Consider the following 43,913-nt stretch of genomic DNA (forward strand, 5'->3'; position numbering starts at 1 on the left):
CCGGCAACCACCATTAACCGTTTGTGTGGTTCATCACTCGATGCCATTGCCATTGCTGCCCGTGCCATTAAAGCAGGTGAAGCGAACTTGGTGATTGCAGGTGGTGTGGAAAGCATGAGCCGTGCACCTTATGTGATGGGTAAGTCAGACAGTGCCTTTGGCCGTAGCCAGAAGATTGAAGACACCACTATGGGTTGGCGCTTCATTAACCCGAAACTTAAAGAATTGTATGGTGTAGACACCATGCCCCAGACTGCCGAAAACGTGGCTGAACAGTTTAACGTCAATCGTGCAGATCAGGACCAGTTTGCCTTGGTGAGCCAACAACGCACCGCAAGCGCGCAAGCCAAAGGCTTTTTTTCTAAAGAAATCGTGGCAGTTGAAATCCCTCAGCGTAAGGGTGAGGCTGTTGTGATTGATACTGATGAACATCCACGTGCATCCACCACACTTGAAGGTTTAAGCAAACTTAAACCTGTTGTGAAAGCAGAGGGTACAGTTACTGCGGGTAATGCTTCAGGCATCAACGATGGTGCAGCCGCATTGCTGATTGCTTCTGATGATGCAGTTCAGGCTTACAACTTAAAACCACGTGCCAAGATCATTGCTTCAACAGCGGTGGGTGTAGAACCACGCATTATGGGTTTTGCTCCAGCACCAGCCATTAAAAAATTACTGAAACAAGCCAACCTGACTTTAGAGCAGATGGATGTAATTGAGCTCAATGAAGCCTTTGCTGCACAGGCATTGGCAGTGACTCGTGATTTAGGCTTGCCAGATGATAGCAACAAGGTAAATCCAAACGGTGGAGCAATTGCATTAGGCCATCCACTTGGTGCTTCAGGTGCACGCCTCGTGACCACAGCCCTAAACCAGCTTGAACAGACTGGCGGTCGTTATGCCTTGTGTTCAATGTGTATTGGTGTGGGACAAGGCATTGCTTTGATTATTGAGAGAGTCTAATCATGAGTCAGTTATATGCCAGCTTGTTTTACCAAAAAGACGTTACTGACATCTTTAGTGACTCATCCTTAATCGCATACATGATTCAGGTTGAAGTTGCGTTAGCCCAAGCGCAGGCACAAGTTGGCGTGATTCCTCAAAATGCAGCAAATACCATTGCCCAAGTAGCTGAGCATGCACTAGACAAGTTTGATTTTTCCGCTTTGGCGATAGCAACTGGTTTAGCTGGGAATATCGCAATTCCATTTGTAAAACAGCTTACAGCAATTGTTAAAGATGTGGATGAGGATGCTTCCCGCTATGTGCATTGGGGTGCAACCAGTCAGGATATTTTAGACACAGCTTGTATTTTGCAATGCCGTGATGCGTTGAGTGTTGTGGAAGCACACCTTCAACAGTGCTACACCACAGCATTACAAAAAGCTAAACAATATCGCCATCAAGTCATGATTGGGCGTACATGGTTACAGCAAGCTTTACCTATTACTTTAGGGCATAAGCTTGCTCGTTGGGCTTCTGCATTTAAACGTGATTTAGACCGTATACAAGCTATGAAATCACGTGTGCTCACTGCTCAGTTAGGCGGTGCTGTGGGTTCATTAGCTTCTTTGCAAGACCAAGGTTCGCTTGTGGTCAGCGCATTTGCGAAGCAACTGAATCTGACTGTACCAACAAGTACATGGCATGGTGAGCGTGACCGTATTGTAGAAATTGCAAGTGTGCTTGGCATGATTGTCGGGAATACGGGCAAGATGGCACGCGACTGGTCACTCATGATGCAAACTGAAATTGCAGAGTTGTTTGAGCCAGCCGCAAAGGGCCGCGGTGGTTCTTCTACTATGCCTCATAAGCGTAATCCAGTCGCAGCAGCTTCAGTACTTGCAGCAGCGAATCGTGTACCAGCGCTGATGTCTAGCATTTATCAAAGCATGGTACAGGAACATGAACGGAGTTTAGGTGCATGGCATGCAGAATGGTTAGCAGTTCCAGAAATCTTTCAGCTTTGTGCTGGAGCATTAAGCCGTACTAGTGAAGTTCTACAAGGTTTTGAAGTTAATGCTGAACATATGCAACAGAACCTTGAGTGTACCAACGGATTAATTATGGCAGAAGCTGTGATGATGGCACTTGCTCCCAAGATTGGCCGTTTAAATGCTCATCATTTAGTTGAAGCTGCATGTAAAACAGCGGTAGCACAAAACCAGCATTTGTTTGATGTTGTTAGCCAACTAGATGAAGTAAAAGGACAGTTTAACCAGCAAGAAATACGAGATATTTTCAAACCAGAAAATTATTTAGGCAATATTCAGCAACAGATTGATGCGGTTTTGCAAGAAGCACAAGGAGAGACAAAGTGAAACAGACTATTCATAATCGTCAAGGAAAACAGTTAGCAGTTTATACAGATGGTCTAAAAGATGCTCCTGTGCTTGTGTTTTCTAATTCATTAGGAACAGACCACGGTATGTGGCAACCTCAGCTGAATGAATTAAAAAGTCATTTTAATGTCATTACATACGACACACGTGGTCATGGTGAAAGTGATGTAATTAGTGACACCACATTGCAAAACTTAGCTGAAGATGTTGTTGATATTTTAGATGCCTTGAATATTGAAAAAGCTCATTTTTGTGGCATTTCAATGGGCGGAATTACAGGGCTTTGGTTGGGTATTCATCATCAAAATCGTTTTAATAGCATTACAGTTGCAAACTCGGCAGCCAAAATTGGACAGACTGAAGCTTGGTTAAGTCGTGCTGAATCGGTAGAACAAAATGGTTTAGCTGAGCTGGTTAAAACCACGCATACACGATGGTTCAGTGAAAAATTCGACTATCAACATAATATTGTTGCACAGACAACGATTCAAAGTCTGGCAAACACACCAGCACAAGGTTATGCCAATGCATGTCGTGCTTTAGCGTATGCCGATTTAAGAGATGAAATTGCACAAATTCAAATTCCAGTACTGCTGATTGCAGGAACAGAAGATCCGGTAACTACAGTAGCAGATGCCGAATTTATGCAGAAGGCAATTAAGAACAGCCAGTTAGCAAAACTCGAAGCATCTCATCTTTCTAATATTGAGCAACCACAGAGATTTACTCAGGAATTAACTAGGTTTATTCAGCAAATCTAATCGCTTAGTAATTTAAAAGGAATTGGCCTTAAGGAGGCAAATATGGCGTCTCAGGATTACGCTACACCAAACAAAAGCATCGATGCTCAAGCACTGATTAATGATGCTCCACTTAGTAAATATCAATGGATGATCGCAATCATCTGTTTCTTAATTATTTTTACTGATGGTATCGATACAGCTGCGATGGGCTTTATTGCACCAGCATTGGCACAAGACTGGGGAATTGATCGTTCTCAGTTAGGACCGGTGATGAGTGCAGCACTTGGTGGAATGATTATTGGCGCTTTAGTTTCTGGTCCGACAGCGGACCGTTTCGGTCGAAAAGTTGTTTTAGCTGTGGCAATGCTTGTGTTCGGTGGTTTTACTTTGGCATCTGCTTATGCAACCAACTTGGATAGCCTTGTCGTTTTACGTTTTTTAACCGGTATTGGCCTTGGTGCAGCAATGCCGAATGCGACCACTTTATTTTCTGAGTACTGTCCAACCCGCATTCGATCATTACTCGTGACATGTATGTTCTGTGGCTACAACTTGGGTATGGCTACAGGTGGTTTTATTAGCAGTTGGCTTATCCCGACCTACGGTTGGCATAGCTTATTTTTGCTCGGCGGCTGGTCACCTTTAATTTTAATGATTTTAGTGATTGTAGTGCTACCTGAGTCTTACCGCTTCTTAATTGTGAAAGGTAAGAATCCTGAAAAAGTTCGCAAAATTTTAAATCATATCGCGCCAACACAAATTCAAAATGCGACTGTATTTCATGTTCCTGAAGAGAAAACTGAAACAGCTCAAAAGAAAAATGTCTTTGGAATTATGTTTTCTAAGCCATATGCCAAAGGAACAATTTTACTTTGGGTAACTTACTTCATGGGACTCGTGGTTGTTTACTTGCTGACAAGCTGGTTACCAACACTTATGCGTGAAACAGGTGCTTCGATGGAGCGTGCTGCATTTATTGGAGGTTTGTTCCAGTTCGGTGGTGTGGTGAGCGCATTGTTCATTGGCTGGGCAATGGACAAATTCAACCCAAACCGAGTCATCGCCATTTTCTACTTTGCCGCAGGTCTATTTGCAATCGCGGTCGGTCAAAGCTTAGGCAACTCAACCTTACTTGCAGTATTAGTGCTTTGTGCGGGTATCGCCATTAATGGTGCGCAATCTTCGATGCCTGCGTTAAGTGCACGCTTCTATCCAACTCAGTGCCGTGCAACGGGTGTGTCTTGGATGACTGGTATTGGGCGTTTTGGTGCGGTATTTGGTGCATGGATTGGTGCGGTGCTACTCGGTAATGATTGGTCATTCACCGCTATTCTCAGTTTATTACTAATTCCAGCGACTGCTGCGGCTGTTGCTGTATTTGTTAAATCACTTGTTGCGCATACCGATGCAACTTAATAGAGGTCTATCACAATGAATGATGAACAACGCTATAAACAAGGCATTGAAGTGCGGACTGAAGTTTTAGGTGAAAAGCATGTTGGTCGGTCTTTGCAAAACCTAAATGACTTTAACCAAGATTTTCAAAATTTTATTAGCCGTTACGCATGGGGTGAGGTGTGGTCGCGTCCGGGCTTGCCACGTCATACACGTAGTTTAGTGACTATCGCAATTTTATTGGCACTGGGCCGTGAAGATGAACTACGCATGCATTTACGTGCTTGTTTCAACAATGGTGTAACCAAAGAAGATTTAAAAGAGCTGATCTTACACAGTTCACTCTATGCAGGTTTACCTGCTGCAAACGCTGCAATGCACATGGCTGAAGAAGTCTTTAAAGAGTTGGGAATAGAAGTAAACCCAATTGCAGCGAAAGAACAGGATTAAGGAGATAAAGATGTCACAACATAGCTGGGGTGCCTACGCCCAACGTAATACAGATGATCATCCACCAGCGTATACGCCAGGTTATAAAACAAGTGTATTGCGTTCGCCAAAAAATGCATTGATCTCTATTAACGAGACTTTAACTGAAGTTACTGCACCGCATTTTTCTTCAAATCTATTTGGTCCAAAAGATAACGATTTGATTTTGAACTATGCCAAAGATGGTTTGCCAATTGGTGAGCGTGTCATTGTTCATGGCTATGTTCGTGATCAGTTTGGTCGTCCTGTAAAAAATGCACTTCTAGAAGTATGGCAAGCCAATGCTTCTGGTCGTTATCGTCATCCAAATGACAAGTTTATTGGTGCAATGGACCCTAACTTTGGTGGTTGTGGTCGTACCTTAACAGATGAAAACGGTTTTTATATTTTCCGTACCATTAAACCGGGTCCTTACCCATGGCGTAACCGTATTAATGAATGGCGTCCTGCCCATATTCATTTCTCATTAATTGCTGATGGTTGGGCGCAGCGTTTGATTTCGCAATTTTATTTTGAAGGCGACACGCTCATCGACACTTGCCCGATCTTAAAAACAATTCCTTCTGAAGATCAACGTCGTGCATTGATTGCACTAGAAGATAAAAACAACTTTATCGAAGCCGATAGCCGTTGTTACCGTTTCGACATCACTTTGCGTGGTCGTCGAGCGACTTACTTCGAAAATGAATTGACTTAATCGGGAGCACGAGCATGAATAACTGGAATTTTCAGGAATTAAAAGAAACTCCATCTCAAACAGGTGGTCCTTACGTTCACATTGGGTTATTGCCACAACAAGCTGGTATTGAAGTTTTTGAAAACAACTTTAATAACCAGTTGGTTCAAGACCAGACAAAAGGTGAGCGTATTCGTCTTGAAGGTCAAGTGTTTGACGGATTAGGTTTACCGCTACGTGATGTGCTTATCGAGATTTGGCAGGCCGATGCAAATGGTATCTACCCAAGTCATGCCGATACACGTGAGCAAAAAACTGATCCTGCATTTCACGGCTGGGGTCGTACAGGTGCAGACTTTGAAACAGGTATTTGGAGCTTCAATACGATTAAACCGGGCGCGACAGCAGGCCGTAAAGGCTCAACTCAGGCACCACATATTGCATTAGTCATTTTCGCTCGCGGTATTAACTTAGGTCTTCATACACGTGTTTATTTTGACGATGAAGCTGAGGCAAATGCTAACGACCCAATTCTAAATAGTATTGAATGGGCACCACGTCGCCAAACACTTATTGCGAAACGTTTTGAAGAAAATGGTGAAGTTGTTTATCGCTTCGATATTCGCATTCAAGGCGATGACGAAACTGTATTTTTTGATATTTAAGAAACACCTAAGGCTACACCTGATTATTCAAGGATGTGTGTAGCCTTTTTAAGGATGAACTCTATGAACATGAAAACATTATTAAGCCTAAGTTTGCTTGTAGTCCCATTTTTTACAGCACAGGCAAATGCTGAACCTGTCGTTTTGGCTGCTCAAACACAAACTGCATCTACAGCTGTTAAAACGATTGTTCCGATTACCGCAAAAACCAAAGAACAAGCTCTGGCACAGGCTCAAGTGATTGCAAACACAGCAGATGCTGATTTGGCAGAGTTCCGTATCGATTTATTAAGCTTTGCCAGCGATACAAAACAAGTCATTGCCTTAGGTCATGAGTTGAAAAAGATTTTAGGCAACAAGCCATTGATTGCCACCATTCGTACGAAAAACGAAGGAGGTCAGCTTGAAATTAGTGATGCGGATTATGGTAAGACCTATCAAGCTTACTTAAAAAATCCGTTCATGGACTGGTTAGATGTTGAAATGTTCCGTGATCAAAAAGTAGTTTCAGAAATTGTTCAAAAAGCACATCAAAAGAAAGTGCTCGTTGTCATGTCTAATCACGACTTCCAAAAAACACCAAGCCAAGATGAAATTGAAAAACGCTTGTTAAAACAAGATCAAATGGGTGCAGATGTTCTCAAAATTGCTGTAATGCCTAAATCTAAACAAGATGTTTTCACTTTAATGAACGCAACTTTAAAAGTAAGTCAGCAGACCACTAAACCTTTATTGACGATGTCGATGGGCCAATTAGGTACGATTTCTCGTGTTGCAACTGCCAATATGGGCGGAAGTTATAGCTTTGGCATGATTGGTCAGGCTTCTGCACCGGGTCAAATTGATGTGACTAAGCTCAAACAGATTTTACAAACCGTTCAACCAACAAACCCATAAATCATAAGGATATGATGAAATGAATACATTACGTTTAACTACTCTTGCATTAGGTTTGATGGTTTCAGGAGTAGCTGCAGCACAAACTTATGTGGTTGACCGTTATCAAGATGATAGCAACAAAGGCTCTTTACGCTGGGCAATTGAACAAGCCAATGCAAACCCAAGCGAAGCTAGCGATATCTTGATTCAAGCAGTAGGCAAAGCACCTTATGCAATTAAATTAAACAGCCCGCTTCCTGAAATTAAAGCACCTATCAAAATTATTGGTACCCAATGGGATAAAACTGGTGAATACATTGCAATTGATGGTTCAAATTATATTAAGGGTGAAGGTGCAAAAGCTTGCCCGGGAGCAAATCCTGAGCAGTATGGTACCAATGTACGTACTATGACTTTACCGGGTTTTGTACTACGTGATGTCAATAACGTGACTTTAAAAGGCCTAGATATCCACCGGTTCTGCATTGGCGTATTGGTTAACCGTTCAAGCAATAACCTCATTCAACACAATCGTATTAGTAATAACTATGGTGGAGCTGGGGTCATGATCACGGGCGATGATGGTAAAGGCAACCCAACTGCAACCACGACTAATAACAACAAAGTCTTAGATAACATTTTCCAAGACAATGGTGATGGCTTAGAACTGACACGTGGTGCTGCTTTTAACCTGATTGCAAATAACCATTTTGTTTCTACCAAAGTAAATCCAGAACCATCACAAGGTATTGAAATCTTGTGGGGCAATGACAATGCTGTAGTTGGAAATAAGTTTGAAAATTATTCGGATGGCTTACAGATTAACTGGGGTAAGCGTAACTATATTGCCTACAACGAAATGACCAATAACTCGATTGGTTTTAACATGACGGGTGATGGCAATATTCTTGATAGCAATAAAGTGCATGGCAATCGTATTGGTGTTGCCATTCGCTCAGAAAAAGATGCAAATGCAAGAATTACACTGACGAAAAACCTAATTTGGGACAACGGTAAAGATATTAAACGCTGTGAAGCAGGTGGTTCATGTGTACCAAATCAGCGTTTAGGTGCAATTGTATTTGGAGTTCCTGCGCTTGAGCATGAAGGATTTGTTGGTTCTCGTGGTGGTGGTGTGGTGATTGAGCCATCTAAACTACAAAAAACATGTACTCAGCCAAATGAACAAGGCTGTAATGCGCAGCCGAATCAGGGTATTAAAGCGCCTAAGTTAACAGCAAATAAAGGTTCAGTTAATATAGAGGTAAATGGTTTACCAAACCAACGTTACCAAGTTGAGTTTTTTGGCAACCAGAGTACGACATCAAAAGAAGCTGAGCAGTATTTAGGGACTATAACAGTTGCCACAGACGCACAAGGCAACGCAAAAGCCAATTGGAAGCCAACAGGCAAAGTTGCCTCAATTACAGCAAATGTAACTGATCACTTTGGTGCAACTTCTGAGCTTGGGTTTGTGCAAGTTAAATAACAAAAAAATAAAGCGCCTCAAAACAGGGGGCGCATTTTAGAAAAGATAAAAGGGACTTGAAATGCCAAACGTAATCAAACTGAGTGTATTAACAATTGCTGTATTAGGTAGCCAATTTGCACTTGCGAATGAGCCGTGGTCACAAGACCGCCAATGGTTATTGGGTGACTGGAATGGTGAGCGTCAACAATTAGAGCAACAGGGTTATAAATTTACAGCTTCTATCATGAGCCAGGCTGCCACAAATTTAGATGGTGGCTATAACGACAGCAATACTTTTGAGAATGCTGCGCAGCTTTCTTTGGGTGCAACTTTCGATTTAGACAAAATTGCTGGATGGAAAGATACAACCGCGAGCTTAGTTGTGACTAAACGTGACGGTAATGCGCTTACTTTAGAGCGTATTAAAGACCCACGCTCTAGCCAACTTGGTAACGCACAAGAGATTTATGGTCGTGGCAAAATCTGGCGTTTATCTCAAGCATGGATAAAAAAAGGCTTTGCTGATAATACCGTACAAGTCAAAGCTGGTCGTATGGGAATGTCAGAGGACTTTAATAGTTCTCAATGTGAGTTTCAGAACTTATTGCTTTGTGGTGGGCAGTTAGGAAAATCAATTGGTTCAATTTGGTATAACTCACCAGTTGGTGTTTGGGCTGCAAACGTTAAATATCAGTTTGCACCTGAGTGGACTTTAGGTGTTGGCGTGTATGAGGTCAATCCAGACAATATTAAAACCGAATCAAACAGTGATGGTTTTAATCTGGATATGAATAACGTCAAGGGCGCTACTATACCGGTTGAACTTGCATGGAAACCAAAACTTGCTGCTTTCAATGGTTTACCGGGTGAATATAAAGTAGGTGCACTTTACTCAACCGCAGAAGCAAATGATATTAAAACTGCAGGTAAAGTTCATGACGGAAAACAAAGCTTCTGGATCAATGCACAGCAACAACTTAGCCATGCCGGCCAAGATCCGAAACGCGGTTTATATGTAAGTTTTAATGGTGTTGTAAATGATAAAGCAACGACCTTTGTACAAAGTACACAACAACTTGCACTTTGGTATAAGGGCCCATTTGACAGCCGACCAAATGATTCAATTGGTTTTGGTATTGCCAATTATGTCGTTAATGACCGTGCTAAAGATAAGCAGATCGTGACAAATGAAAGCCGTGGATATTATAGCTATGATCCGATCGCATCTAACTATATTCCAATTCAGGACGACGAACTAAACGTTGAATTGAACTATACCTATCAATGGTCTCCGGCCGTCATGCTGCGACCAAATATTCAATATATCCATCAACCTGCTGGTGTAAAAGAAGTTGATGATGCTTGGGTGGCGGGCCTGAGTGTAAAAGTTAATTTTTAACAATATTGATGGCTGGTTAGACATAGTTTAACTGGCCCAAATGCTTGAACTATTTGTGTTCAGTATATGTGGAGTAGGATCTATGTCTGAGTCAGATTCTAAGTTTCATATCTTATTCAAAATATGGTGTTTTATTTTAGGTCTAGTTTTATTGGCTACCGGTGTTTTTTACATTGTAGGTGGTGGAAAACTAGTATCACTCGGCGGTTCTTGGTATTTCCTTATCTCAGGACTGTTTATAACCATTTCGGCAATTAGTATCTTTCGTAAAAAAGCACTTGGTGTCTGGATTTTTGCAGTTGTTTTTATCGGTACGGTAATTTGGTCACTGATTGACGCTGGATGGGAATTTTGGCCGTTATTCTCGCGCTTAATGTTTCCTGCTGGTCTTTTTGCTGCGTTGTTATTTACCTTACCTTCAATTCGACGTTACCAATTTCAAAATGGTTCAGCATCTTCAGCATATGCTGTTGGTGGACTAGTTGTTGTTGGTATGTTGATTGCGCTTTACCAAATGTTTCAACCGCACCCGACAGTAGCAAGCTCAGGTCAAAAGCTACCTTTAGTGCCAGTTGACCCTGCTAAAAAACAGGTGAATTGGGAAAATTATGGTAATGATTCTGGCGGTAGTCGCTTTGTTGCTCTCGATCAAATTAATCGAGATAACGTTCATAAGTTAAAAGAAGCATGGCGCTTTAGAACAGGTGATTTTACAACGGGTAGCGGTAATGGTGCTGAAGACCAAATGACCCCCCTACAAGTTGGAAATAAAGTCTTTTTATGTACGCCGCATAACAATATTTTTGCAATAGATGCTGATTCGGGTAAACAGCTTTGGAAAGCTGAGGTGAACTCTAAGGCCGATGCTTGGGAGCGTTGCCGTGGTGTTGCATACTTTGATTCAACAAAAACGCTTGTACAACCAACTTTAGCTGGTGCAACTCCGGTCACTACTGTTGCGACCAACACAGCATGTCCACGCCGTGTATATACCAATACTCCCGATGCTCGTTTAATTGCAGTCAATGCAGATACTGGTGAACGTTGTGCTGACTTTGGTGTAAATGGAACAGTTAACCTGCTCGAAGGCTTAGGCGATGGAACAAAAGCTCCACGTTTTGAAGTGACTTCTGCACCAACGATAGCAGGTACTACTATTGTAGTCGGCAGCCGTATCGCAGATAACGTGGCAGCAGATATGCCTGGTGGCGTAATCCGTGGTTATGATGTGATTACAGGTAAACTCCGCTGGGCATTTGACCCTCGTAACCCTGATCCTAACCATGTTCTAAAACCAGGTGAAACGTATAAACGTAGTTCGGCAAACTCTTGGGCCGCTATGTCGTATGACCCACAAATGAATACAGTGTTCTTACCGATGGGTAGCTCATCTGTCGACATTTGGGGTGGTAACCGTAATCCGTTAGATCACAAATACAATACTTCTGTGTTGGCACTTGATGCGACAACGGGTAAAGAAAAGTGGGTATATCAAACTGTTCATAATGACTTATGGGACTTTGATTTACCAATGCAACCAAGTCTAGTCGACTTTCCATTAAAAGATGGTACGACTAAGCCAGCTGTTGTGATTGGAACCAAATCAGGCCAATTCTTTGTTCTAGACCGTGTAACTGGTAAACCACTTACTAAAGTGATTGAACAGCCAGTGAAAGCTGCGAATATTCCGGGTGAGCAATATAGTTTAACTCAACCACGTTCTGTTGAAATGCCTCAAATTGGTAATCAGACTTTAACTGAGTCAGATATGTGGGGTGCTACACCGTTTGATCAGCTCATGTGCCGTATTAACTTTAAGTCAATGCGTTACGAAGGTTTATTTACTGCACCGGGTACTGATGTTTCATTAAGTTTTCCTGGTTCTTTAGGTGGCATGAACTGGGGAAGTATTGCTTTTGACCCGACTCATCGTTACATGTTCGTAAACGACATGCGTCTTGGTTTATGGGTTCAACTCATTAAACAAACCCCTGAAGATATTAAGATTCAGGCGAGTGGCGGTGAAAAAGTAAATACAGGTATGGGTGCTGTACCAATGAAAGGTACACCATATAAAGTGAATAAAAACCGCTTTATGTCTGCTTTAAGTATTCCTTGTCAAAAACCACCATTTGGTACCATGACTGCAATTGATATGAAAACTCGTCAGGTTGCATGGCAAGTACCACTTGGCACAGTTGAAGACACTGGACCTTTAGGTATTAAGATGGGCTTAAAAGCACCGATTGGTATGCCGACTATTGGTGGACCGATGGCAACTCAAGGTGGTTTAGTCTTCTTTGCTGCAACTCAAGATTACTACTTGCGTGCTTTTGATTCATCTACAGGTAAAGAGCTGTGGAAGTCACGTATGCCAGTAGGTAGCCAAGGTACACCAATCAGCTATGTCTCACCTAAAACAGGTAAACAGTATGTAGTGGTTACCGCGGGCGGTGCACGTCAGTCTCCGGACCATGGTGATTATGTGATCGCATATAGTTTAGAGAAGTAATTAAACAGGGCAAAAGGATAAATTTTCTTTTGCCCTTATTTTTTTAATATCTTTTTTCTATTAGAGTGTTTGCGGAAATTCTATAATTTTAGTGAGATAGCTTTACCAAATAGTAAAAAAGTGCTTGAAGTTATTGCTAAACTTAAAATATACCTATAAATGTTTTATTCTGAACGCTAGAGATAGCCGAACTATTAAGCATTTTTTTATAATGTTTTACCTATAAATAAGATTAATAAATTTATTAAGTTTTGTTTAACTTAAGATTGTGAATTTTAATTAAAAATAAACATTATTAGCTTTTTAGGCTTGAAAAACATGTTTTTTTTGTTGGAAAAACAAGCGTAAATATATACTTATATTATATTTAAATAATGTATTGCATTACTATAGAATGGTTGGCGCAGGTTATTACTACCCAGTAATAATTTGTATTTCAGGAATTTAAGCTTTAATTGGCTTAAGGCTCATCGAAAGATGGGCCTTTTTTTATGTGCTTTGTATTACAATTTCTTTATAAAATTAAAAATAGCCTAAGTCTTATTAAATAAAGATATGAAAAATGAGTCTTTAATGACAATTTGGATCTGATTTGTTAGATTAAAGCCACTTGATAATAATAGGTGATGTAATGAGATTTTTAGTTCTTGCAACTTTATCCGGTTTGGCTTTAATGGGTTGTGCTTCTGTTCAGCAAGCACCTAATACACAAGAAACCATTCGTTATGCTTCTAGTCCATGTTTCGGCGCATGTCCAATTTATTCAGTAGAAGTGGCGCCTACAGGCTTAATTCGTTTTGAAGGTAAACAATATACAAAAACACTTGGTGTTAAAGAAATCCAAGGTAGCGTAAAAGATTATCAAAAACTTGCTAATGAATTAAAAACTTATCGTCCTCAAACAGGAACTCAATCTAAAACTGCGGGTTGCCAGCAAACTGCAACTGACATGTCTAGCTATTACATCACCTGGATTCAACCAAATGGTACAGAAACAAAATTAAGCCATTACACAGGTTGTATCTCTCCAGCAAATAATAGATTAAATAAAGTTATGGAAAAATTACCTGAACAATTAGGCATTAAAGATCTAATTTAATGATAAAAGCCCCAAAATCTTGGGGCTTTTTCTTGTTAAGAAGAATTATAAACTTAAAAGTTTTATATTAAGTATTTTTAAAAGAATCAGCGTATAATACAGATTACAAAAACATATATTGTTAAGAGTGGCTATATGTCAAATATTGTCTATGCTTTTTTGGGTGGTTTATTACTCGGCATCGCAACAGTTGGATATTTATATATAAATGGTCGTATAGCAGGAATTAGTGGTTTGATGGCACAACTTATTAGACCAACTAAAGATACTTTTAAAAGTTCTGCATTCTGGTTTATTGCAGGGCTCGTAATTACGCCTTTCATATACAGTTATTTTTATCAGCCCGACATTGAAATTAAAGCCAATTCATTTGCACTTATTCTGGCAGGGTTACTTGTTGGTTTTGGAACACGGCTAGGCTCTGGATGTACAAGTGGCCATGGCATTTGTGGTATGAGTCGGCTCTCAAAACGCTCAATAATAGCGACAGCAGTTTTTATGTTTGCTGGCATGTTAACCGTTTATATCATTCGCCATGTGCTGGGGTAATCTTATGAAAAATGTCTTTGCTTTTATATTTGGCGGTTTGTTTTCATTGGGGTTAATGATTTCTGGTATGTCTAACCCTGCAAAGGTTTTAGGGTTTCTAGATATTTTTGGGCAATGGGATATTAGCTTAATGTTTGTGATGCTAGGTGCTATTGCTGTGGCATTTATTCCGTTTCAAAGGGCTATTAAAAAACCAAAAACGATTTTTAATGAACAAATTCAATTACCAACGAATACACAGATTGACCAAAGGTTAATTGTAGGCGCTTTTATTTTCGGTATAGGCTGGGGAATAGCAGGTATATGTCCAGCGCCTGCCTTAACTCTTGTTGGATTAGGACATTTTGAAGCACTTTATTTTATTGTCGCGATGTTAGTAGGAATGTTTATTTTCCGAATTTTAAATAAAGGAAATTAAAGATATGCAACAACCTCTAGTAAAAGATTTTTTTGATGAAAATACCAATACTTTTAGCTATGTTGTTGCGGATTTAGCGACTCGTCAATGCGCCATTATTGATAGTGTGCTTGACTATGATGCCGCGTCGGCCACTACAAAAACCACTAATGCTGATTTAATTATTGATTATGTCTTGGCGCAAAACTTCAAAGTACAATGGATTTTAGAAACCCATGTACATGCCGACCATATGACTGCGGCTCAATATTTAAAATCTAAATTGGGTGGTACAGTTGCGATTAGTCAAAAAATCTCAGTTGTACAAGAAACATTTTCGGCTATTTATAATTTTGATTTTAAGAAATTTAATGAAAATCAGCCCTTTGACTATTTGTTTGAAGATTATGAACATTTCAAAATAGGGGAGATAGAAGCCTATAACATTCCTACACCAGGGCATACACCCGCTTGCTTAAGCTATGTGATCAGTGATGCTGTTTTTGTAGGTGATACTTTATTTATGCCTGATTATGGTTCGGCCAGATGCGACTTTCCTAAAGGAAGTGCTGCTGCACTTTATGATTCGGTACAAAAACTTTATACACTTCCCGACAATATGCGTATGTTTTTATGTCATGACTATAAGCCCGAAGGTCGTGATGAATATGTCTGTCAAACTGATATAAAAACTCAAAAACAAAGCAATATCCATTTAAATCGACGAGTTTCCAAAGATTCATTCATAAAAATGCGTCAGAAAAGAGATGCGACTTTGGCAATGCCAAAATTAATTCTGCCTTCAATTCAAATTAATATGAACGGTGGAAATTTTCCGGAACCTGAAGCAAATGGTATCCGCTATTTAAAAATCCCATTTAATTACTTTTAGAAATAGCCTAAGCATTCATTTCGATCATTTTAGGTTCTCAAATAGCCTAAGCAAAGTAAAATTAATTTTATGGAAATAGCCTAAGTAAGATTTAAAGAACTTGTCTTAAATCCCGCGCAGTCTCTTGCAATAGCGGCAGAATATGTTGAATTAAATATTCTTCAGTTGTTCTCATGGTTGGAGAAACAATATTTAAAGCTGCAACCACTTTAAAGTCTTGTCCATAAATCGGTACGGCGAGCGCATGAACTCCTAATTCGTGTTCTTCACGCGAATAACACCAATCTTGTTCTCTAATTTCTTTTAGTAACTCTAAAAATTTATCATTTTCGACATGCGTATATTTAGTTAAACGCTGAAGTGGATACTTTTGAAGCCAGTCCAATTGTTCTTCTTGGCTTAAATGTGCCAGTAAAATTTTACCCGCCGAAGTTGCATGGGCAGGCAAGCGGTTACCCAAGTGCAAACCATATGGATTTACACGGTCAGTTTGTTGGTGGGCAGCACTACGGGCAATTGTAATCGCTTCATAACCATCAAGTACCATCACCGAATAAATGAGAGAGGTTTGGTTGGTTAGAAGATTTAATAAAGGCTGAGATACTTTTGGAAGCTGAGCTGCACCTAAATAAGCTCCTGAAAATTTGAGAACTTTTGGAGTTAAATAGTAATAGTGGCCATCTGACTCAAGATATCCTAAATACTCTAAAGTTAATAAGTGACGTCTTGCTGCTGCTCGGGTGAGCCCGGTTTTTTCAGCCGCCATAGAAATGTTTAAACGATGTTGATTACTACTAAAGCTATCTAAAATCGCCATGCCTTTACCAATGCCAGCAATGTAATCTTCATGACGAATCGTTTTTTTGTTGTCCTGATTCTGGATTATCCGTTCATCTTTACTCATTACTGGTCCTTGTACGATAGAAGCTTAGTAGATCAATTTGCTTTACTGAAAAAGTTTAATAATTTCATGTCGCAAAAATTGATGCCTTAAATTATCCCTCAAATCTTCGTGCCAAAACATACCCATTTTAATATTGGTCATCTCAAAAGGTAGAGAATGGAGCTGAATATCAGGGCTATAAGATAAATGCTGTAAAATCATACGAGGCATGGTGAGTATTGCGTCGGCTTGAGCTCCCAAAACTTGTAACGCCGTTGAATAATTTTGACAGCGCATAAATACATTTCTAGAGATTTTTTGATGTTGGTTTAAATAAATATCTTCAAGTAAAGCGCCCGTACGGCGTGATGAAACACCAATGTGTCTACCACTAATGTAGCTAGATAAATCGACTTCTTTAAGTTGACTACAAATGATGAACTCATCTGTGACCAGCAGATCAAAGGTAATTTTCGGAGACAAGTATTGTTCTAGGTCAATCACGAAATCGAGCTGTTGTGTCGCCAAGTCCGCCATAATATGTTTTCGATCGAGTTTCATACTAACAAACTGCAAATCTAAATTAAGATTTTGAAAATGTTGAGCCAATCTTGGAAGAATAATTGGCTCAATTTCATCATGCACGGCGATTTTTAAGCTTTTTAAACTTGTTGGGTCGAACACATGTCTCTGTTGGCTAATATTTTGAATGGTTAAAAGTGCTTGCTTAACAGTTGGATAAATCTGTTCTGCAAAAGGCGTTGCAGACATTTTATTGCCTACACGTATAAATACATCATCTTCAAGTTGCTGGCGTAAACGCTGCAAAGCATGACTTGCTGCTGACTGCGTAATATTGAGACTACTTGCCGCATTTGAAATACTTTTTTGCTCATAAATCGCGATAAAAAGCGGATATAAATTGATATCAATTCGGTGAAAAAAACTTAAGTCTAGGCCATGGAGGTTATGAATATTATTCATGATACGTTATTTAATAAAATCATTTCATTCATATTAAGTTTCAAGCTATGTTGATGTAAAGACCAGATAATGATGTAAAGGAAAAAGAATGTTTGAACTCTCCAAGAAAGCTCAAGATTTTGCTAAGCGAACTAAAAAATTTATTCAAGAAGAAATAGAACCTGTCGAAGCAAAATTTTGGGAAGAAGTTCACGAGTTAAATCCAGATGGAAACTGGAAAAAATGGCAGTGGCCTGAGCTTTTAGAAACTCTAAAATCTAAAGCCAAACAGGCAGGCCTTTGGAATATGTTTTTACCCGATGAAAAACTCGGTGCAGGGTTAACTGTTCAAGAATATGCGCATATTGCTGAATTAACTGGTCGTAGTTTATTGGCACCAACCGTTTTTAACTGTAATGCACCAGATACGGGAAATATGGAGGTGTTATGGCGTTATGGCAGTGAACAGCAAAAACAACAATGGTTAGAGCCTTTATTGGACGGAAAAATTCGCTCAGTTTTTTGCATGACTGAACCAGATGTCGCGTCAAGCGATGCAACCAATATGCAAGCGACCGCACTCATCGATGGTAATGAAATTGTTTTAAATGGCAAAAAGTGGTGGTCGTCTGGTTTAGGTGACCCAAATGCTAAAGTCATTATTTTTATGGCCCATACTCCAGATGAAACTAAAGACCGCCATCATCAACACTCTATGGTTTTAGTACCGATTGATACGGCGGGTGTCGAAATTCAACGGATGTTACCTGTGTTTGGTGACTACGATGCGCCACATGGACACGGTGAGGTTCACTTTAATAATGTTCGAGTGCCTATTGAAAACTTTATTGGTGGAGCGGGTCAAGGTTTTGAAATTGCACAAGGTCGTTTAGGGCCGGGGCGTATTCATCATTGTATGCGCTGTATCGGAGCTGCTGAAAAAGCACTAGAGCTTATGATTGATAGAGGTATGTCTAGAACGGCGTTTGGCAAAGAAATTCTAAAACTCGGTGGAAACCTAGAGCGTGTAGCCGATGCGCGAGTAGCCATAGATCAAGCTAGACTTTTAACCTTGTATGCTGCTTATAAAATGGATACTTTAGGAAACATGGCCGCTTTAACAGAAATATCTGCAATTAAAGTAGTCGCTCCAAGCGTATTAGAAAAAGTAGTCGACATGGCAATTCAGCTACATGGCGGTGCGGGCGTTTCAAGAGATACGCCATTAACAGGTTTCTTTGCCCAAGCACGCAGTTTACGTTTAGCTGATGGCCCAGATGAAGTACATAAAGGCATGATTGCCAAATTAGAGTTGGCCAAACGTGGTTATGGTCGTCATAAGAAAGTATAAGTTTAAAGGAAAACAATATGTCGGTAATTGATATTGGCGGTGAAGTACGTGAAGGTGAAGAACTTGATATTGGGGCAGTTGAAAACTGGTTAAAGAACCAGGGTGTTGAGTTAGTTGGCCCAGCAGTCGTTACTCAATATACGGGCGGGGCTTCGAATTGGACTTATCGTTTAAAGTATGAAAATACGGATTTAATTTTACGACGTCCACCAAAAGGAACAAAAGCCAAGTCAGCCCACGATATGGCCCGTGAGTATATGGTGCAGAAAAACCTTGCACCTTATTATCCAGTACTTCCTAAAATGGTGGCACTTTGTCAGGATGAATCGGTCATTGGCTGTGATTTTTATGTCATGGAACGCATTGAAGGAATTATTCCTCGTGCAAAATTGCCGCCTGAGCTTGGCTTTAATGAAGAAGATGTTCATGAGCTTTGTGTAAACGTTATTGATAAACTCATTGAGCTGCATCAAGTTCCTTATGAGAACACACCTTTAGCTGAACTAGGTAAAGGTACTGGCTATTGTCGTAGACAAGTTGAGGGCTGGGATAAGCGTTATGAAAAAGTCCGCACAATTAACGTACCATCATTTAAATATGTTCGAAAATGGCTAAACGATAATATTCCTCAAGATTCTACAACTTGCATTATTCACAATGATTGGCGTTTTGATAATGTAATTTTAAATCCGGAACATCCAACAGAAGTGATTGGGGTGCTGGATTGGGAAATGGCGACCTTGGGTGATCCATTAATGGATTTAGGTAGTGCTTTAGCTTATTGGGTTGAGCCTACGGATAATATGATCTTCAGATCAACACGCCGTCAGCCTACCCATTTAAAGGGAATGTTCTCTCGCAAAGAAGTCGTTGACTATTATTTGCAAAAAACTGGTCTGGAACCTCAAAACTGGACTTTTTATGAAGTCTTCGGTGTATTCCGTTTAGCAGTGATCGCTCAGCAAATCTATTACCGTTATTACCATAAACAGACCCGAAACCCTGCATTTAAAGATTTCTGGATCGTGATCCATGCACTACATATCAGAGCCTTAAAACTTATCGCGCAGCAAAAATTGCAAGAATCAGAATTTGCTCAGCAATCTCTACAAAAAATACAGGGTATTTTAAGAAGATGACCACAATTTATCTGGTAAGACATGGACAGGCATCATTTGGTAAAAGTAACTATGATGAGTTGTCTGAAAATGGTGAAGCTCAAGCGACTTTATTAGGTCAATATTTTAAGAAAATATTGAAAGAACAACCTTATATAGTTGCAGGAACTATGCAGCGCCATGAACAAACTGCACAGCTCGCACTAAAAGAATGTTTTCCAGATGCGGTAATTCATCATAATAATTTATGGAATGAGTTTAACCATCAACAGGTTTTTGCCCGTTATGAGCCACGTTTTGAACAGCCTGAACTGTTAAAAGCCGATGTCACAAAAGAGCATAACCCTCGCGCGTATCTTGCAAAAATATTTGAAGGTGCGATTGAACGATGGACCGACGGAGATTTTCATCATGAATATGATGAGTCTTGGCCACATTTTAAAAGCAGAGTTGAAACGGCGCTACAGCAACTTTGTGATGAGTTGGCAAAAACCAAACCTCGTTATGCAGTCGTTTTTACCTCGGGTGGTGTGATTTCGGTAGCAATTGGCAAGCTACTTGAATTGAGCCCAAATCGAACTTTTGCTTTGAATTGGGCAATTACCAATACAAGCCTCACCACTTTACGTTTAGTTGGAAACGAAGCTCAGGTTTTAAGTTTAAATGAACATCATTTTATAAAAGCTGAGCGTCCAGATTTACTGACATGGATTTAAAAATAAGGATAAAGCATGGCAAAGACAATTTTAATTACAGGTGCAAGTTCTGGTTTAGGTGCAGGTATGGCGAATGAATTTGCAGCCAAAGGTTATAACTTGGCAATTTGTGCACGCCGTTTAGACCGATTAGAGACTTTAAAAACCGAACTAGAAAATGAGTACGGTATTAAGGTAATTGCGAAAAGTCTGGACGTTACCAATTACGATCAAGTTTTTGAAGTTTTTCGTGCCTTTAAACAAGAATTTGGCTATTTAGACCGAATTATTGTAAATGCCGGAGTCGGAAATGGTCGCCGTATTGGTAAAGGTAATTTTGAAATTAACAGAGCCACGGCCGAAACAAACTTTATCTCTGCTTTAGCGCAGTGTGAGGCAGCGATTGAAATTTTTAGAGCGCAAAATGCAGGTCATTTGGTGGTAATATCATCCATGAGTGCGATGCGCGGATTACCAAAACATTTATCGACCTATGCGGCAAGTAAAGCTGCAGTTGCTCACTTGGCCGAGGGTATTCGCGCTGAGTTACTAGATACTCCAATTAAAGTCTCAACCATTTTTCCGGGTTACATTCGTACTGAATTGAACGAAGGTGCAAAACATTTACCTTTTGAAGTCGATGCCAAAACAGGGTGTAAAGCTTTAGTCAAAGCGATTGAAAAACAGCCTGTAAAAGCGTATGTACCACAATGGCCATGGCTACCAATGAGTATTGCCATGAAAGTTTTGCCGTTAAAGTTGGTTAATAAATTAGGATAAAAAATACCCCCCAAATTTAGGGGGGTAATTTTTATTTAGAATTTTTTGGTGTAATTGACAAATAAACGATCTTCACCAAAGTCATTACCATGTTTAACGTTGTAGTCAATACGAATATATTGCAGGGCAAAGCCTTTTAAGAAAGGCTGCTGAAAGGCATAGTTCAGAATGATGTTTGATTCGGTTTCATGGTTTTTCTCACCATTAGCTGCTTTAAAGTCATGACCGTAAACATATTTCACCATTGCGTTTAAGCCCGGTACATAATCTTTAAAGTCATAGCCATACATGACATGGTAAGATTTTTCATCTTCTTTGAAAAAGCCCGTAGCATTCCAGTTAATGAAATACGTCTCTGGTAAGAAACCATCCGGTAGCGGATAAGCTGACTCTCCAATAATTTGTTGGTAACCCAAACCAAAGGTATGATTTTTTACTTTAACAGTTTCAAGTAAGCCTATGTTCTGGGCATCAATATTAAAAGTATTACCGTCATCTTTCGCATTGAAGTATTTAAACTTAGAAGTGAGGGCAAAGTTAGGCTGTTTCCATGTATGTTCAAGCCCTACATAGTGTTTGTTGTAGAGGTCTTCCAAATTACCAAAATAATATTCACCTTTTAAAGACGGCGTGAATTGATAGCGCAAGTCAATATAATTTAAGCCATCAGATTCTTTAGTAATTCCATTGGATGTGAAAGAAAACTTTTTAAAGTCTTCTTCATTTCGTGGAGAGACTTTTTCAACTCGACCAATTTCTGCATAGAGTTGATCTGAAAGCTGTGACTTAAGATTAGTGCCCCAATAGGAAGTGAGTAACTGACGGCTAGCATCGACTGCTGTTACAGGTAAATCTAGCCAGAGTTCGCCGACACTCAAAAGTGTTTTGTCATAACCTAGTTTTAAGGTGGCACCGTATTTTAAATAGTCGGATGCTTGAGATTGCGTTTCTTTATTAAAAGGCAAAACAGTATCTGCGACATGTTTGTCTGAACTTAAACGCACGGCGTATTGAACAGAAGCATCAGCTCCAATCGTAATAGGTTTATCTGCTATGACTAGTGGAGTGTCATGCATTTTCGATTTATAAAATAAAGATGCTGCCTGAGACCAACTACCGGTATCTTTAAGGGCGTCATTATCAAAATCGCGGTTGATATAGGCATTTTTTAAAATGAATTTCCATTCATCTTCAGGTTGCTGATTTGGATTTGCAGCCCATGAGCTGCTACACATAAGTATTAAAGTGGCAACAGCTAAAGTATGTGGTTGAAAGCGGTGAAATAATTCCATAATCCATTTCCAAGATATATGCCAGTCCTCGGCATTACGTATTGTGAAATATTGGTGTGTTGTTCCCTAAATTGTTTAAAGGGAACTCCTGTTTTTAGTGGCTGTTGCTTCAATTAATGTAATTTTTCAAGCTTCATGCTTTCACTAAAGGATTTACAGCCTTTAAAAAGTAGAGCTAAAGCCAGTACACAGGACAAACCACCCACAATAGATAAAGAAGAACCCACCATTAATGGATTGCCAAAAACCTTATCTGTAATAATTGCCACTAATGTTGTACCAACACCTAGTCCAATTAAGTTACTCACCAAAAGGAATAGGGCAGAAAGGCGTGCTCTAAATTGGTTGGGTGCTAACATTTGTAATGCTGTTGCCGAAATCACAAGCGGGAAGGAGGCAAAGAACATTGCAGGAATGAGCAAAGTTACTGAAAGCCAGAGTTGATCTGTTTGGGTAAAAAACGCAATTGGAATAATCAGGCCAATAATACCAATCACACCTGTGAACATCGGTGCATCTTGACGTCCTTTTTTAATAAACCAGTCGTTTAGCCATCCTGCACAAAACACGCCTAAAGTATTTGCAACCAGCAATATAGTGCCGAGCATATAGCCTGTTTCAGTCGGTGCGAGTTGAAACTTACGAATGTAAAATGCTGGTGTCCAACTAGTCAGACTGTAGAGTGCCATTGCATAAAAGGTAAAACCTAAATAATGACAAGCAAAAGTTTTTGCATGTTTTTTAATAAACTGAAGGCACTGTGTGAATTTAACTTGGTCAACTTGTCCGCTTTGGTTGAGTTGCTGGCCTTTACGTGCAGGGTCTTTAACTGTCAAAATAAATAACAAACCAATAATGATGCCGGGTAAGCCCACCACTAAAAAGGCAATTTGCCATGCTTTAAGTGCACCTAATAAAGGAACTTCAATGAGTGTCACGCCTTTAAGCAGGTTAATCACATAACCGCCAACTAAAAAGGCGATACCTCCACCTAAGAAAGCACCAATTGAATAGATCCCGACCGCGCGGCCTAGTTTGTCTTTACTAAACATGTCACTAAACATTGAATAGGCCGCTGGAGATAAAGCTGCTTCACCAACGCCCACAGCCATACGGCTTAGGAATAGTTGAATAAAGTTTTTACTTAAACCGCAAGTTGCTGTTGCTAAGCTCCAGACAATAATCCCGATTGAAATCAGTTTTGGTCGGGAAAAACGGTCGGCAATATAGGCTAATGGTAAGCCCATCACAGCATAGAATAGTGAAAAGGCAAGGCCATGTAATAAGCTAAATTGAGTATCTGAAAGTTGAAGGTCTGCTTTGATGGGTTCAATCATCAACGCCAGAATTTGACGGTCAATAAATGAAAATATATAGGCCAACATACAAAGTATGACCACATACCATGCATATGCATTGGTTTTCTTTTGTATCCTTTCAACAGCGATATTACTTTGGTTCATACACTTAATCCTTATGTATAAAACGCTTTAAAGAAATTGATTTCTAGCTTCTATTCATCCTCAAAATTTTTGATACGTCCCCATTTGAAATGAATAATGGAACGGCTAGAAATGATTGAATTTGGTTTGGTAAGGACCTTGAAGAAGAGGTCTTAGCACAAACGGAAATAGTAAGATTGGGTAGATTGTTGAATAATTATTTTCTTTTTATATGTAAAATTCCATTACTTGTTGAGTATGTTTAGATACCTAAAAAGTATGTTAAGTGAGCTACTGGAAGAATTTAATTAAATAACAATATGATTTTACTTATTTTTATTTTTGGTTAGACTTTTTATAGTAAGCAGCTAAAGAATGACTAGCTTTAACTGCTCTAGAGCCAAGTTAATTTAGTGCCGATGGAAATAATTAACTGGATGGCATGAGATCAAATAATTTTTTTAACTGAGAATTTAAATTGTGTAGCTCGTACTCTGAAAAAGCATTGAGGATCCCAGCTAAGGTAACCACACTAATTTGATTAATCTGTTCAACCAGCTCAACTCCTTTGGCCGTTAATTTCACCATTGAGATGCGTTCATCAGTGGTAGAGGAGTAGACTTCCACAATTCCATCTTCTACCAATCGATATACAGCCTTTGTCGCTGTCGTGAGTTTTAAAGTAGAAAGATTGGCAATGTCAGTGATACTGGCTTCCCCAAGCGCATTGGTACTTAAAATAATTTTACGGCGAGTATTATCAATGCCAAGTTTCTTTATAGATTTTTCAATAAGTTGTGAATATTTACCATTAACTTGGGAAACCCAGAAAAAGGGGAAGTTTTGAATACTCGACGGTTCTTTATTGGGAAGAAATTGTTCTAAATGATCAAGCATAGCTAAGCAATAACTTAGTAAAAAAAGGTAATCCTATTATAAACAAAATTTTGCATATTTCCCTGAACACACATTAGAAAAATTACTTGACAATTCCATTAAATTTTCTGATATTTTAATTAATGAATAAAAATACATGGAAAAGTGAATGAATATTATTAGCCAAAGTGTGCAAAAAGGAAGCGGCAAACTTAAGGTGATGGTGAAAGACACTATAGATATTCAAGGTCTAAAAACCATTGCTGGCAGTAAAGCTCTATTAGAAGTTGAACCCGCGCACGATGATGCTGAGGTGGTTAAAAACATCTTAAAAGCTGATTGCGAAATTATTGGTAAGACAAATTTGCACGAATTGGCTTTTGGAATTACAGGCATTAACCACGCTTTTGGTACACCTATCAATCCTAAATATCCTGAACTTATTCCGGGTGGATCTTCGAGTGGTTCAGCCGCGGCAGTTGCAGCAAAACAAGCTGACTTTACTTTAGGGACAGACACAGGCGGCTCAATTCGTATGCCCGCTGCGTGTTGTGGAGTTTATGGTTTAAAACCGACTTTCGGTCGGGTAAGTCGCAAAGGCGTATACCCGCCGTCAAGTTCTTTAGATTGCGTTGGTCCTTTTGCAAATTCAGTCGAGATGATTGAAAAAGCCATGCAAATTATTGATCCAACTTTTAAGCGGGCTGAATGCACTCGTACACCAAAACTTGCAGTGCTCGATGTCAAAGCAGATGAGGCTGTTTGGAACTGTATTTATCAAACACTTCAAAAAGCAAATTTAGAGACCGTTTTAGAAAAAGTTGAATATTTTGAAGTAGCTTATGATGCAGGCATGCAAATTATTAACTATGAAAACTGGCAAGCTTTTGGTGAATTAACCCAAACAGGCTTAATTGGTTCTGATGTAAATAATCGTTTATTAAAAGCGGCACACACCACTTTAGAACAAGTAAAACAAGCAGAAGTTGTAAAAGCGCAGCTGACAGAGGAACTCGATGCTTTATTAGATAAATATGATGCATTGGTTCTGCCGACACTTCCACAAATTCCACCAAAAGTTTTTGAAGCTGAAAACACGGTCGCTTTTTTGAACCTAACCGGTTTAGTTCGACCATTTAATTTATCAGGACATCCAGCTATTTCAGTGCCACTTGAAACCAGTGAAGGTTTGCCTGTGGGCTTACAGATCGTATCAAAGCATCAAAAAGATGAGCAATTATGCGCAATAGCCAAATTTTGTGTTAATGCAATGCAATAAATTACAAGGAGTTAGATGATGAATAAGTTGTCTAAAATGGAGTTTGCTTCTCAAGACCAAGCAGTTGACTTAGATGCTTTGTGCCAAGAAATTCGTGAGCGTGCCTGTGCAGGTGAATTTGATAATCAGGCCTATGTGAGCCAAGACATTATCGAAAAGCTTAAAAAAATTGGTGTTTACCGTGCCTTAGTGCCTAAACGTTTTGGTGGTGAAGAATGGTCACCACGGCAGTTTTGTGAGTTGATCGAAACTTTATCTAAAGCTGATGGTTCAGTGGGTTGGGTGGCAAGTTTCGGTATGAGCCCTGCGTATTTAGGAAGTTTGCCGGAAGAAACGCTGAAAGAGTTGTACCAAAATGGGCCAGATGTCGTGTTTGCCGGAGGTATTTTCCCACCTCAGCCTGCCGAAATTACCGATGAAGGTGTGGTGGTGCGCGGACGTTGGAAATTCTCAAGTGGTTGTATGGGCGCTGACATTGTCGGCGTGGGGATTTCACCGCTTAAAAACAATGAAATGCAAGGTTTACCACGTATGGCTGTGATGCCTGCCAACAAAGCCAAAATCGAAATGACATGGGACACTGTTGGCCTAAAAGGTACCGGAAGCCATGATTTGGTGGTTGAAGATGTATTGGTCGAAAAGAAATGGACCTTTGTACGTGGTGAACCTTCAAAACTCAGCGAGCCATTTTTTAAATATCCATCACTGTCTTTAGCGACTCAAGTATTAACCGTGGTGGGTATTGGTGTTGCAGCTGCCGCATTAGAAGAATTTGAAAAATTAGCACCGGGTAAAGCATCTATTACGGGTGGGGCAGAAATTGCAAACCGCCCAGTGACTCAATATGAGTTTGCTCAAGCTGATGCAGAGTTTCAGGCGGCAAAGTCTTGGTTTTATCAAACCATGGATATTGTCTGGAATGAAATTATTGCTGGTCGTGAAGCAACTGCTGAACAAATTAGTGATATGCGTTTGGCATGTACCCATGCAGCTCGCGTTTGCGCCAAAGTGACCCGAAAAATGCAAATGCTCGCGGGTATGACAGCGATTTATACCAACAATCCATTTAGCCGTTTTGTAAATGACACCAATGTGGTGACCCAACATGCCTTTATGGGTGATGTAACTTTACAAAATGCAGGTTTAGTCAGTTTCGGGTTAAAGCCAACCCCAGGTTATCTATAAGTTTAAATTTTTAAAAAGGAATATTGAGATGGAAGCTAAAAAACCATTACGCGTGTTGTTTTGCATGGGTATTAACCAGAACTTTTTTGATGCAGAACCTGCTGAAGCAAAAGCGGTTTGGGCAGCATTTGGTGAAATGTGGAATGGCATTCATGACCTACCTGGTGTGCATGTTTTTGGGAATCTTGATGATGACCAAAGCATGGTGGGTGCAAGTACGGGCTGGCCTTGGACCACTTATTTGCTTGCAGATGTTCCGGATATTGAGACAGTACATGCAGCTTGTAACTTGTTTAGAACGACCGTGGTGGGTGAAGGGCCATACAAACTTTGGAAATATTGCAAAGTTGAAGCTCGTGTTGGGCGTGAATTGATTATTCAACGTTAAGGCGACCGCAATGACTGACAAAGTGAATATTGCAGAAATCATAGAACGGCTAGAACAGTTGGAAGCACACAATGCTATCCGTAACTGCATAAACCGTTATATGGAAATCTGCGACGAGCTCAATGCAAATACAGATCTTTATGAGTTGATGAATCTTTTTGATCAAGACTGTATTTGGGAAGGTATTGGTGACAAATATGCCAAATCCTTTGGTCGCTATGATTCTTGGCAGTCTATTTATGACATGTTCAAACGCTATACACAAAAAGAATCTCACTTTGTCATGAATGCACATTTTGTAAATTCAGAACAAATTTATGTAAATCAAAATAATGCAAATGCTTCATGGCTGATGTTGCAAACTTCAACTTTTCAAGATGGCCGTAGTCATCTAAATGCGGCAAAGCTCAAGGTGAAGTTTAAAAAGCAAGCAGATGGAACATGGAAAATTAAATATTTCCAAACACAGAATATTTTCAGTCGTCCGGTATCGCATTGGCACAGTGAAGCCGAGTTGCCGGTACCTTCCCAGGAATGACCCAGGACATATTTAAAAGGACTATTGATATGAACAGTATTATCCCAACGCATAACATTGGCATTGATTACGATGCTTTAGTTAAAAGTGACCGTGCCCATACTTCTCTTTATAAAGATGAACGCATTTTTGAGGAAGAGATGGAAAAAATCTTTTATAGCACTTGGGTGTGGGTTGCGCATGCCAGCGAAATTCCGGAAGGCGGAAGCTATAAAACCATTAACATTGGTAAACAGCCTGTGGTTGTGGTACGTGACCGTAAAAAGAAAGTCCATGTACTTTTAAACCGTTGCCGTCACCGTGCAGCAACCGTATGCGAACATAAAAAAGGAAAAACTAATAGTTTTGTATGTCCGTACCATGGTTGGAGTTATGCACTTGATGGCAGTTTACGTGGTGTGCCATCTCCAGAAAGTTACGGCGATTGTTTAGATAAGTCAGAATTACCGTTGGTGAGTCTACGTGTAGAAGAATATAACGGCATGATCTTCGCTTCATTTAAAGAAGACATTCAACCGCTTGAAGAGTTCCTTGGACCAGCAAAAAAATGGATTGACCTGTTTATGAAACAAGGCGCGGGTTATCCAATTAAAGTGTTGGGTGAACACCGCTTCCGTTTTCCGGGTAACTGGAAAATCCAGCTTGAAAATACCACCGATGCATATCATTTCCCGTTGGTGCACAAGTCATTCTTAAGTTCTGTAGATAAAAAAACCGAAGAACTCTTTAACTTTGAAAACCAGCCGGGCTTTGTTGAAGACTTAGGCAACGGTCACAGTGTCATGGTGATGATTCCTGAACTGGTCGATTTAGAAGAAGACTTAATGGAGCGACCAATTCAAGAGCGTTTCGAAGACTTGGCTCAAGCTTTGCGTGACGAAGGCCATGAAGAGTTAGAAGTACGCCGTATTGTTCGAGCAGTGGGTGGTTCTGGATTTAACTTAAATTTATTCCCAAATATTGCATGCTCAATGGCGTTCTTCCGTGTCTTACAGCCAATTTCAGTCGCTGAAACAGAGATTCATCACTCGGTGATTACGATGGATGGCGGTCCACAAATTGCCAATCAATATCGCTTACGTTTGCATGAACATTTCCAAGGCCCATTTGGTTTTGGCACGCCAGATGACTCTGAGGCTTGGGAACGCGTACAACACGGTGCCAATGCCGGTAATGATTTATGGATCATGCTCAACCGCGGTTTACCGGGCGAAGTTAAAACCGAAGATGGCTTAAAAAGTGATGTCAGTGCTGAAACAGGTATGCGTGCAGCATATCAGCAATGGAAAAAGATGATGACAGCTTAAGGAGAGAGCAATGAATATGAATCTGCAATTATTAAATGAAGTCACTGCTTTCATCTGGGCTGAAGCAGATATGTTAGATCACAGTGAGTACCGTGAATGGCTCAATTTATGGAATGAAAAAGGTGTTTATATCATTCCGATTGACCCGAACCTCACAGACTACGAAAACAACTTAAATTATGCCTATGACGATAATCATATGCGTAAGTTACGTGTAGAACGACTCGAAAATGGTGAGGCAATTTCTACGGCACCGAAAGCGAATACGGTACGCAGCATTTCGCGAGTACGAGTGATTCAAGATCAAGATGATGAAATCGTTTTACGCTGCGCTCAAAACCTGCGTGAATTTCGTAAAGAAAACCTCAAGCATTACACGGCCGATATTACGTACCATCTAACCCGTGATGCCGATACTGGTTTTAAGATTAACCGTAAAATCATTAACTTGGTTAACTCAACCGATACCTTAGCTGGTATTAGCTACATTCTTTAGGAGCGGTAACATGAAACAGGTTGTTTTAGTGACAGGTGCTGCTTCTGGACTCGGTAATGTGATTGCTGAATATTTTGCGAGCCAAGGTCATCAAGTGATTTTGTCGGCAAGTACGCTTGAAAAAGCCGAAAATGCCAAAGCACAAAGTCAGTATGCCCAAAATATGCTTCCTTTAAAGCTGGATATTTCGGTAGAGGCAGATTTTCATGCAGCGGTGCAATGGATTGAAGAGAAATTTTCTAAACTTGATGTGTTAATTAACAATGCTACCGTCACTAAAGCAACACCCGTATTAGAAATTACCGCAGCCGATTTTGATTGGGTGACCCAAGTTAACCAACGCGGCACCTTTCAAGCTTGTCAAATTATTGGTCAATACATGGCCAAAAAAGGTTATGGACGCATCATTAATATGGCGTCTTTGGCGGGACAAAACGGCGGTACTGCAACGGGTGCACACTACGCGGCAACCAAAGGGGCTATTGTGACGTTAACCAAAATTTTTGCCAAAGAGTTTGCGGCAAAAGGTGTTACGGTCAATGCGATTGCACCGGGACCAATGGAGTCACCAATCGTTCATAGTGTGGTGCCAGACGAAAAAATGGAACAGTTCATCCAGAATATTCCGGTTAAGGCCTTAGGAAGTATGCATTTTATTGCTGAAACTTGTGGATTGCTTGCGAGTCCAAATGCAAGTTTTGTGACTGGTGCAACATGGGATATTAACGGTGGTTTATTCATGCGTTAAGCCAATCGCTTAACCATGAAAAGGGAGTTAAATCATGACTACACTTTATGACGTTGTCGTTAAAAATCGCCATGTGGAAGGTGGAAATATTGCAGTTATGGAGTTTGAATCTGCAACTTCTGCTGCATTACCAAAGGTTGAACCTGGTGCACATATTGATGTGCACTTACCGAATGGTATGGTGCGCCAATATTCGCTTTGCCAAAATCCAAATGACGAAGGTAAGTTTCGCCTTGGGATTTTACGTGATCCTGAATCACGTGGCGGCTCGATTTCTGCATTTGATGAAATTAAAGATGGTATGCAAATTCAGATCAGTGAGCCGAAAAACTTATTCCCACTTTTAAAAGCTAAACACAGTGTATTGATTGGCGGTGGAATCGGGATTACGCCATTAATTACGATGGCATATCAGCTTGCACATGAAGGTGCATCATTTGAGCTTCACTACTGTGGTGCTAGCCCTGAAAAATGTGCGTTTGTTGATGAAATTAAAAATGGTGAGTTAGCAAAATACACAACTTTCCATTTTAAATCCGAAGGCGCAAGCCACAGAGCATTTTTTGAATCTGCCATTAAAGATATTGACCTAGAGAGTCATATTTATACCTGTGGTCCAGTCGGTTTCATGGATTGGGTGATTAACCTCGCCATGACTCACGATTTTCCTGAGCAGCAAATCCACAAAGAGTATTTCCAAGTCGAAACTGATACCTCGGGAGATTCATTTGAGGTGGTGGCTGAGCGTAGCGGAAAAATTATTATGGTTGAAGCTGGCGAAACCATTTTGCAGGCTTTGGCTAAAGAAGGCATTGAGATTGAAATGTCTTGCGAGCAAGGTGTATGTGGAACCTGCATGTGCGATGTGATTGAAGGCGAACCTGATCATCGAGATGTTTATTTTACTGATGAAGAAAAAGCCAGCAATGAACAAATATTGGTGTGTTGTTCGCGCTCTAAAACACCGAGATTAGTTTTAGATATCTAATGCTCTCGCGATTTATATGGATGTAAGAGAAGGTTTAGGAGAAAGATGATGAATGTATTACAACAAATAGATGAGTTTACGGTCGATCCACTACAGTTCCGACGGGCATTAGGAAATTTTGCGACAGGCGTTACCATTGTTACTGCACAAAATGCACAAGGTGAGAAAGTCGGTGTAACTGCAAATAGTTTTAACTCGGTATCGCTCGACCCACCACTTATTTTGTGGAGCATTGATAAAAAATCTTCAAGTTTTTCAGTATTTGAAGAAGCAACACATTTTGCTGTCAATATTTTATCGGGCACGCAAATTGAGCTGTCTAATAAGTTTTCGAGACGCAATATTGATAAATTTGCTGACACAAATTTTCAACTCGGTGCAGGACGCGCACCCATTTTAGAAAATTGTTCTGCAGTGTTTGAGTGCGAACGTTATCAAGTGATTGAAGGTGGTGACCACTGGATTATTATTGGTAAAGTAGTCCGTTTCCATGATCAAGGCCGAAGCCCGCTGGTTTACCATCAAGGTGCATATTCTTGTGTAATGCCGCATCCAAGCCTTCAAGTTAAACAAACTGAACAGAGCGGTGTAGACCAAACACATTATGGGCATTTATATAATAATGTCTGCTACTTAATGAGCCGTGCTTTTAAAGCTTATCAAACTGACTATATTCCAAAGCAAATGGCTTCGGGTTTCCGTATCAGTGAATCACGTCTCTTACTTGTTTTGGCAAGTGGTACTGCCTCAAGTAAAGAAGATTTACCTAGAGATATTGCTATGCCAATGCAAGAAGTTGAAAGGTCGGCTGAAATTTTAAAATTTGAAGGATTGTTAGTTGATCACGATAATTTGTACGCACTGACAGAGAAAGGTAAACAAACGGCGCAGTATTTGTTTGATATTGCCGACAGCCACCAAAATGAAGTGTTTAAAAAATATTCTGATGAGCAAAAGGATATTTTTATAACCATGCTGCGAGACTTTGCAGGAGTAGCATAAGCCCCATTAAGCTGATAAATTGAATTGATTTATCAGCTTCTTTACATCTAGCTGACTATCATCAAAACAATTCCAAGGACAAGGAATTTTTGGCACACAATTTGTTTATCAATAAAACAAGATTGCGAATAAGCCAAGACAGTGCACCACCATAAACGCAAAATTTTGAGCGGTGGCATATGTATAGAGAGGTAAGGGATGAACCAGTATGTAAGCGATGCATTACTCACATGGACGCACCATATTAAAAGTGTGTGCGGCAATTTTGAAACCGATTTTGACGGAACCCGTAATCTATTCATCGGTGAGGTCCAATGCTTTTTACTGGGCGATACCGAAATTGCTTTTATTAAAAACAATGCCAATAAAATAGTCCGAAAAGCCGATGAAATCGATCGAGTGAATAATCGTTTTTGTTTTTTGATTTTGCAGTATTCGGGAAAAATGCTGCTCGAGTATAAAAATGAGACTCTAAGTCTGAATGAAGGCGATATTGTGTTGGTCGACCCGGTCGAAACTATTTCAATGTATCCGCAAGGATTAGTCAGCCAGATTTCAGTCCATCTGTCGCGTGAAAAATTACTGAAAGAAAATATTAGTACCGAATATTTTGGAAAGCTTATTACTCAAAATATGAGTGGTTTTTTACTTAAAAATATTTTGAAAAATATGTCTGCTGAAAACATCAAACTTTGGTATGCAACCGAAGATGGTAATGCTTTTGAAGATGCGTTAATTGCTTTAATCAAACCCACAATTAATTATAAAAATATAAATAGCTCCAATAACCTGATGGAAAAAGCCGAGCGCTATATTATAGAAAACTTAGCAAAACCAGATTTAACACCTAAATTAATTGCAGAGCATATTGGAGTGTCACTGCGTCATCTCTACCGTTTATTCCTTCAAGAAAATTTATCTATTAATAAATATATACAGCTCAAACGCCTAGAAAAAGTCAAAGCAGATTTGCTTGATAAAAAGAACAAACAAAGCTCAATTACCCAAGTTGCCTTGAAATGGGGTTTTTGGGACGGTGCTCATTTTTCAAAAATCTTTAAAAAGACCTATGGTATCTCTCCTAAAGAATTTAGAGAGGGTATATCAGTTTAAATTTTTAACTCTCAATGTCATTTTTAGACAAGTTCGACGTCATTCTTGAACAAGCTAGCCCAATGTAACTGTGTTGAAATTAAATTCATTAGAGCAGGTTAGATAAGCTTAATAACCATAGAACTATTAAGTTGGTCTAATGAATTTCACTCACAGGAAAGTGCATTTTAACTGTCTGATTCAGATAGTTCAGGGATAGATGAAAAGGATGAAACCAATGCGTAAACAACGATTATTGAATGACATACAAAAAATACTGGCACTTAACTTATCAATCGCTGCAAGCTTTTGGGGACTCAATACTCAAGCGTTTGCGCATGGTGGCAAGGCCGACATGGTCTCACTTTATCAGAACATGAGTGAGCAAGGCGCTAAAGTTGTTAAAGATGACTTTACCAATACCTATACAATTACCAAAGGCTCTATAGTGGTGAGAGCCAAGCCAAACTCAAATCAAGTTTTAGTGAATGGCAAACCTTTAAAACTCAGTGTCCCTTTATTAATTAAAGATGGTAAACCTGTTATTGGAAAAGATTTTTTTAACGAAGTCTTCCAGTCGGGGTTAGATCAAACTTTTAAAGTTGAAAATACCTTTCACCCGCTCAATAGCTTAAATTCTGATGAAATCAAAAAGACATTTGATGTAATTAACCGCTCGAAATACGCCTATAAAAATATGCGTTTTGCCGAGTTAAAGCTTAAAGAACCTGAAAAAGCCAAAGTATGGGATTACTTTATTAATCATAAAGATTTTAAAGAAGATCGTATTGCCTCATTTATTTTATTAAAGGGCAATCAAGCGATTGAAGGTGAAGTTAATCTTAATACTCAACAAGTCACAAAATGGAATGTACTTAAAGATACTCACGGTATGGTGCTGCTAGATAATTTTGAAGCTGTACAACGTGTAATTGAGACAAGTAAAGAATATCAGGAAGCTTTACGCAAACGCGGCATTACCGATGTGAAGAAAGTGATTGCTACACCGCTAACTGTTGGATATTTTGGCGGTAAAGATGGGCTTGATAAACAACTCAACATATTAAAAGTCGTCGCTTACCTTGATGTAGGAGATGGTAACTACTGGGCACATCCTATTGAGAACCTAGTTGCTGTAGTCGATTTAGATAAAGAAAAAATTATCAAGATTGAAGAAGGCGCAATCATTCCTGTACCGATGGCAAATCGGCCTTATATATCGAATAAGCCCGTAGCAAGTAAGCTAAAACCACTCAATATTACTGAACCTGAGGGTAAAAACTTTAGCATTACTGGTCAAACCATACATTGGGGCAACTGGTGTTTGCATGTGGCGTTAGACTCTCGTGTTGGCTTACAGCTTTCAACCGTGACTTATAAAGATAAGGGCGTAAAGCGTAAAGTCATGTATGAAGGTAACCTTGGTGGAATGGTGGTTCCATATGGCGACCCTGATATTGGTTGGTACTTCAAATCTTATTTGGACTCTGGCGAATATGGGATGGGAACACTTACCTCATCTATTATTCCGGGAACAGATGCACCCGACAACGCTGTTTTACTTGATGCCGTGATTGCAGACTATAAAGGCCAGCCTCAAGTAATTCCAAATGCCATTGCTGTGTTTGAACGTTATGCCGGACCTGAATATAAACATCACGAAATTTTTGGTAACCAAGATGCCAGTGAAGCACGCCGTGAACTTGTCGTGCGCTGGATTAGTACGGTTGGAAACTACGATTACATGTTTGACTGGGTATTTTCCCAAAATGGTGTAATTGGAATTAATGCGGGTGCAACGGGTATTGAAGCTGTTAAAGGCGTTAAATCACGCACTATGCATGACAGTACTGCCAAAGAAGACACCAAATATGGAACTTTAATTGACCATAATATTGTCGGTACAACGCACCAACATATCTATAACTTCCGCTTAGACATGGATGTAGATGGGGAAAACAACAGCTTTATGCATATGGACCCTGTAGTGAAAGCCAACGACAAAGGCGGTGTTCGTACAAGTTCAATGCAAATTGACAGTAAAGTCATTACGAATGAGCAAAATGCAGCTGAAAAATTTGATCCGTCTACCATTCGTTTACTCACGAATTTCAATAAGGAAAATAAATTAGGTAATCCGGTTTCTTACCAACTCATTCCTTTTGCAGGTGGAACACATCCTGTTGCGAAGGGTGCCAATTTTTCTAAAGATGAATGGTTATTTAAACGTTTGAACTTTATGGATAAGCAAATTTGGGTGACTCAGTACAATCCGGATGAACGCTATCCTGAAGGGAAATATTCAAACCGTTCAACTCATGATACAGGCTTAGGACAGTTCATTGGTAACAACGAAAATATCGAAAATAAAGACCTTGTGGTCTGGATGACAACAGGCACAACCCATGTGGCACGTGCTGAAGAATGGCCAATTATGCCGACAGAATGGGTTTATACCCTAATCAAACCTTGGAACTTCTTTGACAACACCCCGACTTTAAACTTGGGTGAAGACGAGCAAAGCACGCAGCACGACCATCACTAAAGACCAAGATGAACGAGGGTGGGTAACGAATCGGTTACCCACACCTGAGCACGGTTAAGCCGTTCGCAAAAAAGGAATTTCTCAATGAAAAATTTATTTTCTCAGGTTGTGAGAGGGACTCTCTTTGTCTCATTTTTTTCAACTGTGCATGCTGGTGAGCTTGAAATTAAACCGACTTTGGAAGCAACTTTTGGAGCTTTTAGTAGTGGTAAAAGCTATAACGGCGAAAACCTAGATGATAAAAGAATCAATTGGCAAGAAAGTCATCTTAAATATGGTGCTAAAGGACAATACACCTTTAAAAACAATCAGCTCTATGCAAGCTTAAGTGGCATTAGCTCGGCAACATTTGGTGATGGCGACGCAGGCCAAAATAGTAATGGCAAAGAACATAAAACAGATGTAAATGAATGGATCATTGGTTTTAAAGACGGCACCAATAGAGATGAGTTAACGACCTATGATTTAAGTATCGGGCGACAAAATATCATGATTGGTGACGGGTTCTTCATTGCGGGTGACGCATTAAACCTCGGTAAAGCGCCTGCGGATGGCACACTCGATCGGGGCGGCGCATATTATCTGGCAGCCCGTCGAAGCTTTGATTTTACCAGTTTGCTTCAATACAAACTGCAAGAGAATACAACGCTAAAGTTGGCTTATTTAAAATCAAACAACAAAGCACAATTTTCACCTGAACTGTTTGTGACTGATTTAATGTATCAACTTAAAGATAAGGGCTTTGGGTTCACTTACTTAAACGTATTAGACCTTAAAGATGCTGAACACGTTTCAGGGCGTGAAGATCTTAAAAATTATGCTTTACGTTTGAATTATCAACCTTTACCAGAGCTACAAGTTAAAACTGAGTTTGTGGTTCAAGATAAAAAAGATGGCGATGAAAATGCTGGCTACTTAGCGCTGAACTATAACTTTTTATCTTCAAAATATACGCCTTCATTAGGTTACCGTTTTAGTCATTTTTCAGACCAATATGACCCTATGTTTTATGGAAATACGGTCGGGTTCGGTACGTGGTTTCAGGGGGAGGTAGCCGGAAACTATGCTGGTCCATTCAATATAAATGCAGATATTCATCAAGTTTCTTACATGATGAACTTGAAAGAAAATTTTATGTTGGGTGCTTTGGCCTATAAGTTCAAAACAGTAAATAAATCTTTAACCAATGTAGATGGACATGAGCTGGATGTATTCTCGGTTTGGTCGGTCAATAAAAAATTCAACGTGATTCCTTTAGTGGGAATCTATAAACCGAAACACGATATCCATAGTGGTGGTACACAAAACTACGATGACAAAACCAATGTCTATGCGCAGTTAATTTTGCAATACATCTATTAATAGATCCTTTTAAATGAATTGAGAGAAATAAAAATGAGTGAAGTTCAGATTTTACAAAGCGTGCAGCATTTTATGGCACGTCAACATGGACATTTTATTGATGGAAAATTAGTTGCTGCCGAGCTTTTAGATAAAGTGGATATTGTAAATCCATCGACTGAACAAGTGGTTGCTCAAATTAGTATTGGTAGTCAACAAGATGTCGCAAGCGCCGTCAAAAGTGCTGAACATGCTTTTCAAAATGCTTGGGCCGAAACTACACCGTATGAACGTGGCGTTAAATTAAATAAGTTGGCAGATTTAATTGAGCAACATGGTGAAGAACTTGCTCAGCTTGAGACGTTATCCACCGGAAAGCTTATCAATATTTCCCGTCATCTTGAAGTCGCACAATCTGTTATTTTCTTAAGATATTTTGCTGGTTGGGCAACCAAAATTAATGGTCAAACCATGCAACCTTCTATTCCTTCTATGCAAGGTGAAAAATATACGGCCTTTACTTTAAGACAACCAGTGGGTGTGGTTGCAGGTATTGTGCCTTGGAATTTCTCACTGATGATTGGAGTTTGGAAAATAGGTTCAGCTTTGACAACTGGTTGTACCATTGTGCTTAAACCAAGTGAGTTTGCCAGCTTATCTTTATTACGTTTAGCTGAACTTGCCATTGAGGCAGGTATTCCGGCAGGTGTGATTAATGTGGTTACAGGTAAGGGCGATACAGGGCAATATTTAATTGAGTCGCCACTCGTTAAGAAAGTTTCATTTACAGGTTCAGTTCCAACAGGTATTGCCATCGGTAAACTTGCGATGAGTAGTGATTTAACCCGTGTAAGTCTGGAGCTGGGCGGTAAAAATGCCATAGCTGTTTTGATTGATGCAAATATTGATGAGATTTTACCGACTTTATTGCAAGCAACTTTTGTACATCAAGGTCAAGTTTGCGCATCCCCAGAGCGTTTTTTTGTACACCGTACAAAATATGATGAACTTGTTGAGAAACTTTCTAAAGTACTTTCTAGTTTAAAAATTGGATCGGCAATGGACGAGGGAAGTATGTTTGGCCCACTCTCTAATCAGCCACATTTTAATAAAGTAAAACATTATTTAGATATGGCTAAAACCAACAACCAGATTATTGCTGGTGGTGAGGCTCTAGATCAGACAGGGTATTTTGTTCAGCCGACTTTAATTTCCTTCAAAAATACCGATGATCCTTTATTTTCAGAAGAAACTTTTGGTCCAGTAGTCGGGGTAATGCCATTCGAAACTGATGAAGAACTCGTTCAACTGATGAATCAGTCGCGCTTTGGTTTAACGGCAAGTATTTGGACAAATGACTTATCGAAAGCTTTGCGTTTAATTCCTAAAATTGAAGCAGGGACCTTATGGGTCAATATGCATACGTTCTTAGACCCATCAGTGCCATTTGGTGGGGTGAAAGCTTCAGGAATTGGCAGAGAGTTTTCAGATGCATTTATCGAAGATTACACCGAATTAAAATCGGTGATGATTCGGTATTAAGCCAATAAAGAGATTTGTCATTTTATAAATAACAAACCTCGGCTTTTAACATAAAAATTGGGCTAAAAAGTTAGTATTTTAAAGTGATGCTTTGTTGAGTTGATTGGTCGACTTCTTTTTGACTCACCGCATCATCTTTACATTTATAACTTTCAAATAAAGAGAGCTGATCTGCAAAGTGGGCATCAGGTTTTCCATTCTGATTGATAAAACCACTTTGTCCTGGGGCCAAAATCGAACACATGGTGACTTGATTTGGATTTAAGACCACTCTAAAAGTAGCACTTCCTGTATTTCCATAAGTACTAAGCTGTTGTTCATGTGATGGATCAGCCCAAGGAATGCCTACCGAATTTTTGCTGGAAAAACCCATGGTTGCCACCGGAATTTTCCAGTCGTTCGGGTCGGTAGAGTGATATTGATTTGAAAGTTCATTCAGCGCATTTTCTAAAGCTTTTAATACGACTTCATCTGCTGTTTGTCCTTTTAAGAAATCAACATTCTGAGGAACGCTTGCCTGTTTTCCTTGCAGTGCATTCCAGATTAATTTTGATGCACTCGCTGGCTGTGCACTACGCGGATCATTATTTACCGGATAAAGCGTATCGGTATACCGCTTATAAATATTTTCCGAAAGGTTTGGCTTGAGTACCAGTTCAATCATTTGATTAAGCCATGCACGCGTAATTGCAGGTGCTGCACCTTGATAATATTTCGCCTCACTATCAGGGCGTAATTTAAGGTCCCAACTAGCAAGTAATGGCGCGACTTTTTTAGCTAATGGTGATGCCTTAGGACTTTGTGCAGCTTGAATCATATAAGGAACAAAATAACGCGCATTTAAATCAGACCATGCAGCCGTTTTATTAGTTTCCCAAATTTCTTCCTGACTCAGTTTTGCTTTACTTTCTAAAGGTTCAATTAGTTCATTGACCCGATCAACATAAGAAAAGTTTGACGAATCTGAGCGTAAACCTGCATAGGCTTTGTTATTCCAGCTTGTGACATAACCTTTTTGCGGATTGTATTCTTTAGGGTTGTGTGAGAAGTCATAAAAACCTTGCCACTCCATTGAACCATCACCTTTAGCTGGAAGCTGAATATGTTGGTTTTCAGGGCGAATAGGTAAACGACCTAAAGCAGCCACACCGATATTATCTTTAGTATCGGCATAGAACCAAGTGATAGAGGCCGCGACACGTTTGGCTTGAGCAAGAAACTCATCCCAATTTGAGGCTTTGGCTGCATTTGCCCATCCTAATAAGGTTTCAATTTCTACGCCTTCCCAGCTACGTTTTTGTGCATACGCCGTATGGTTATTTTCATCCCATGTACTTACAAAGCCTTGTTTACTCTTATAAACATCTAAAACATGGTTGGCTTGATTCTTAATTTTTATTTTTACTTGCTTGTGTTCAAATGGAATATATGTCCCTTTATATAAATATTCTTTTGAATTACTTGGATTCAGGGTGAGTTGATAAACATCGTTAGTATCGAGTGAACCTACCGTCGAACCCCATGCGATTTTGCCATTAGTTCCAAATAAAATTGCAGGTAAGCCAACAGGAGTTATACCTGTCAAATTATAGCCAGCACCATGTAATCCAATAGCGTAGGTAATTGCGGGCGTATACCATCCTTGTTGTGGTCCATTGTATAAAACAGCTTGTCCTTCAACAGTCTTATCACCTTTTAAGACCCATGCATTACTGGCGGTAGGTACACCATCTACCACACTTTTGCCTAAAGCAATGCGAGCTTGAGCTAGATAGGTTCTGGCTGCTTTGTTTGAAATAGGGCTAATATCTTTAAGTGTTTGCTGTTGGCAAGCTATAAACTGTGGTTTTTGTGCAGATTGAATAATGGTCGGAGCGCTTGGGTCATCTAGCCAACGTAATTGTTGATAGACTTTAAGGCCTTCTTCTTGACCTTTTTCTTTTTGCAATTGCGTGAGTAAATCTAAATTTGATACTTCCGAACTTGCTGAAAAGAAGCGATTTAAAATTAAGCCCACCCAAACCATAGCAATATCTTCTGGTTGCCATGTTGATGGTTTAAAACCATGATCTGTGAACTCTTTAGGCATAAGAGCTGGATCTGCTAAAACCTCTTTAACACGCTTATTAAAACCTGCGGCATAACCTTCAAAAATTGCTCGGTCTTCTGGTGAGAGTGCAGCGAGTTGTTGCTTAATATTTTCTGGGTCAAAACGGCTATGTGTTGCAATATCATATTGAAGATAGTCGGGACCGAGTACCTCGGCAACTGCACCTTGTCCTGTACGTTTTGACATTTCCATCTGGAATAATCGATCGGTCGCTACTGAATAGCCATAACCGTAGAAAAGTCCATAGGTATCATTTGCATATACATGAGGAGTACCGAATTTATCGCGCTTAATTGTGATCTGCTTGTGTGTCGGTGTGGGGTCTAAACTTGATGAGGAATTACAACCCGCTAAAAGCGCACCTAAAAGTAATGTTCCATATTTAATTAAAGGGCGTGTAGGGTGAGGCCGAGAGTTCAGCATAGATATGTTCAATTTAGATATCCTTACTTTCATTATGAATAGAAGTGAGCGATTTAAGAATCAACTTAGAGTCGCGTCACTGATGAACAAGCCCTGTTCATGAATTTAAAATACTGTTATTTATCCATGTAATTTTCCATTACATTTGAGGTATATATTTATACCTTCTCGAACAAGTTATTTAGTTTTTTATTTTGAGAAAATAAAAAAGGCCATGATTGGCCTTTTTAGAAATGAATAAAGTTTATTGAGAGCGAAATTAACCTACTAAAAAATCTTTTAAGATTTTATTAAAAGCTTCGGGTTGCTCTACATTAGAAATATGAGAGGCATCTATTTCTGCAAGTTTTGATTGCGGAATACGTTGCTGCATAAACTCTCCATCTGCATCTGTCGTTACAGGGTCTTGAGTTCCAGCAATCACTAATACTGGAATTTTGATATCTTTTAATTGCTCACGGACATCCGCTTTAGCCAAAGCCTCACAGCAATTGGCATAACCCATTGCGCTGCCAGCACTTAAGTCGTTACACAGGTTGTTGACAATTGATGGATGACTTTGGATAAAGGGATCTGTAAACCATCGCGAAGCTGCTGTAGCTGCGATCGGTTGTAAACCTTGCTCACGTACTAATTTTGCACGGTCAAGCCATGCTTGTTCTTGTCCAATTTTAGCGGCAGTATTTGCCACAACCACATGACTAAAACGGTCAGGGTAGTGAATTGCCAGCCATTGACCGGTTAAACCACCCATTGAAATACCACAAAAAGCAGCTTTGCTAATATTCAGATGATCCAGTAAACGGACAACATCTTCACCTAATTGCTCTACAGTATATGGACCGTCAGGCGTAGATGATGAACCGTGACCACGAGTGTCATAGCAGATCACAAAAAATTGATCTTTTAACTCATTAAACTGTTTTTGCCACATACCGTAGTTAGTGCCTAAAGAATTGGAAAACACCAGAGCAGGGGAAGATGGCTCACCAAAAGTTTGATAGTTAATTTGTGCATCAACAGATTGAAAAGATGGCATTTCTTTCTCCTTAAAGTGCTTGAACACGTTCAATAATCAATGCGATGCCTTGACCCACACCAATACACATTGAACATAAGGCATAACGACCACCTGTTTCTTCAAGCTGGTTTAAAGCTGTGGTCACAAGGCGTGCACCTGATGCACCAAGCGGATGACCTAAAGCAATGGCACCACCATTTGGATTTACCTTGTCAGAGTTGTCTGGTAAGCCTAAGTCACGGGTCACTGCTAAAGCCTGTGCAGCAAAGGCTTCATTGAGCTCAATCACATCCATCTGATCTAAAGTCAGGTTGGCTTGTTTAAGTAATTTTTTAATGGCTGGTGCTGGAGCAAAGCCCATAATGCGTGGTTCTACACCGACGGCTGTTGAAGCAATGATCTTGGCACGTGGTTTTAAGTTGTATGCCTGAACTGCATCATCAGAAGCAATCAATAGAGCTGCCGCACCATCATTAATACCTGAAGCATTTCCCGCAGTGACTGTGCCATCTGCTTTCACAACAGGTTTAAGTTTGCTTAAAGCTTCAAGTGTGGTTGATGCACGAGGATGCTCATCAGTATCAATCACCACCGCATCACCCTTACGCTGAGGGATTTCAACTGCCACGATTTCTTTAGAAAAAAAGCCTTTGGCTTGCGCGCTTGCGGTGCGTTGTTGGCTCACCAAGGCAAACTGGTCCTGATCTGCACGATTGACGTTAAACTGTTCAGCCACGTTTTCGGCAGTCTGGGGCATGGTGTCTACACCATACAATTCTTTAAGTTTCGGGTTAATGAAGCGCCAACCCATAGTGGTGTCTTCAATCTTCTGGCTACGGCCAAAGGCACTGTCTGACTTACCCATCACATAAGGTGCACGGCTCATGCTTTCCACACCACCTGCAATCACCAAGTTCGCTTCACCTGCTTTAATGGCACGGGCAGCAATGGCAATGGCATCGAGTGATGAACCACACAAACGGTTAATGGTGGTTGCCGG

General features: G+C 39.9%; 40 protein-coding genes. 32 read left to right on the forward strand and 8 right to left on the reverse strand.

The annotated features are described in order from the left end of the window. The 15 genes from MKL35_RS00810 to MKL35_RS00880 form a co-directional block, all read left to right on the forward strand. The coding region (locus MKL35_RS00810; RefSeq protein WP_270912565.1) for an acetyl-CoA C-acyltransferase at positions 1-963 on the forward strand (963 nt) is incomplete at its 5' end. A gap of 2 nt (positions 964-965) precedes the next feature. Next, positions 966-2,321 carry a 3-carboxy-cis,cis-muconate cycloisomerase gene (locus MKL35_RS00815; protein WP_032011567.1) on the forward strand — a complete coding sequence of 452 codons (1,356 nt, stop codon included), beginning with the start codon at positions 966-968 and terminating at the stop codon, positions 2,319-2,321. Beyond that, entirely contained in the window at positions 2,318-3,103 is a 786-nt protein-coding gene (gene pcaD / locus MKL35_RS00820; RefSeq protein WP_032011568.1) for a 3-oxoadipate enol-lactonase, read from the forward strand. The genes MKL35_RS00815 and pcaD (MKL35_RS00820) overlap by 4 nt, the downstream gene beginning before the upstream one ends. A gap of 42 nt (positions 3,104-3,145) precedes the next feature. Beyond that, complete coding sequence (locus tag MKL35_RS00825; RefSeq protein WP_032011570.1) at positions 3,146-4,501, forward strand: MFS transporter; 1,356 nt, start codon at positions 3,146-3,148, stop codon at positions 4,499-4,501. Positions 4,502-4,516: 15 nt separating this feature from the next. Next, entirely contained in the window at positions 4,517-4,930 is a 414-nt protein-coding gene (pcaC, locus tag MKL35_RS00830; RefSeq protein ID WP_000997505.1) for a 4-carboxymuconolactone decarboxylase, read from the forward strand. A 10-nt stretch (positions 4,931-4,940) separates the two neighbouring features. Beyond that, positions 4,941-5,666, forward strand: a complete 726-nt coding sequence (pcaH, locus tag MKL35_RS00835) for a protocatechuate 3,4-dioxygenase subunit beta (RefSeq protein ID WP_000077913.1) — start codon at positions 4,941-4,943, stop codon at positions 5,664-5,666. 14 nt (positions 5,667-5,680) lie between these two features. After that, positions 5,681-6,310, forward strand: a complete 630-nt coding sequence (gene pcaG, locus MKL35_RS00840) for a protocatechuate 3,4-dioxygenase subunit alpha (RefSeq protein WP_032011572.1) — start codon at positions 5,681-5,683, stop codon at positions 6,308-6,310. A gap of 69 nt (positions 6,311-6,379) precedes the next feature. Beyond that, positions 6,380-7,207, forward strand: a complete 828-nt coding sequence (aroD, locus tag MKL35_RS00845; protein WP_080961401.1) for a type I 3-dehydroquinate dehydratase — start codon at positions 6,380-6,382, stop codon at positions 7,205-7,207. Positions 7,208-7,226: 19 nt separating this feature from the next. Further along, positions 7,227-8,678: a NosD domain-containing protein gene (locus MKL35_RS00850; protein WP_032011574.1), complete on the forward strand. Its 1,452-nt coding sequence runs from the start codon at positions 7,227-7,229 to the stop codon at positions 8,676-8,678. 61 nt (positions 8,679-8,739) lie between these two features. Next, positions 8,740-10,059: a carbohydrate porin gene (locus MKL35_RS00855; RefSeq protein ID WP_032011575.1), complete on the forward strand. Its 1,320-nt coding sequence runs from the start codon at positions 8,740-8,742 to the stop codon at positions 10,057-10,059. A gap of 82 nt (positions 10,060-10,141) precedes the next feature. Beyond that, positions 10,142-12,571 carry a glucose/quinate/shikimate family membrane-bound PQQ-dependent dehydrogenase gene (locus tag MKL35_RS00860; protein WP_032011576.1) on the forward strand — a complete coding sequence of 810 codons (2,430 nt, stop codon included), beginning with the start codon at positions 10,142-10,144 and terminating at the stop codon, positions 12,569-12,571. A gap of 631 nt (positions 12,572-13,202) precedes the next feature. Further along, complete coding sequence (locus tag MKL35_RS00865; RefSeq protein WP_032011577.1) at positions 13,203-13,670, forward strand: DUF6438 domain-containing protein; 468 nt, start codon at positions 13,203-13,205, stop codon at positions 13,668-13,670. Between the two features lie 135 nt (positions 13,671-13,805). Then, entirely contained in the window at positions 13,806-14,219 is a 414-nt protein-coding gene (locus tag MKL35_RS00870) for a YeeE/YedE family protein (protein WP_002048868.1), read from the forward strand. A gap of 4 nt (positions 14,220-14,223) precedes the next feature. After that, positions 14,224-14,637, forward strand: a complete 414-nt coding sequence (locus MKL35_RS00875) for a DUF6691 family protein (RefSeq protein WP_002048828.1) — start codon at positions 14,224-14,226, stop codon at positions 14,635-14,637. A gap of 4 nt (positions 14,638-14,641) precedes the next feature. Next, positions 14,642-15,508 carry an MBL fold metallo-hydrolase gene (locus MKL35_RS00880; protein ID WP_032011578.1) on the forward strand — a complete coding sequence of 289 codons (867 nt, stop codon included), beginning with the start codon at positions 14,642-14,644 and terminating at the stop codon, positions 15,506-15,508. 91 nt (positions 15,509-15,599) lie between these two features. Here the strand turns inward: MKL35_RS00880 and pcaU are convergent, their stop codons facing one another. Both pcaU and MKL35_RS00890 read right to left on the reverse strand, forming a co-directional pair. Next, a complete protein-coding gene (gene pcaU / locus MKL35_RS00885; RefSeq protein WP_000030961.1) occupies positions 15,600-16,412 on the reverse strand; it encodes an IclR family transcriptional regulator PcaU in 813 nt (270 codons plus the stop codon). A gap of 42 nt (positions 16,413-16,454) precedes the next feature. Next, positions 16,455-17,375 (reverse strand): LysR family transcriptional regulator, encoded by a 921-nt coding sequence (locus tag MKL35_RS00890; RefSeq protein ID WP_106479798.1) that lies wholly within the window; start codon positions 17,373-17,375, stop codon positions 16,455-16,457. A gap of 88 nt (positions 17,376-17,463) precedes the next feature. Between MKL35_RS00890 and MKL35_RS00895 the strand changes: the two genes are divergently transcribed. From MKL35_RS00895 to MKL35_RS00910, 4 genes are read left to right on the forward strand one after another with little or no spacing between them, the layout of a single operon-like run. Then, positions 17,464-18,705, forward strand: a complete 1,242-nt coding sequence (locus MKL35_RS00895; RefSeq protein WP_270912573.1) for an acyl-CoA dehydrogenase family protein — start codon at positions 17,464-17,466, stop codon at positions 18,703-18,705. A gap of 17 nt (positions 18,706-18,722) precedes the next feature. Next, a complete protein-coding gene (locus tag MKL35_RS00900; protein WP_032010593.1) occupies positions 18,723-19,844 on the forward strand; it encodes a phosphotransferase family protein in 1,122 nt (373 codons plus the stop codon). Beyond that, a complete protein-coding gene (locus tag MKL35_RS00905) occupies positions 19,841-20,539 on the forward strand; it encodes a histidine phosphatase family protein (RefSeq protein WP_032010591.1) in 699 nt (232 codons plus the stop codon). Before MKL35_RS00900 ends, MKL35_RS00905 begins: the two co-directional genes overlap by 4 nt. Positions 20,540-20,554: 15 nt before the next feature. Then, a complete protein-coding gene (locus tag MKL35_RS00910; RefSeq protein ID WP_032010588.1) occupies positions 20,555-21,298 on the forward strand; it encodes an SDR family oxidoreductase in 744 nt (247 codons plus the stop codon). Between the two features lie 35 nt (positions 21,299-21,333). Here MKL35_RS00910 and MKL35_RS00915 read toward each other — a convergent pair whose 3' ends face one another. The 3 genes from MKL35_RS00915 to MKL35_RS00925 form a co-directional block, all read right to left on the reverse strand. Then, positions 21,334-22,590, reverse strand: coding sequence for an OprD family outer membrane porin (locus MKL35_RS00915; protein ID WP_032010584.1), 1,257 nt, complete (start codon positions 22,588-22,590; stop codon positions 21,334-21,336). Positions 22,591-22,703: 113 nt separating this feature from the next. Beyond that, a complete protein-coding gene (locus MKL35_RS00920; RefSeq protein WP_106479797.1) occupies positions 22,704-24,053 on the reverse strand; it encodes a spinster family MFS transporter in 1,350 nt (449 codons plus the stop codon). 408 nt (positions 24,054-24,461) lie between these two features. Beyond that, complete coding sequence (locus MKL35_RS00925) at positions 24,462-24,929, reverse strand: MarR family winged helix-turn-helix transcriptional regulator (protein WP_032010578.1); 468 nt, start codon at positions 24,927-24,929, stop codon at positions 24,462-24,464. Between the two features lie 148 nt (positions 24,930-25,077). On the opposite strand from MKL35_RS00925, the gene MKL35_RS00930 reads away from it, so the two are divergent. The 13 genes from MKL35_RS00930 (at position 25,078) to MKL35_RS00990 (ending at position 39,359) form a co-directional block, all read left to right on the forward strand. Then, positions 25,078-26,187, forward strand: a complete 1,110-nt coding sequence (locus tag MKL35_RS00930; protein ID WP_106479796.1) for an amidase — start codon at positions 25,078-25,080, stop codon at positions 26,185-26,187. Positions 26,188-26,223: 36 nt separating this feature from the next. Next, positions 26,224-27,372: an acyl-CoA dehydrogenase family protein gene (locus tag MKL35_RS00935; protein WP_106479800.1), complete on the forward strand. Its 1,149-nt coding sequence runs from the start codon at positions 26,224-26,226 to the stop codon at positions 27,370-27,372. Between the two features lie 28 nt (positions 27,373-27,400). Continuing rightward, positions 27,401-27,760 (forward strand): hypothetical protein, encoded by a 360-nt coding sequence (locus MKL35_RS00940; RefSeq protein WP_000387550.1) that lies wholly within the window; start codon positions 27,401-27,403, stop codon positions 27,758-27,760. A 10-nt stretch (positions 27,761-27,770) separates the two neighbouring features. After that, a complete protein-coding gene (locus MKL35_RS00945) occupies positions 27,771-28,298 on the forward strand; it encodes a nuclear transport factor 2 family protein (protein WP_032010571.1) in 528 nt (175 codons plus the stop codon). A 29-nt stretch (positions 28,299-28,327) separates the two neighbouring features. Beyond that, positions 28,328-29,605: an aromatic ring-hydroxylating oxygenase subunit alpha gene (locus MKL35_RS00950; RefSeq protein WP_032010569.1), complete on the forward strand. Its 1,278-nt coding sequence runs from the start codon at positions 28,328-28,330 to the stop codon at positions 29,603-29,605. 10 nt (positions 29,606-29,615) lie between these two features. Further along, the gene (locus MKL35_RS00955) at positions 29,616-30,101 is read left to right on the forward strand and encodes an aromatic-ring-hydroxylating dioxygenase subunit beta (RefSeq protein WP_001056937.1); all 486 of its coding nucleotides are present in this window, start codon (positions 29,616-29,618) and stop codon (positions 30,099-30,101) included. Between the two features lie 10 nt (positions 30,102-30,111). Then, on the forward strand, positions 30,112-30,849 hold the full coding sequence (locus tag MKL35_RS00960; RefSeq protein ID WP_032010568.1) for an SDR family NAD(P)-dependent oxidoreductase: 738 nt from the start codon (positions 30,112-30,114) through the stop codon (positions 30,847-30,849). Positions 30,850-30,883: 34 nt separating this feature from the next. Continuing rightward, positions 30,884-31,837: a PDR/VanB family oxidoreductase gene (locus MKL35_RS00965; protein ID WP_032010565.1), complete on the forward strand. Its 954-nt coding sequence runs from the start codon at positions 30,884-30,886 to the stop codon at positions 31,835-31,837. Between the two features lie 45 nt (positions 31,838-31,882). Beyond that, entirely contained in the window at positions 31,883-32,839 is a 957-nt protein-coding gene (locus MKL35_RS00970) for a p-hydroxyphenylacetate 3-hydroxylase reductase component (RefSeq protein ID WP_270912579.1), read from the forward strand. Positions 32,840-33,037: 198 nt separating this feature from the next. Further along, positions 33,038-33,952, forward strand: a complete 915-nt coding sequence (gene feaR, locus MKL35_RS00975; protein ID WP_032010563.1) for a transcriptional regulator FeaR — start codon at positions 33,038-33,040, stop codon at positions 33,950-33,952. Between the two features lie 208 nt (positions 33,953-34,160). Then, complete coding sequence (gene tynA / locus MKL35_RS00980; protein ID WP_106479795.1) at positions 34,161-36,476, forward strand: primary-amine oxidase; 2,316 nt, start codon at positions 34,161-34,163, stop codon at positions 36,474-36,476. A gap of 144 nt (positions 36,477-36,620) precedes the next feature. Next, a complete protein-coding gene (locus tag MKL35_RS00985; RefSeq protein WP_081404412.1) occupies positions 36,621-37,838 on the forward strand; it encodes a hypothetical protein in 1,218 nt (405 codons plus the stop codon). 33 nt (positions 37,839-37,871) lie between these two features. Then, the gene (locus MKL35_RS00990; RefSeq protein ID WP_032010557.1) at positions 37,872-39,359 is read left to right on the forward strand and encodes an NAD-dependent phenylacetaldehyde dehydrogenase; all 1,488 of its coding nucleotides are present in this window, start codon (positions 37,872-37,874) and stop codon (positions 39,357-39,359) included. A 70-nt stretch (positions 39,360-39,429) separates the two neighbouring features. Here MKL35_RS00990 and MKL35_RS00995 read toward each other — a convergent pair whose 3' ends face one another. The 3 genes from MKL35_RS00995 to MKL35_RS01005 all read right to left on the reverse strand — a co-directional run. After that, positions 39,430-41,892, reverse strand: coding sequence for a penicillin acylase family protein (locus MKL35_RS00995; protein ID WP_032010555.1), 2,463 nt, complete (start codon positions 41,890-41,892; stop codon positions 39,430-39,432). Positions 41,893-42,151: 259 nt separating this feature from the next. Continuing rightward, the gene (gene pcaD / locus MKL35_RS01000) at positions 42,152-42,931 is read right to left on the reverse strand and encodes a 3-oxoadipate enol-lactonase (RefSeq protein ID WP_032010553.1); all 780 of its coding nucleotides are present in this window, start codon (positions 42,929-42,931) and stop codon (positions 42,152-42,154) included. A 10-nt stretch (positions 42,932-42,941) separates the two neighbouring features. Next, on the reverse strand, positions 42,942-43,913 hold a 972-nt coding region (locus tag MKL35_RS01005), incomplete at its 5' end, for an acetyl-CoA C-acyltransferase (RefSeq protein ID WP_270912582.1).

It is taken from the genome of Acinetobacter sp. AOR41_HL (assembly GCF_027854645.1).
Classification (GTDB): domain Bacteria; phylum Pseudomonadota; class Gammaproteobacteria; order Pseudomonadales; family Moraxellaceae; genus Acinetobacter; species Acinetobacter nosocomialis.

What these genes read in the sequence shown, in the direction of transcription:
- MKL35_RS00815 (WP_032011567.1), top strand. Translation starts at nt 966, where the DNA reads ATGAGTCAGTTATATGCCAGCTTGTTTTACCAAAAAGACGTTACTGAC.
- MKL35_RS00825 (WP_032011570.1), top strand. Translation starts at nt 3,146, where the DNA reads ATGGCGTCTCAGGATTACGCTACACCAAACAAAAGCATCGATGCTCAA.
- pcaC (WP_000997505.1), top strand. Translation starts at nt 4,517, where the DNA reads ATGAATGATGAACAACGCTATAAACAAGGCATTGAAGTGCGGACTGAA.
- pcaH (WP_000077913.1), top strand. Translation starts at nt 4,941, where the DNA reads ATGTCACAACATAGCTGGGGTGCCTACGCCCAACGTAATACAGATGAT.
- pcaG (WP_032011572.1), top strand. Translation starts at nt 5,681, where the DNA reads ATGAATAACTGGAATTTTCAGGAATTAAAAGAAACTCCATCTCAAACA.
- aroD (WP_080961401.1), top strand. Translation starts at nt 6,380, where the DNA reads ATGAAAACATTATTAAGCCTAAGTTTGCTTGTAGTCCCATTTTTTACA.
- MKL35_RS00850 (WP_032011574.1), top strand. Translation starts at nt 7,227, where the DNA reads ATGAATACATTACGTTTAACTACTCTTGCATTAGGTTTGATGGTTTCA.
- MKL35_RS00855 (WP_032011575.1), top strand. Translation starts at nt 8,740, where the DNA reads ATGCCAAACGTAATCAAACTGAGTGTATTAACAATTGCTGTATTAGGT.
- MKL35_RS00860 (WP_032011576.1), top strand. Translation starts at nt 10,142, where the DNA reads ATGTCTGAGTCAGATTCTAAGTTTCATATCTTATTCAAAATATGGTGT.
- MKL35_RS00865 (WP_032011577.1), top strand. Translation starts at nt 13,203, where the DNA reads ATGAGATTTTTAGTTCTTGCAACTTTATCCGGTTTGGCTTTAATGGGT.
- MKL35_RS00870 (WP_002048868.1), top strand. Translation starts at nt 13,806, where the DNA reads ATGTCAAATATTGTCTATGCTTTTTTGGGTGGTTTATTACTCGGCATC.
- MKL35_RS00875 (WP_002048828.1), top strand. Translation starts at nt 14,224, where the DNA reads ATGAAAAATGTCTTTGCTTTTATATTTGGCGGTTTGTTTTCATTGGGG.
- MKL35_RS00880 (WP_032011578.1), top strand. Translation starts at nt 14,642, where the DNA reads ATGCAACAACCTCTAGTAAAAGATTTTTTTGATGAAAATACCAATACT.
- pcaU (WP_000030961.1), bottom strand. Translation starts at nt 16,412, where the DNA reads ATGAGTAAAGATGAACGGATAATCCAGAATCAGGACAACAAAAAAACG.
- MKL35_RS00890 (WP_106479798.1), bottom strand. Translation starts at nt 17,375, where the DNA reads ATGAATAATATTCATAACCTCCATGGCCTAGACTTAAGTTTTTTTCAC.
- MKL35_RS00895 (WP_270912573.1), top strand. Translation starts at nt 17,464, where the DNA reads ATGTTTGAACTCTCCAAGAAAGCTCAAGATTTTGCTAAGCGAACTAAA.
- MKL35_RS00900 (WP_032010593.1), top strand. Translation starts at nt 18,723, where the DNA reads ATGTCGGTAATTGATATTGGCGGTGAAGTACGTGAAGGTGAAGAACTT.
- MKL35_RS00905 (WP_032010591.1), top strand. Translation starts at nt 19,841, where the DNA reads ATGACCACAATTTATCTGGTAAGACATGGACAGGCATCATTTGGTAAA.
- MKL35_RS00910 (WP_032010588.1), top strand. Translation starts at nt 20,555, where the DNA reads ATGGCAAAGACAATTTTAATTACAGGTGCAAGTTCTGGTTTAGGTGCA.
- MKL35_RS00915 (WP_032010584.1), bottom strand. Translation starts at nt 22,590, where the DNA reads ATGGAATTATTTCACCGCTTTCAACCACATACTTTAGCTGTTGCCACT.
- MKL35_RS00920 (WP_106479797.1), bottom strand. Translation starts at nt 24,053, where the DNA reads ATGAACCAAAGTAATATCGCTGTTGAAAGGATACAAAAGAAAACCAAT.
- MKL35_RS00925 (WP_032010578.1), bottom strand. Translation starts at nt 24,929, where the DNA reads ATGCTTGATCATTTAGAACAATTTCTTCCCAATAAAGAACCGTCGAGT.
- MKL35_RS00930 (WP_106479796.1), top strand. Translation starts at nt 25,078, where the DNA reads ATGAATATTATTAGCCAAAGTGTGCAAAAAGGAAGCGGCAAACTTAAG.
- MKL35_RS00935 (WP_106479800.1), top strand. Translation starts at nt 26,224, where the DNA reads ATGGAGTTTGCTTCTCAAGACCAAGCAGTTGACTTAGATGCTTTGTGC.
- MKL35_RS00940 (WP_000387550.1), top strand. Translation starts at nt 27,401, where the DNA reads ATGGAAGCTAAAAAACCATTACGCGTGTTGTTTTGCATGGGTATTAAC.
- MKL35_RS00945 (WP_032010571.1), top strand. Translation starts at nt 27,771, where the DNA reads ATGACTGACAAAGTGAATATTGCAGAAATCATAGAACGGCTAGAACAG.
- MKL35_RS00950 (WP_032010569.1), top strand. Translation starts at nt 28,328, where the DNA reads ATGAACAGTATTATCCCAACGCATAACATTGGCATTGATTACGATGCT.
- MKL35_RS00955 (WP_001056937.1), top strand. Translation starts at nt 29,616, where the DNA reads ATGAATATGAATCTGCAATTATTAAATGAAGTCACTGCTTTCATCTGG.
- MKL35_RS00960 (WP_032010568.1), top strand. Translation starts at nt 30,112, where the DNA reads ATGAAACAGGTTGTTTTAGTGACAGGTGCTGCTTCTGGACTCGGTAAT.
- MKL35_RS00965 (WP_032010565.1), top strand. Translation starts at nt 30,884, where the DNA reads ATGACTACACTTTATGACGTTGTCGTTAAAAATCGCCATGTGGAAGGT.
- MKL35_RS00970 (WP_270912579.1), top strand. Translation starts at nt 31,883, where the DNA reads ATGATGAATGTATTACAACAAATAGATGAGTTTACGGTCGATCCACTA.
- feaR (WP_032010563.1), top strand. Translation starts at nt 33,038, where the DNA reads ATGAACCAGTATGTAAGCGATGCATTACTCACATGGACGCACCATATT.
- tynA (WP_106479795.1), top strand. Translation starts at nt 34,161, where the DNA reads ATGAAACCAATGCGTAAACAACGATTATTGAATGACATACAAAAAATA.
- MKL35_RS00990 (WP_032010557.1), top strand. Translation starts at nt 37,872, where the DNA reads ATGAGTGAAGTTCAGATTTTACAAAGCGTGCAGCATTTTATGGCACGT.
- MKL35_RS00995 (WP_032010555.1), bottom strand. Translation starts at nt 41,892, where the DNA reads ATGCTGAACTCTCGGCCTCACCCTACACGCCCTTTAATTAAATATGGA.
- pcaD (WP_032010553.1), bottom strand. Translation starts at nt 42,931, where the DNA reads ATGCCATCTTTTCAATCTGTTGATGCACAAATTAACTATCAAACTTTT.